At 54.3% G+C, this 56,982-nt stretch carries 51 protein-coding genes and 6 tRNA genes (2 of these 57 only partly in view); 43 read left to right on the forward strand and 14 right to left on the reverse strand.

The genetic code is table 11. From position 1 onward, the window contains the following. The 6 genes from ribBA to SHEW_RS06140 form a co-directional block, all read left to right on the forward strand. Positions 1-8, forward strand: the final stretch of a protein-coding gene (ribBA, locus tag SHEW_RS06115; protein WP_011864991.1) for a bifunctional 3,4-dihydroxy-2-butanone-4-phosphate synthase/GTP cyclohydrolase II. 1,096 nt of this gene lie to the left of the window's left edge; only the last 8 of its 1,104 coding nucleotides appear in the window; the start codon falls outside the window, past its left edge; the stop codon is at positions 6-8. A gap of 123 nt (positions 9-131) precedes the next feature. Next, positions 132-608, forward strand: coding sequence for a 6,7-dimethyl-8-ribityllumazine synthase (gene ribH / locus SHEW_RS06120; RefSeq protein WP_011864992.1), 477 nt, complete (start codon positions 132-134; stop codon positions 606-608). Positions 609-622: 14 nt separating this feature from the next. Then, positions 623-1,027 (forward strand): transcription antitermination factor NusB, encoded by a 405-nt coding sequence (nusB, locus tag SHEW_RS06125; protein ID WP_011864993.1) that lies wholly within the window; start codon positions 623-625, stop codon positions 1,025-1,027. Between the two features lie 131 nt (positions 1,028-1,158). Further along, positions 1,159-2,115, forward strand: coding sequence for a thiamine-phosphate kinase (gene thiL / locus SHEW_RS06130; protein ID WP_150099948.1), 957 nt, complete (start codon positions 1,159-1,161; stop codon positions 2,113-2,115). A gap of 2 nt (positions 2,116-2,117) precedes the next feature. Continuing rightward, positions 2,118-2,612, forward strand: a complete 495-nt coding sequence (locus tag SHEW_RS06135) for a phosphatidylglycerophosphatase A family protein (protein WP_011864995.1) — start codon at positions 2,118-2,120, stop codon at positions 2,610-2,612. 209 nt (positions 2,613-2,821) lie between these two features. After that, positions 2,822-3,259, forward strand: a complete 438-nt coding sequence (locus tag SHEW_RS06140) for a GFA family protein (protein WP_011864996.1) — start codon at positions 2,822-2,824, stop codon at positions 3,257-3,259. A 91-nt stretch (positions 3,260-3,350) separates the two neighbouring features. Here SHEW_RS06140 and SHEW_RS06145 read toward each other — a convergent pair whose 3' ends face one another. The 6 genes from SHEW_RS06145 to barA form a co-directional block, all read right to left on the reverse strand. Continuing rightward, the gene (locus SHEW_RS06145) at positions 3,351-4,556 is read right to left on the reverse strand and encodes a hypothetical protein (RefSeq protein ID WP_011864997.1); all 1,206 of its coding nucleotides are present in this window, start codon (positions 4,554-4,556) and stop codon (positions 3,351-3,353) included. A gap of 202 nt (positions 4,557-4,758) precedes the next feature. Continuing rightward, complete coding sequence (gene recN, locus SHEW_RS06150) at positions 4,759-6,420, reverse strand: DNA repair protein RecN (protein WP_011864998.1); 1,662 nt, start codon at positions 6,418-6,420, stop codon at positions 4,759-4,761. 150 nt (positions 6,421-6,570) lie between these two features. Continuing rightward, positions 6,571-7,539, reverse strand: coding sequence for an AEC family transporter (locus tag SHEW_RS06155; protein WP_011864999.1), 969 nt, complete (start codon positions 7,537-7,539; stop codon positions 6,571-6,573). A 97-nt stretch (positions 7,540-7,636) separates the two neighbouring features. Further along, positions 7,637-7,831, reverse strand: coding sequence for a DUF3319 domain-containing protein (locus SHEW_RS20325; RefSeq protein WP_011865000.1), 195 nt, complete (start codon positions 7,829-7,831; stop codon positions 7,637-7,639). 3 nt (positions 7,832-7,834) lie between these two features. Continuing rightward, positions 7,835-8,437: a YjaG family protein gene (locus SHEW_RS06160; RefSeq protein WP_011865001.1), complete on the reverse strand. Its 603-nt coding sequence runs from the start codon at positions 8,435-8,437 to the stop codon at positions 7,835-7,837. Then, on the reverse strand, positions 8,430-11,213 hold the full coding sequence (gene barA, locus SHEW_RS06165; protein WP_441295993.1) for a two-component sensor histidine kinase BarA: 2,784 nt from the start codon (positions 11,211-11,213) through the stop codon (positions 8,430-8,432). Before barA ends, SHEW_RS06160 begins: the two co-directional genes overlap by 8 nt. A 115-nt stretch (positions 11,214-11,328) precedes the next feature. Here barA and rlmD point away from each other — a divergent pair, with 115 nt between their 5' ends. From rlmD to rpoS, 13 genes are all read left to right on the forward strand, one after another. After that, entirely contained in the window at positions 11,329-12,663 is a 1,335-nt protein-coding gene (rlmD, locus tag SHEW_RS06170) for a 23S rRNA (uracil(1939)-C(5))-methyltransferase RlmD (protein ID WP_011865003.1), read from the forward strand. A gap of 164 nt (positions 12,664-12,827) precedes the next feature. After that, a complete protein-coding gene (gene relA / locus SHEW_RS06175; RefSeq protein ID WP_011865004.1) occupies positions 12,828-15,032 on the forward strand; it encodes a GTP diphosphokinase in 2,205 nt (734 codons plus the stop codon). A 102-nt stretch (positions 15,033-15,134) separates the two neighbouring features. After that, positions 15,135-15,932 (forward strand): nucleoside triphosphate pyrophosphohydrolase, encoded by a 798-nt coding sequence (mazG, locus tag SHEW_RS06180; RefSeq protein WP_011865005.1) that lies wholly within the window; start codon positions 15,135-15,137, stop codon positions 15,930-15,932. A 110-nt stretch (positions 15,933-16,042) separates the two neighbouring features. Then, positions 16,043-17,680 carry a CTP synthase gene (gene pyrG / locus SHEW_RS06185; protein WP_011865006.1) on the forward strand — a complete coding sequence of 546 codons (1,638 nt, stop codon included), beginning with the start codon at positions 16,043-16,045 and terminating at the stop codon, positions 17,678-17,680. Between the two features lie 131 nt (positions 17,681-17,811). Further along, positions 17,812-19,107 carry a phosphopyruvate hydratase gene (gene eno, locus SHEW_RS06190; protein ID WP_011865007.1) on the forward strand — a complete coding sequence of 432 codons (1,296 nt, stop codon included), beginning with the start codon at positions 17,812-17,814 and terminating at the stop codon, positions 19,105-19,107. Between the two features lie 99 nt (positions 19,108-19,206). After that, a complete protein-coding gene (gene ftsB / locus SHEW_RS06195) occupies positions 19,207-19,509 on the forward strand; it encodes a cell division protein FtsB (protein ID WP_011865008.1) in 303 nt (100 codons plus the stop codon). Positions 19,510-19,550: 41 nt separating this feature from the next. Continuing rightward, entirely contained in the window at positions 19,551-20,279 is a 729-nt protein-coding gene (gene ispD / locus SHEW_RS06200; RefSeq protein ID WP_011865009.1) for a 2-C-methyl-D-erythritol 4-phosphate cytidylyltransferase, read from the forward strand. 3 nt (positions 20,280-20,282) lie between these two features. Then, the gene (gene ispF, locus SHEW_RS06205; protein WP_011865010.1) at positions 20,283-20,768 is read left to right on the forward strand and encodes a 2-C-methyl-D-erythritol 2,4-cyclodiphosphate synthase; all 486 of its coding nucleotides are present in this window, start codon (positions 20,283-20,285) and stop codon (positions 20,766-20,768) included. A 9-nt stretch (positions 20,769-20,777) separates the two neighbouring features. Then, the gene (gene truD / locus SHEW_RS06210) at positions 20,778-21,845 is read left to right on the forward strand and encodes a tRNA pseudouridine(13) synthase TruD (RefSeq protein WP_011865011.1); all 1,068 of its coding nucleotides are present in this window, start codon (positions 20,778-20,780) and stop codon (positions 21,843-21,845) included. Further along, complete coding sequence (surE, locus tag SHEW_RS06215; protein ID WP_011865012.1) at positions 21,838-22,587, forward strand: 5'/3'-nucleotidase SurE; 750 nt, start codon at positions 21,838-21,840, stop codon at positions 22,585-22,587. Before truD ends, surE begins: the two co-directional genes overlap by 8 nt. After that, positions 22,584-23,219 carry a protein-L-isoaspartate(D-aspartate) O-methyltransferase gene (locus SHEW_RS06220; RefSeq protein ID WP_041406509.1) on the forward strand — a complete coding sequence of 212 codons (636 nt, stop codon included), beginning with the start codon at positions 22,584-22,586 and terminating at the stop codon, positions 23,217-23,219. Before surE ends, SHEW_RS06220 begins: the two co-directional genes overlap by 4 nt. A gap of 49 nt (positions 23,220-23,268) precedes the next feature. Next, complete coding sequence (locus SHEW_RS06225; RefSeq protein WP_011865014.1) at positions 23,269-24,201, forward strand: peptidoglycan DD-metalloendopeptidase family protein; 933 nt, start codon at positions 23,269-23,271, stop codon at positions 24,199-24,201. 77 nt (positions 24,202-24,278) lie between these two features. Beyond that, the gene (gene rpoS, locus SHEW_RS06230; protein ID WP_011865015.1) at positions 24,279-25,253 is read left to right on the forward strand and encodes an RNA polymerase sigma factor RpoS; all 975 of its coding nucleotides are present in this window, start codon (positions 24,279-24,281) and stop codon (positions 25,251-25,253) included. A 259-nt stretch (positions 25,254-25,512) separates the two neighbouring features. Here the strand turns inward: rpoS and mutS are convergent, their stop codons facing one another. Beyond that, positions 25,513-28,080 (reverse strand): DNA mismatch repair protein MutS, encoded by a 2,568-nt coding sequence (gene mutS / locus SHEW_RS06235; RefSeq protein WP_011865016.1) that lies wholly within the window; start codon positions 28,078-28,080, stop codon positions 25,513-25,515. Between the two features lie 330 nt (positions 28,081-28,410). On the opposite strand from mutS, the gene recA reads away from it, so the two are divergent. The 14 genes from recA (at position 28,411) to SHEW_RS06300 (ending at position 38,520) form a co-directional block, all read left to right on the forward strand. Then, positions 28,411-29,472, forward strand: a complete 1,062-nt coding sequence (recA, locus tag SHEW_RS06240; protein ID WP_011865017.1) for a recombinase RecA — start codon at positions 28,411-28,413, stop codon at positions 29,470-29,472. A gap of 79 nt (positions 29,473-29,551) precedes the next feature. Further along, complete coding sequence (recX, locus tag SHEW_RS06245) at positions 29,552-30,004, forward strand: recombination regulator RecX (RefSeq protein ID WP_011865018.1); 453 nt, start codon at positions 29,552-29,554, stop codon at positions 30,002-30,004. Between the two features lie 244 nt (positions 30,005-30,248). After that, entirely contained in the window at positions 30,249-32,873 is a 2,625-nt protein-coding gene (gene alaS, locus SHEW_RS06250; protein ID WP_011865019.1) for an alanine--tRNA ligase, read from the forward strand. Between the two features lie 306 nt (positions 32,874-33,179). After that, a complete protein-coding gene (gene csrA, locus SHEW_RS20330) occupies positions 33,180-33,377 on the forward strand; it encodes a carbon storage regulator CsrA (protein WP_011865020.1) in 198 nt (65 codons plus the stop codon). A 213-nt stretch (positions 33,378-33,590) separates the two neighbouring features. Further along, positions 33,591-33,682: transfer RNA gene (locus SHEW_RS06255), tRNA-Ser, on the forward strand. 21 nt (positions 33,683-33,703) lie between these two features. Beyond that, positions 33,704-33,780, forward strand: a tRNA-Arg gene (locus SHEW_RS06260). A gap of 37 nt (positions 33,781-33,817) precedes the next feature. Then, a tRNA-Arg gene (locus SHEW_RS06265) sits at positions 33,818-33,894 on the forward strand. A 25-nt stretch (positions 33,895-33,919) separates the two neighbouring features. Beyond that, positions 33,920-33,996 (forward strand) — tRNA-Arg (locus tag SHEW_RS06270). A gap of 53 nt (positions 33,997-34,049) precedes the next feature. Then, positions 34,050-34,126, forward strand: a tRNA-Arg gene (locus SHEW_RS06275). Between the two features lie 8 nt (positions 34,127-34,134). Continuing rightward, positions 34,135-34,226 (forward strand) — tRNA-Ser (locus SHEW_RS06280). A 538-nt stretch (positions 34,227-34,764) separates the two neighbouring features. Further along, the gene (locus SHEW_RS06285) at positions 34,765-35,004 is read left to right on the forward strand and encodes an OadG family protein (protein ID WP_223294770.1); all 240 of its coding nucleotides are present in this window, start codon (positions 34,765-34,767) and stop codon (positions 35,002-35,004) included. 19 nt (positions 35,005-35,023) lie between these two features. After that, on the forward strand, positions 35,024-36,829 hold the full coding sequence (gene oadA / locus SHEW_RS06290) for a sodium-extruding oxaloacetate decarboxylase subunit alpha (protein WP_011865022.1): 1,806 nt from the start codon (positions 35,024-35,026) through the stop codon (positions 36,827-36,829). A gap of 8 nt (positions 36,830-36,837) precedes the next feature. Beyond that, entirely contained in the window at positions 36,838-37,971 is a 1,134-nt protein-coding gene (locus tag SHEW_RS06295) for a sodium ion-translocating decarboxylase subunit beta (RefSeq protein WP_011865023.1), read from the forward strand. Positions 37,972-38,334: 363 nt separating this feature from the next. Beyond that, entirely contained in the window at positions 38,335-38,520 is a 186-nt protein-coding gene (locus SHEW_RS06300; protein ID WP_011865024.1) for a hypothetical protein, read from the forward strand. A gap of 29 nt (positions 38,521-38,549) precedes the next feature. On the opposite strand, the gene SHEW_RS06305 is transcribed toward SHEW_RS06300, so the two are convergent. Both SHEW_RS06305 and SHEW_RS06310 read right to left on the reverse strand, forming a co-directional pair. Then, on the reverse strand, positions 38,550-38,735 hold the full coding sequence (locus SHEW_RS06305; protein ID WP_011865025.1) for a hypothetical protein: 186 nt from the start codon (positions 38,733-38,735) through the stop codon (positions 38,550-38,552). Positions 38,736-38,867: 132 nt separating this feature from the next. Then, positions 38,868-40,118, reverse strand: a complete 1,251-nt coding sequence (locus tag SHEW_RS06310; RefSeq protein ID WP_011865026.1) for a dicarboxylate/amino acid:cation symporter — start codon at positions 40,116-40,118, stop codon at positions 38,868-38,870. A gap of 277 nt (positions 40,119-40,395) precedes the next feature. Here SHEW_RS06310 and SHEW_RS06315 point away from each other — a divergent pair, with 277 nt between their 5' ends. From SHEW_RS06315 to SHEW_RS20085, 8 genes are all read left to right on the forward strand, one after another. After that, on the forward strand, positions 40,396-40,818 hold the full coding sequence (locus SHEW_RS06315) for a YqaA family protein (RefSeq protein WP_011865027.1): 423 nt from the start codon (positions 40,396-40,398) through the stop codon (positions 40,816-40,818). Between the two features lie 85 nt (positions 40,819-40,903). Then, positions 40,904-43,738 carry a M16 family metallopeptidase gene (locus SHEW_RS06320; RefSeq protein ID WP_011865028.1) on the forward strand — a complete coding sequence of 945 codons (2,835 nt, stop codon included), beginning with the start codon at positions 40,904-40,906 and terminating at the stop codon, positions 43,736-43,738. 180 nt (positions 43,739-43,918) lie between these two features. After that, positions 43,919-45,508 (forward strand): glutamate--cysteine ligase, encoded by a 1,590-nt coding sequence (gene gshA, locus SHEW_RS06325; RefSeq protein ID WP_041406515.1) that lies wholly within the window; start codon positions 43,919-43,921, stop codon positions 45,506-45,508. Positions 45,509-45,510: 2 nt separating this feature from the next. Then, positions 45,511-45,951, forward strand: a complete 441-nt coding sequence (locus tag SHEW_RS06330) for a hypothetical protein (RefSeq protein ID WP_011865030.1) — start codon at positions 45,511-45,513, stop codon at positions 45,949-45,951. 98 nt (positions 45,952-46,049) lie between these two features. Then, positions 46,050-46,667 carry a transglycosylase SLT domain-containing protein gene (locus tag SHEW_RS06335; RefSeq protein ID WP_011865031.1) on the forward strand — a complete coding sequence of 206 codons (618 nt, stop codon included), beginning with the start codon at positions 46,050-46,052 and terminating at the stop codon, positions 46,665-46,667. A 322-nt stretch (positions 46,668-46,989) separates the two neighbouring features. Continuing rightward, on the forward strand, positions 46,990-47,499 hold the full coding sequence (purE, locus tag SHEW_RS06340; protein ID WP_011865032.1) for a 5-(carboxyamino)imidazole ribonucleotide mutase: 510 nt from the start codon (positions 46,990-46,992) through the stop codon (positions 47,497-47,499). Between the two features lie 479 nt (positions 47,500-47,978). Continuing rightward, on the forward strand, positions 47,979-48,527 hold the full coding sequence (locus SHEW_RS06345) for a sigma-70 family RNA polymerase sigma factor (protein WP_190272425.1): 549 nt from the start codon (positions 47,979-47,981) through the stop codon (positions 48,525-48,527). After that, on the forward strand, positions 48,527-49,294 hold the full coding sequence (locus SHEW_RS20085; RefSeq protein ID WP_011865034.1) for a hypothetical protein: 768 nt from the start codon (positions 48,527-48,529) through the stop codon (positions 49,292-49,294). Before SHEW_RS06345 ends, SHEW_RS20085 begins: the two co-directional genes overlap by 1 nt. 50 nt (positions 49,295-49,344) lie before the next feature. On the opposite strand, the gene SHEW_RS06355 is transcribed toward SHEW_RS20085, so the two are convergent. Further along, positions 49,345-49,788: a hypothetical protein gene (locus tag SHEW_RS06355; protein WP_223294771.1), complete on the reverse strand. Its 444-nt coding sequence runs from the start codon at positions 49,786-49,788 to the stop codon at positions 49,345-49,347. 147 nt (positions 49,789-49,935) lie between these two features. Here SHEW_RS06355 and SHEW_RS06360 point away from each other — a divergent pair, with 147 nt between their 5' ends. Together SHEW_RS06360 and SHEW_RS06365 are read left to right on the forward strand one after the other, a co-directional pair. Beyond that, positions 49,936-53,250, forward strand: coding sequence for a S41 family peptidase (locus SHEW_RS06360; RefSeq protein WP_011865036.1), 3,315 nt, complete (start codon positions 49,936-49,938; stop codon positions 53,248-53,250). 205 nt (positions 53,251-53,455) lie between these two features. Then, positions 53,456-54,355: a porin family protein gene (locus SHEW_RS06365; protein ID WP_011865037.1), complete on the forward strand. Its 900-nt coding sequence runs from the start codon at positions 53,456-53,458 to the stop codon at positions 54,353-54,355. A 67-nt stretch (positions 54,356-54,422) separates the two neighbouring features. On the opposite strand, the gene SHEW_RS06370 is transcribed toward SHEW_RS06365, so the two are convergent. From SHEW_RS06370 to SHEW_RS06385, 4 genes are all read right to left on the reverse strand, one after another. After that, positions 54,423-54,941: an OsmC family protein gene (locus SHEW_RS06370; protein WP_011865038.1), complete on the reverse strand. Its 519-nt coding sequence runs from the start codon at positions 54,939-54,941 to the stop codon at positions 54,423-54,425. Between the two features lie 91 nt (positions 54,942-55,032). Then, entirely contained in the window at positions 55,033-55,311 is a 279-nt protein-coding gene (locus SHEW_RS06375) for a hypothetical protein (RefSeq protein ID WP_011865039.1), read from the reverse strand. A gap of 110 nt (positions 55,312-55,421) precedes the next feature. Beyond that, positions 55,422-55,784, reverse strand: coding sequence for a DUF3325 domain-containing protein (locus tag SHEW_RS06380; protein ID WP_011865040.1), 363 nt, complete (start codon positions 55,782-55,784; stop codon positions 55,422-55,424). Next, positions 55,781-56,982, reverse strand: partial view of a PepSY-associated TM helix domain-containing protein gene (locus SHEW_RS06385; RefSeq protein ID WP_011865041.1) — the 3' portion only. The gene runs 511 nt beyond the window's last position; 1,202 of the gene's 1,713 nt are visible here — the last part of the coding sequence; the start codon falls outside the window, past its right edge; it ends in the stop codon at positions 55,781-55,783. The genes SHEW_RS06380 and SHEW_RS06385 overlap by 4 nt, the downstream gene beginning before the upstream one ends.

A 56,982-nucleotide genomic window follows, 5' to 3' on the forward strand; every position in this document is an offset into this window, starting at 1 on the left:
CAGAATAAGTTAGTCTGCTTGTAATTCATCGAATTGAGTTAAATTGCATGGGGATCAACGCGGTGGGCTGTGGTATCATACCGCCTCTTTTTTCCCGTGCCGGGTTTGTTAAGCTAATTTAGGTAAGATAAATGAACGTAGTTCAAGGTAATATCGAGTCGAAAAACGCCAAAGTGGCCATAGTGGTTTCACGTTTTAACAGCTTCGTGGTTGAAAGTCTGCTAGAAGGCGCGGTGGATACATTGAAGCGCTTCGGTCAGGTCGCCGACGACAACATTACCGTTGTCCGCGTACCGGGTGCCGTAGAGCTGCCACTGGCAGCCCGTCGTGTGGCGGCAAGTGGTAAATTTGACGGCATCATAGCGTTGGGCGCCGTGATCCGTGGTGGTACGCCACACTTTGATTTTGTTGCAGGCGAGTGTAACAAGGGGCTGGCTCAAATAGCGCTTGAGTTCGACCTTCCTGTGTCATTCGGTGTATTGACCACAGATACCATTGAACAAGCTATCGAGCGTTCTGGTACTAAGGCGGGTAACAAGGGCGGCGAAGCGGCACTTGGTCTGCTAGAGATGGTCAATGTTCTGCAAGAACTAGAACAGCAGTTGTAAGATTAGGAACCAAGATGAAACCTTCAGAGCGCCGTAAAGCCCGTCGTCTAGCGGTACAAGCTATCTATTCATGGCAGCTAAGCGGCAATAATGTTGCCGACGTGGAGCATGAATTTCTCACCGAGCAGAAGATCGATGGCGTCGACGTTAGCTATTTCCGTGAATTGCTATCAGGCACCACGACCAAATCGGCTCAGTTGGATGAGTTGATTATGCCTCACCTCGAGCGCCCGTTCGATGAGGTTTCGCCTATCGAGAAGGCGGTGCTGCGCATCGCGACCTACGAGCTGACCTTCCGTAAGGATGTGCCTTACAAGGTAGCCATCAACGAGGCTATCGAGCTGGCCAAGGCCTTCGGGGCCGAAGATGGTCACAAGTTCGTTAACGGCATTCTCGACAAGATAGTCGCTAAAAAGTGATACAATTAACGGCGTCCCAGGATGCCGTTTTTTATATTCAGGTTTAGCCTCGACGTCGCCTTCGTTCGCTCGATGTTGTCTTCGCTTAAAAGTGTGCTAGCTGATTAACCCTTACTATGGTTCTTAAGACTGTGAAAGAGTTTAAATTAATCGATCATTTCTTTGCTAACCTTGGCCAGACCCGCCGCGATGTGCACCTGGGGATCGGCGACGACTGCGCCCTGGTCCAGCCCGCCGAGAACAAGGTGATTGCCATCTCCTGCGACACCCTGGTTGAAAATGTACACTTCTATGCCGACATGCCCGCCAAGGCACTGGGTTACAAGGCGCTGGCGGTTAACCTGTCGGATCTCGCCGCCATGGGCGCAGAGCCCGCCTGGATGACGCTTGCCCTTACCCTACCTGAGGTGGATGAGACCTGGCTGGAGGAGTTTAGTCAGGGACTGAATGAGGCGGCGCAGTATTACGGCGTTGCCCTGGTGGGCGGCGATACTACCCGCGGCCCCAAGTCGATCACCATCACCATCAATGGCCAAGTGCCAGAGGGCAAGGCCCATACAAGGGGCGGCGCCAAGAATGGCGACTGGATCTATGTGACCGGCTCCCTCGGTGATTCGGCCGTGGGGTTGGCGATTCTGGGTGATAAGCTCAATATCGACGGGGAGGCGAGGGAGTATTTTATTCAACGCCACTATTTCCCAACCCCAAGAGTGCTTGCGGGTCAGTCGCTTAGAGGATTGGCCTCGAGCGCCATCGATCTCTCCGATGGTTTTGTCTCGGATATCGGTCATATCCTCAAGCGCTCGGCGGTGGGTGCCGTGGTGGATGTGGATCGTCTGCCCCTGTCGGCTCAGATGCGTGAATCTTTGGCTGAGACCGAGGCGCTGGGTTATGCCCTAACGGGTGGTGAGGATTACGAGCTGCTGTTTACCGTCCCGGAGGCTCAACGTGGCGCGCTGGAGACGGCCCTGGCCCATGCCGGTGTGAGCTTTACACAGGTTGGTCAGATCGGCACTGGCGATAAGCTGCGCCTCATCAAGGATGGCGAGCCCTACACACCGACTCAATTTGGTTTCGAGCACTTTTAAACATGCAGTTATGGTCGACCGATCCGGTTCTTAAAAAGCTTTCTCTAGCAAACCCTGTTCATTTCCTGGCCCTGGGCTTTGGCGCAGGCCTCGCCGCTAAGGCGCCTGGCACCTTCGGCACCCTGGCGGCAATTCCCCTTTATCTACTCATGGCCGGGCTGCCCCTGGGCTGGTATCTGGGACTGACGCTCCTTAGCGTGCTTGCCGGTTTCTATATCTGCGACAAGGCCTCTAAGGATATGGGAGTACATGACCACGGTGCCATCGTCTGGGATGAGGTCGCGGGCCTGCTTATTACCCTTATTGCCGCACCAGCGGGTTGGCTCTGGGTGGCGGTTGGCTTCGGGCTATTTCGCTTCTTCGACATCCTCAAGCCCTGGCCCATCAAGGTACTGGATGCCAAGGTGCATGGCGGTATCGGCATCATGATAGATGACGTGCTCGCCGGTGTGTTTGCGTTTTTGTGCCTGCAGGGAATTGTCTACCTGGTTGGATAGTAATTGGCTTGTCCAATTGTCATAAAGTTCAAATTGAGTTCAAGTTAAGTTCAAAATTAGTTCAAATTAAGTCCCGAGTGTCGAAGGCCACTGCGCCAAGACAGTCAGGATTTTTGTTTTTAGCACAGCAGCAAAAATTTGATTTGTTGCTGCGCTGACTGCATGCTCAGTTTAACTTTTAGTTGCTTTCAGGCAGGAGGAGACAGGTTATGGATGATGAGAGCCTTAATCAAAACAGCTCGGACGTTGAGTATAGTGGCAGCTGTCTTTGTGGCGGCGTAGCTTTTAGCTTAGTGGGTCGTTTCGATGCTTTCTATTTGTGTCATTGTAACCGTTGTCAAAAGGGCACCGGTTCGCTGCATGGGGCCAACCTGTTTTCCAATCATTTGGCCCTTGACTGGCGGCGTGGCGAGGCCTTGCTGCAAACCTTTCAAGTAGCGAATACTCGGCACAAGCGATGTTTTTGCAAGGTGTGCGGCTCGCCTATGCCTTATCGGCTGGAGGCGTTAAATATGGTCGTGGTGCCTGCAGGCTGTCTGGATGTCGAGGTGCCCATTACGCCGATGGCAAAGCTGTTTATGGCAGATCGGGCGAATTGGGGGGAGGAGGTCCAATCTGTGCCGGGTTTCGATCGTCTACCGGAATAACATTTTAGCGCTAAAATTTTTTGGCGTTAGACATCCCCTGAAGCCGGTCAGGGGATGAGCTGTGATGAAGGAAAAAGAAACTGTAGGCTCGTTATTCTGGTGAGCTATCCCTAGGTTTTTCGTCATTGGCCTCAGTCACCATCCCTGCTGAGATGGCAGGAGCTGTTAAGCGGGTAACAAGCTCGGCGCGCAGCGATTCCACCTTGTTAGCCGTTGCCTGATAACTCTCGAATGAGGAGATGCCAGAGCAGAGGATAAATTTCCCCATGGGATTGTAGGCGTACTCTTGCAGGGTCGATAGCGAGAGATCGTTAGGGCACTGTTTGATGCTTGCCTTGCCGCTTAAGATATCCGCATAACGGTTAGCGGTATCCTGTTGCTGCAACAGCGGCATGAGCAGGGTTTCGATAACCTTAGTGGTAAAATCGGCCTTTTCACCCGCCTCAAAAGATTGTGTCATCTTAGTCAGGAAGTGCCACTCGCCACGTTTGGCTCGATCAAGGGCTAGCACGTCTCCTGGAATAGGGGCCAGCCAGAGGCTAGGTAAGCTAGTATCCTCATCCTCTGTGCGCATTTGACTGATGAGCAGCTCACCCAGTTTCATGTGTTGTTTGAGCGCCGAGATGGCTAGGAGTTTATTGCCCAGCATGTTGATCTGCATCGCGGTCTGCTGCCAGAACTGCATATCTTTGTTTATGGCGGTGATGAGGGAGGCTGAATCCGTGCCATTGATGTAGGCATCGACAAGAAACAGCTGCTGTGCGGCGATCAGATGTTGCATAGGTAGCAGATCGCTATACATGTTGAAGCGGGTATCATCCTGCCATTTGCCGAGGGAGAGCAGGGTGCTATAGCGCTCAATTAGCCAGGCAAAGTCATCGAGTGTGGCCTTAAGTGTCTCTGGCTCGGCGAATAGGGGAGCACACTCATCGAGATAGTCTTCTTGTTTGAGGCAAGTGGGAATACCCCATTCGGGGCGCTCGAATTTTTCATGTGCCGTCTGTGTTGGCCTTTGCATGGCTTCTAGTTGTCTGAGCGCCTGATAGCGTTCAAGTCCGAGAGCCATGGGGTCATTGTCTTTCGGCGCATCGAAACCCATGGCATAAAGATAGGGGTTGTTTTCCAGGTGCTGACTCAAGGCGGTCTCTTCGGCGTTCACCTGCTCAAGAAAGGCGCTGGCCTGCGCTGATGGCGCGCTATCTTGTAGATTAATTAGCAGCAAGATGAGATAGCCGCCGACGGGAATGAGTAGCAGGGTAAATAAAATCCATTTCAGGGCACGAAAAAAGTGTCGCATTTCAAATTCTTGTGGCTTTTAACTTAGTGTCGACGGCAAAGGCCTCAGTTTATCAGAGTCTCTTCGCTGTGCAACAGCGTTACATTGGCGGCGCAATAGGCTCGTCTCAGAGGTGCTTATGAAATGAAAAGCGCGGCTAAAATATTGCCGCGCTTGCTCTCGTTAATCTACTCAATGGCTGTCAATGTCAGGGCTCATCGGTCTAGCCTTGCAGTAACTCCTTGGCGTTGGCCAGAGTATTGTTGGTGATGACATCACCACCAAGTAGGCGCGCCAGCTCTTCGATACGCTGTCCCTTGTCCAGCGGCACCATGGAAGTCTCGGTTTGTCCTGCCTTGCTCTGCTTGTTGACGAACATATGCTGATGACCATTGCCGGCGACCTGAGGCAGGTGGGTCACACACAGCACCTGGGTGGACTCGCCCAGGGCGCGCAGCATCTTGCCCACCACGGCGGCGGTCGGGCCTGAGATCCCCACGTCGACCTCGTCGAAGATGAGGGTCGGGGTGGCGACCTTCTTGGCGGTGATCACCTGGATGCCCAGACCGATACGCGACAGCTCGCCGCCCGAAGCTACCTTGGCGATGGGTTGCAGCGGCTGACCCGGGTTGGTGGTCACCTGAAACTCCACAGTATCGCAGCCGTTGGGCGACATCATCTCGGGGTTGAACTGCACGTCGATGATAAACTTGCCCTTGGGCATGCTGAGCTCATGGATAGAGCGGGTAACCTGCTTGTCCAGCTCCTTGGCGTAACGCTGGCGGCTCTGGCTGAGCTTCTGGGCGTGGGCGATGAAGCTCTCGCGGCAACTCTCGAGCTGCTGGGCGATCTCATCGAGCTTCTCCTCATCCGAATCCAGCTCGCTCAGCTCCTGGCTTAGTGCCTGATGATGCTGATAGAGATCTTTGGCGTTCACATGGTGCTTACGTGCTAGCATCATGATCTTCGACAGGCGCTGCTCTAGGGCGGCAAAATGTTCCGGGTCCAGCTCCAACTTATCTAAGTAACGTTGTAGCTCACTGCTACTCTCCTGTACCTGGATCAGGGCATCGTTAAGCATGTTACCCACCCCTTTGAGTTCAGGATCGTAACCTTCGAGCTCTTGGGCCTGATCCAGACTCATGTTGAGCAGCGATTCTATGGCGCCCTCTTCATTATCCTGTAGAAGGTAGAGGGTGCGCTGGCAGGCTTGGATCAGGGCAGTGCCGTTGGCCAGTTTCTTATGCTCGGCCTCTATCTCATCGAACTCTTCTTCGCCCAGGGCGAATTCGTCGAGTTCTTCGACCTGATATTGCAGCAGCTGCTTGCGGGCGATGCGCTCATGTTGCGACTGCTGTAGCTGGCTCAGCTCCTTTTGGATCAGCTTAAAGCGCTGGTAGCTGGCGCTACAGGCCTCGAGCAACATCTTGTGGTTGGCATAGCTGTCGAGCAGAGTAAGTTGATGCTCACTCTTTAACATGGCGTGGTGGGCATGTTGGCCGTGAATGCCGATAAGTTGCTGGCCCAGGGCACGCATCTGGTTGAGGGGCACAGGGTTGCCGTTGATGTAGGCGCGTGAGCGACCGTCGCTGCCTATGGTGCGGCGTAGGATACATTCGTCGTCTAGCTCAAGGTCATTGTCTTCTAGCCAACGTTTGGCCAGCGGGATATCGTTGAGGGCGAAGCGGGCACTGACTTCGGCCTTACTGGCGCCCGGTCTGACGGTATTGGCATCGGCGCGATTGCCCAGGCATAAGCCTAAGGCATCGATGGCAATCGATTTTCCCGCGCCGGTTTCGCCTGTGATGCTGGTCATCCCAGACTTAAAGTCGAGTTCTAAAAAGCGGACAATGGCAAAGTTATTGATGCTGAGCTGACAAAGCATGATGACATCCTTTTACAAAGTACTGTATTCATGCACAGTATATACTGAATTTTTATACAGTAAATACCTGTGTGCTTTTTACCCATGAAAATAAGTTTTAGGCTCTGCAGTCCGACAAAACAAGCCTGTCCATTAAAACAAGCCTATCCGTTATAAAAAGCTTGCGGTGCCCGAGTCCAGCCAATGGTGCAGTAGCGGAATGGTGGCAAAGCTGATCACTATCCCCAGGCTGATGGTCTGGGCGCTACTGGTGGCACCTACGTTGAATCTGTGGGCCAATAGGTAGACGCTGGCGGCGGTAGGCAGGGCTGCTAGAATTACCCCCATCTGTAGCAGTTGTCCGCTAACCCCTAAGGCGCCCAGGAGCAGATAGGCCAGCAGGGGCTGTAGCAGTAGCTTACTCAGGTTAAGCATGGCCAGCTCGGCAAGGCGTGACTGAATGCCTGCGGCGTTTCTGCCTCCCTGGTTGGCCTTGCACAGCACCATGCCGATGGCGAACAGGGCGCAGGGGCTGGAAGTCATGCCAAATTGCCGGATGATCTCGGCGATGGGGCGGTACAGCTCTATATGAGCGGCAGATATCGCTACGCCGGCCAGGCTTCCCAGTATGATGGGGTTTTGAATGAGGGCGAAAAACACCGTCTTGAGTGCGCTGTCTGTCTGTCCCTGAAACAGCGCCATCTGGGCCAGCACTATGGCAAATACGGTTACCGATAAAAGGCTGGCTAAAGCGGCAGCGGCCAATGCTAGCTGATCCCCGGGAAACAGCATCATCATCAGCGGAATGCCGATGAAGGAGGTGTTACCAAAGGTGGTGTTGAGGGCGCGAATGGCCGCCAGGGGTTTATCCTTGGGCTGTAACCAGAGTGACAGCAGGCCGGTGAGCAGATAGATGAGGGTCATGGCCAGGCTGTAGCCGCCAATAAATCCCCAGTTGGCGATCTCTTCGATTGGGGTCTCTGCCAGCACTATCATCATGATCGCCGGAAAGGCGATGTAATAGACATACTGATTAAGGACGTTGTCGCTGCCCTCGGGCAGTAGCCGTGCCTTTTGCACGACAAAGCCGGTGACCATGATGCCAAACACGACAAAGAGTGGCGAGAGAGTGGTTAACATAGGGAGACGACTTCCTTGGCTTGGATCCGAGCGGTGATTTAACCGAATACGCCGTTAGGGTATCACTTTGCCCGCCGCGTCCCTATAACGCTAAAGTCTAATGCTTGGGGCCGGAGCGCCGATGGAGTGGCTTAGGTGGCGGCAATATCCCCAACTCCTGATAGAAATGGATCTGGCGCCTAAGCTCAAACAGGGAGCCGACGCGTCGCTGCTCCCCTATGGTGAGGCACCAGGTATTTGTTAACCCATCTGGGTTGGTGAGCACAAATCCCTGGTAGATAAGTTTGCGCATGGGTTAGGCGCCTACTGAGATCCCTATGTTAGAAACGCCTGCCTGCACTAACTCCTTGCGCAGCGCCTTGACGAAGTCGGCGGTGATCTTAGGGTTCTCTTCGATGATCTCCAGCAAGGATGCCTGAAGCGCTTTCTCTTCCTGCATCACCTCGTGATTGAAGATATGATCATCCAGTGCTTCTTCATCCATCTCTTCCTCGAGTGTGGCCTCGATATAGTTAGCCACTGTGGCGGAGGAGAGCTTGCTGATGTTGGTGATGTCGTCTTCCACCTTGCTCTGAATGGCGCTAAGCAGTGAGGTGAGGGCGACGGCGGCGTCCATGGCCGGGTAGACGCCGTAGACGTCGAAATCGCTCGGCTCGGGCGTGTTCAGATCCAGTCGCTCGAGGTAGAGATCGATATTCAGTTTAAGCTTCTGATCATACATGGATTGCCATAGCAGGTTGAGCACGGTATCGAGCACCTGTGGGTCGCCAAATTCGCAGACCTCGCTGAATAGCTGGTAGTTAGGGTACATGCGTTGGCAAAGGGCGATGGCGAACAGCTTCTTCTGTTCTGGTTCGAGGGCCTTGAGGCGCTTGAAAAACCCGGGTTTATTACTCATCGATCACATCCATAGATAACTGGGCTATTACTTGATTTGCGGCCGATTCTACCTTAGAAAGCTCGTCAAGTAACTCAAGTATTTCCGGCTCGACCAGATCGACACTGGCATTTTGCTTGAGTGACTGTTCAATCTCTCGACAGAGTCGCTGAGTGGTCGGCACGCCGCAGTAGCAGCTGGCGCCGTGGAGCTTGTGCACATGACTGACCATGGCCTGGCTGTCCTGACGCTCGAGGGCGCCCGAGATGTGCTCACGGGTCTCGGGCAGGGAGTCGACCAGCATCTGCAGCATCTCCAGCGCCAGACTGGTTTTCTGGTTGGCTTGGGTCAGGCAGAGATCCCAATTGAGGGTGTGCTGGTCGAAATGGGTAAACTGCGGCCGGGTCTTCCAGCGGCTGATCACACTCTTCAGCGCCGCCTCATCGATTGGCTTGGGCAGGTAACCATCCATGCCGCTCTGATCGATGCGCTCGCGCTCCTCGGCGATGGCGTGGGCGGTCACGGCGACAATCGGCGTATTGCGATTGAGTGAATGCTCACGTATCTGCTTGGTGGCGCTAAAGCCGTCGGTGCCCGGCATCTGAATATCCATGAAGATGAGATCGAAGCTCTTGGCCTTGGCGATCTCTACCGCCTCCTGGCCGTTGTCTGTGACCGTCACCTGAGTAACCAGCTCCTTGAGCAGCGTCTTAATCAGCTTGAGGTTGGCGGGGTTATCGTCCACCGCCAGCACGCTCATGGGTTCGCGCTCCTGGGTTTCTTTGACCGCTTCCTGGAAAGGCATGGCCTCATATTGGGCGCGGTGGGGATTAATCAGGGTCACGGCCAGGGCGCGCTCGCCCACCGGCGCCTGCATCACCTTGTCCACGTTGGGCTGGATCAGGCTCATCTTGGCGGCGCTGTCTGTGCTGCTACAGAGGTAAAGGGTGTAGTCGCTGATCTTGGCTATCTTATTGAGCACGTTTAACAGGTTAGGACTGCTGGCCAAATCGTTGCAGCTGATGATGGCGTAGTCGAAGTGGCGGCCTTCTTCGCCGGCCACCCGGGCCAGATCTTCGGCAGTGGTTATACTGATATTTTGCATGCCCCAGTGGCTAAGCAGGCTTTCATGGACCTTGCGTGATAGCTCCCGCGGCTCGAACAAGAGCACCGTCTTGTCGATGAGGTTGTCGGTTTCCAGCGGCTGGCTGATGGGGTAGGGACTCAGCTTGAGGGGCAGGGTGAACCAGAAGGTCGAGCCTTTACCCGGCGCCGAGATACAGCCAATCTGGCCGCCCATGCGGTTGATCAGACGCTTGGTGATGATAAGCCCGAGGCCAGTGCCGCCGAAGCGACGCGAGATAGAGGAGTCTGCCTGGCCGAAGGCCTGGAACAGCTGAGCCTGGTGGGGCTTGTCTATGCCTATGCCTGTGTCGGTGATCTCGCAGCGCACGTTGACCTTCTCGGCCTCTTCGCTGGTCAGGCGCATCTTGAGGTGCACGCTGCCGCTGTCGGTAAACTTGATGGCGTTGCCCACAAGGTTTGTGATCACCTGGCTGACCCGCAGGGCATCGCCTGAGACGTTGTCGTTGATGCTAGGCTCGATATCTACCACCAGCTCGAGATCTTTCTCCTTGGCGCTGTTGGCCAGCAGAGAGATGGTGTCGTCAATCACCTCACGCAGGGCAAAGGGCATGTTCTCCAGCTCCATCTTGCCCGCCTCCAGCTTAGAGAAGTCGAGGATGTCGTTGATGATCCCCAAGAGGTTGGTGGCGCTCTTCTCGATAGTCTTGATGTAGTCCTGCTGACTGGCGTGTAGCGGCGTCTTCAATAGCTGTTTGGCGAAGCCGATCACCCCGTTGAGCGGCGTGCGCAGCTCGTGGGACATGTTGGCCAAGAACTCTGACTTGATGCGGCTGGCCTCTAGGGCGCGCTTCTTGGCGAGATCCAGCTCGACGTTTTGGATCTCGATCTGCTCCAGGGTCTCGCGCAGATCTGAGGTGGCCTGATCGATATTCTGCTGCATCTCCTCATGGTATTCCGACAAGGAGCCCGCCATGGCGTTGATACCTCGCTTGAGCAGGTCTAGCTCACCAATCAGGTTACCGTCGACCCGGGTGTCCAGCTTGCCTTCGCGGATCTTGGCTACCACGCGCACCATCTCTGTGATGGGGTGGGTGACGTTTTTCACTAGGCGGAAGGTAAACAGTAGGTTCAGCTGCACCCCGATCAGGACAATAATGAAGGCGGCCACCGCGGCCCTGTGCTGCTCAAGCAGGGCGTTCTCCTTGTTGAGCAGCACGGCGATATAGCCGAGCTTGGCGGAGTTGACCTGCTGGGCCATGGAGTTGCTGTCGTAGGGGCTGACCACAAGTTCGCGCTGACTGGAGAAGATGGGGCTGCGCATGATGATGCTGTCGCCAAACTGCTCCACCTCTGTGTTCTGCAGCGAGTCGATGGGCTCGTTATAGCGCATAAACTCGTGGCTCTTATAGTGATGTGAGGTCACTATCACCCGGTTGTTGGTGTCGAAGATGGCAATAAACTGCACCAGGTTGGACTTATTGAGCTGCACCGAGGTGATCAGGCGTTTGGTGGTCTCGAAGTTTTTGGTTTCCAGGCCTATCTCGGCGGAGATGGCCAGCGGCTCGATGATATTGCCGCCTCGTTCGATTAAGCTTTCTTCCAGCTCATAGAAACGATTTATGGTAAAATAGCTGCCAAGTAAAATACCAACCAAAATAGTGGGCGCTAAGGCCAGCACGAGAACCCAGGCTCTCAGGCTGTATTTAGTCATATTGTCTGCACTATTCATTGAGTTGGTATTATTTATCTACGATGGATATAGGTTACATTAGACTGCCAGACTTTGTGCAGTCTTTACTAGTATTTTTATTGTTTTAGAGGCCTAAATGGCACAATTTTATAAAGCTAAACCCCGCAAGACACAACAAACCCAGGCTAAGCAAAGTTTCCATGTTAGCCAGTTGGATCATCTGGGGGCGGGGATAGCAGAACATCAGGGAAAAATCGTCTTTATTCCCGGCGCCCTGCCGGATGAAACGGTCACCGCGCAGATCGTCGAGCAGAAGAAGCGTCATGCCAAGGCCAAGCTGATTAAGGTAGAGAGCGCCAGCGCCGCGCGTATAGAAGCTAGCTGCCCTTACTATGGTCGCTGCGGCGGCTGTGACCTGCAGCATCTTGAGCTTTCTGCCCAGCGTGATGCCAAGCAGACGGCGCTGGAGAACCTGATCAACAAGATGGGCCGCACCCAGCCTCAGACCATGAGCGAGCCGCTAAGCGGCGAAGGCTGGCATTATCGTCGCCGCGCCCGACTGGCGACTCAGTACCTGCGTGATACAAAGCAGCTCAACCTGGGTTTTCGCGCCCTGGCCAGTAGCGAGGTGGTCAATATCGACGCCTGCCCTGTGTTGGCAAAATCATTGTCTGAGCTTATCGCGCCGTTGAATCAATGCCTCAATCGCCTCAGTGCCAAGCGTAGCCTTGGCCATGTGGAGCTGTTGTCGGTAGATTCTGGCCCATGCGTGGTGCTACGTATCACCAGTCCCCTGAACGACAAAGATAAGGCCCTGCTAGCTACATTTGGCGAGCAGCATAAGGTGAGGCTTGTCTTACTCGATGATGACAGCAAACTTGAGACCCTCTGGGGGGATGAGGGCCTGCCCTACTATACCCTGGAAGATGGCAGTTCGCTCGGTTTCTCGCCGGGCAACTTCATTCAGGTAAACGGCGAGATCAATCAGCAGATGGTGACTCAGGCGATCGACTGGCTACAGATTCAGCCGGGCGAGCGGGTGCTGGATCTCTTCTGCGGTGTAGGTAACTTTACCCTGCCGCTGGCCAAGGCGGGCGCCCAGGTAGTGGGCGTCGAAGGGGTCGATGCCATGGTGGCGCAGGCAAGAGTCAATGCGACCATGAGCGGCGTCGAGGGGGCCGAGTTCTATCACGGCGACCTGAGCGCAGATCTCTCCGCTGCCCCCTGGCTTGGCCGCATCGACAAGTTACTGCTGGATCCTGCCAGAGCCGGCGCCTATGAGAGTCTACAATGGTTAAAGAAGATGAAGCCCAAGGCGATTGTCTATATCTCCTGTAATCCTGTGAGTCTGGCCAGAGATTGTGAGCCGCTGCTGGCACAGGGTTATCAGCTTAGTCGCCTGGGACTCATCGATATGTTCCCTCAGACCCATCACATCGAGGCCATGGCCTTGTTTGAGTTGGAGAAATAGTTAGGCCGAGCGGCCAAATAGTCGCCGACTATCAATTGACATTGGCGGGGGAATCCCCAAGATAGTGAGTTTGGTATTGGCGATGTCAGCCAGCAAGGTTTGGATGACGTAACAGGTCGAGCAATATTTAGGGGCAAGCACTTAAGTTTAAGGACATGCAGTAGATGGTATCTGTTAGAGAAGCACATTTTAAAGACACAGATTTTCAATTGACCGAATGGGTTAATCGTTATCTGAGTGACGCCGATGACGCCAGCACCTTACTTGCGCTAATAAAGCAGGTCGAAGCCCTGGTGGCGAAACATGATGCTAACGATACCTTGCTGATCGGCCGCGCCCGCGAGCTGATTGAGATCCTCGCGCCGCTCAACATGGATATCGAGACCCTGCAGGCGGCGGTGATCTTCGTGGTTTTCGACGCTGGCCTCATGACTGAGGAGCAGATGCTGGAGCTGTTTGGCGACAAGCTCACCACGCTAGTGAACAGCGTGGTGACCATGGACGCCATTGGCGCCCTCAAGGTCAACGAACAGAGCCGTAACGCCGAGCCCCAGATAGATAACATACGTAAGATGCTGCTGGCCATGGTGGAAGATGTGCGCGCCGTTGTGATCAAGTTGGCCGAGCGTATCTGCCTGCTGCGGGAAGTGAAAAATGCCGACGAGGAAACTCGTGTGTTGCTGGCGCGGGAGATTGCCGACATCTATGCGCCGCTGGCCAACCGCCTGGGCATAGGCCAGCTCAAGTGGGAGCTGGAAGATATCTCCTTCCGTTATCTGCATCCTGATACCTATAAAGACATTGCCAAGCAGCTCGATGGCAAGCGGATGGATCGTGAGATCTACATAGAGAACTTCGTCAATCAGCTGCAGCAGCGACTGGACGAGGAGCAGATCCGCGCCAAGGTCTACGGCAGACCCAAACATATCTACAGCATCTGGAAGAAGATGCGCGGTAAAGATCTCACCTTCGATGAGCTGTTTGACGTGCGCGCCGTGCGTATCGTCACCGAGCGCTTACAAGATTGCTATGGGGCTTTAGGTGTGGTGCATACCCTTTGGCATCATATTCCCAAAGAGTTCGACGACTATGTCGCCAACCCTAAACCCAATGGCTATCAGTCGATTCACACCATAGTGGTGGGCCCAGAGGGTAAGACGGTGGAGATCCAGATCCGCACCGAACAGATGCATGAAGATGCCGAGCTGGGGGTGGCTGCCCATTGGAAGTATAAAGAGGGCACTACGGGTAAGCAGAGCGGCTACGAAGAGAAGATCAACTGGCTGCGTAAGATCCTGCAGTGGCAGGAAGATGTGGCCGAGAGTGGCAACTTGGTGGATGAGGTCCGCAGTCAGGTGTTTGAAGACAGAGCCTATGTCTTTACCCCGAATGGCGACGTGGTGGACTTACCCATGGGCTCCACCGTGCTGGATTTCGCCTACTATATTCACTCACAGGTAGGCCATAAGTGTATCGGCGCCAAGGTCGATGGCCGCATCGTGCCCTTCACCTACCAGGTGGAGACCGGCGAGCGGGTCGAGATCATCACCTCCAAGCATCCTAACCCTAAGCGGGATTGGCTCAATCCTAACCTGGGTTATATCAAGGCGTCGCGTACCCGCTCTAAGATCCAGCACTGGTTCAAGCAGCAAGACAGAGACAAGAATATCGTCGCCGGACGCGAGATGCTCGAGGCCGAGCTGGCACGTTCTGGATTGACCCTGAAAGATGCCCACAGCGCCGTGGAACGTTTCAACATGGTGGGGATGGATGACCTGCTGGCCGGTATCGGTGGTGGCGACGTTCGCCTCAACCAGGTGGTTAACCATGTGCAGAGCCGGATGCGGGTCAACGAGGTCTCCGAAGAGGAGGCGCTGGAAGATCTGCTGAAGAAGAACCAAGCGCGCGCCACAGGTAAGGGCAAGGGCCAGGTCGAGGTCAACGGTGTGGGCAACCTGCTCAGCCATATCGCCAAGTGTTGTCAGCCGGTGCCGGGCGATGAGATCTTTGGCTTCATCACCAAGGGCAGAGGGATCTCTGTGCACAGGGCCGACTGTGAGCAGGTTAAAGAACTGATGCGGGTGCACCCAGAGCGCAGCGTCGATGTGGTCTGGGGCGAGAACTACTCAGGCGGCTATAAACTTAAGCTCAAGGTGCTGGCTAACGATCGCAGCGGTCTGCTTAGGGATCTTACCTCTGTGCTGGCGGCGGAGAAATCCAACGTGCTGGCCATGAGCTCATCGTCGGATGTGAAGACCCAGACGGCGGCTATCGAGCTGGAGCTTGAGCTGTATAACCTGGAAGGTTTATCTCGGGTGATCGCCAAGCTGTCTCAGGTGGCCGGCGTCATCGAGGCGCGGCGTCTCTAACCGCGTTGTACGCCTGTCTATCGCAGCGCAGATAGAAAGCATAAAGTTCACAGATGATAAGAGTAAGAGGCGGCCCAGGCCGCCTTTTTGATGAGGTAAGCGATGCAGAGTAAATCAGATATCCAAAGACTGCTGACCATCATGGAGCGGCTCAGAGACCCACAGACGGGTTGCCCCTGGGACAAAGCCCAGAGCTATCAGACCATAGTGCCCTTCACCCTGGAAGAAGCCTTCGAGGTGGCCGACACCATCGAGCGCGGCGCCCTCGATGAACTCCCCGGTGAGCTTGGGGATCTGCTGTTTCAGGTGATCTTCTATTGTCAGCTGGGCAAGGAGCAGGGCAGGTTCGATTTCGACCAAGTGGTGGAGAAGATCTGCACTAAGCTCACCGAGCGTCATCCTCACGTGTTTGGCGAGATGACTCAGGCATCCAGCGAGTCGGTGCGTGAAACTTGGGAGAGCATCAAGGCCAAGGAGCGCAAAGGGCGCTCGCTACATTCGGTCCTCGATGATATTCCGCGCTCACTGCCGGCCCTGACCCGCGCCGCCAAGGTGCAGCGCCGAGTGGCGACCGTGGGTTTTGACTGGAATGACTTAGGGCCTGTGGTGGCCAAGATCCATGAGGAGATCGACGAGGTGATGGTGGAGGTTGCCGCCCAGGACAGAGACAAGATGGAAGATGAGCTGGGAGACCTGCTGTTTGCCGTGGTGAATCTGGCCAGACACCTCAAGCTGGACCCAGAGCAGGCGCTGCGCCGGGCGACCAATAAGTTCGAACATCGCTTTCGCGGCGTCGAGGCCTTAGCGGCCCAGTCGGGCAAAGCGATGCAGGAGCATAGCCTCACTGAACTGGACGCCTATTGGGAGCAAGTCAAGCGAAATGATCCCCTAAAAGGCTAAAATAGTTGCCGTTACCTATTTGTCGAATCCAAAGGGCTTTGATATAATAACGCCCCGTCCTAGTGCTTTCTTACAAGCACATATTTCCAACTCATTTTCTCAGGTTCAGCATGACTACAAGGTATATCTTCGTTACTGGTGGCGTGGTTTCATCACTAGGTAAAGGCATTGCAGCAGCATCATTGGCGGCAATTTTAGAGGCTCGGGGCCTTAACGTAACCATTATGAAGCTGGATCCTTATATTAACTTGGATCCGGGTACCATGAGCCCAACCCAGCACGGTGAAGTATTCGTCACCGAAGATGGCGCTGAAACTGACCTCGACCTGGGTCACTACGAACGTTTCATCCGTACCAAGATGAACCGTCGTAACAACTTCACTACGGGTCGTATCTATGAGGAAGTGCTGCGCAAAGAGCGTCGTGGCGACTACCTAGGGGCCACCATTCAGGTGATCCCACACATTACTAATGCGATTAAAGAGAAAGTGCTTGAGGGCGGAGAAGGGCACGACGTGGCGATCGTTGAGATCGGCGGTACCGTTGGTGATATCGAGTCATTGCCTTTCCTTGAGTCTATTCGTCAGTTGGGCGTAGAACTTGGCCGTGATCGTACCCTGTTTATGCATTTGACCCTGGTGCCTTTCCTGGGCGCGGCGGGCGAAGTGAAGACCAAGCCGACACAACACTCGGTGAAAGAGCTGCGTTCAATCGGTATCGCGCCAGACGTACTGGTTTGCCGTGGTGACCGTGCGATTCCGTCTAACGAGAAGGCGAAGATCTCGCTATTCTGTAACGTTGAAGAGCGCGCCGTGATCTCGCTGAAAGATGTCGATAGCATCTACAAGATCCCGGCACTGCTGAAGGCGCAAGGCCTAGACGATCTGGTCACCAAGCGTTTCGGCCTTGAGTGTAGAGAAGCCGATCTGTCTGAGTGGGAAAATGTTATCTATCAAGAAGCCAACCCAACCGGTGAAGTCACTATCGGTATGGTGGGCAAGTACACCGAACTGCCAGATGCATACAAGTCGGTGAACGAAGCGCTGAAGCATGCCGGCCTGTTTAACCGCGTGTCGGTCAACATCAAGTATATCGATTCACAAAACATCGAAGCCAAGGGCACAGAAGTGCTGGAAGGTCTTGACGGTATCCTGGTACCGGGCGGTTTCGGTGAGCGCGGCGTCGAAGGTAAGATCATGGCGGCCCAGTATGCCCGTGAGAACAACCTACCTTATTTCGGTATCTGTCTGGGTATGCAGGTTGCACTGATCGAGTTTGCGCGCCACGTGGCTGGTTTAGAAAATGCGCATTCAACAGAGTTCAACAAAGACACGCCGCATCCAGTTGTGGGCTTGATCACAGAATGGATTGACGAAAAAGGTAATATCGAGCAACGTCATGAAGAATCAGATCTCGGTGGCACCATGCGCCTAGGCGCGCAGCTGTGTCATCTGATCGAAGGTACTAAGGCGGCAGAAGCCTACAAGGGACTGACCTGTGTAGAGCGTCACCGTCACCGTTACGAAGTGAACAACACATACAGAGAACGTTTAGAGAAAGCCGGCTTGGTATTCAGCGGTCTGTCGACAGATCGTCAGCTGGTTGAAATGATTGAACTCCCTAACCACCCATGGTTCGTGGCGGGTCAGTTCCACCCTGAATTTACATCAACGCCTCGCGATGGTCAGCCATTGTTCCAAGGTTTCGTTGCTGCAGCCGTTGCGTACCAAAAACGCGATTTAGGCTAATCTTTATACAAGGGCCGCTTCCGACTCTCGGAGGCGGCTTTTTTGTTTCAGATGATGTAAATTTAGCGATAAGAATTTTAGTTTTGCATTAACTTTTAAACTTAAATCTTAAACTTAAAGTCGAGGAAATTATGGCTAAAATTATCAATGTCATTGGTCGCGAGATCATGGATTCACGCGGTAACCCAACGGTTGAAGCGGAAGTGCATCTAGATGGCGGTTTCGTAGGCATGGCAGCCGCTCCATCAGGCGCATCTACCGGTAGCCGCGAAGCACTAGAGCTGCGTGATGGTGACAAGAGCCGTTACATGGGTAAAGGCGTTTTGACCGCTGTTGCTAACATCAATGGTCAGATCCGTGATGCCCTAATGGGTAAAGATGCGACGGCGCAAGCCGAGCTGGATCAGATCATGATCGACCTAGATGGCACTGAAAACAAAGACAAGCTGGGCGCTAACGCTATCTTGGCCGTGTCTCTGGCTGCCGCTAAAGCCGCTGCTGCTTTCAAAGGCATGCCGCTGTACGCGCACATCGCCGAGCTAAACGGTACTCCTGGCCAGTACTCTATGCCTGTGCCTATGATGAACATCCTTAACGGTGGTGAGCACGCCGACAACAACGTTGATATCCAAGAGTTCATGGTTCAGCCTGTTGGTGCTAAGAGCTTCCGTGAAGCGCTACGCATGGGCGCAGAGATCTTCCACAACTTGAAGAAGGTGTTGCAAGAGAAGGGTCTTAACACTGCAGTGGGTGATGAAGGTGGTTTCGCACCAAACTTGGCCTCTAACGCCGATGCACTGGCGGTTATCAAGGTTGCGGTAGAAAAAGCCGGTTACAAGCTGGGTGAAGACGTGACACTGGCCCTTGACTGTGCAGCCTCTGAATTCTACAAAGACGGTCAATATGACTTGTCTGGCGAAGGCAAGGTATTTGACTCAAACGGTTTCTCTGACTTCCTGAAGTCTCTGACCGAAGAGTACCCAATCGTGTCTATCGAAGATGGCTTGGACGAGTCAGATTGGGATGGCTGGGCTTACCAGACTCAAATCCTGGGCGACAAGATCCAACTAGTAGGTGACGATCTGTTCGTAACCAACACTAAGATCCTCAGCCGCGGTATCGAGAACAAGATCGCTAACTCTATCCTGATCAAGTTCAACCAAATTGGTTCTCTGACCGAGACCCTGGCGGCTATCCGCATGGCGAAAGACGCCGGCTACACTGTCGTTATTTCTCACCGTAGCGGCGAGACAGAAGATGCGACCATCGCTGATCTGGCGGTAGCGACTGCGGCTGGTCAAATCAAGACGGGTTCTCTGTGCCGAAGTGACCGTGTTGCTAAGTACAACCAACTGCTACGTATCGAAGAGCAGTTAGGTGAAAAAGCACCTTACAAGGGTCGTAGCGAGATCAAAGGCCAAGCATAACTGAGTTTTTACGGTTAATTTGGTAAAAGGCCACCACTTGGTGGCCTTTTTTGTTGTAATATCAGTTCAGCCTTTTAACAGAGATAAAGCCCATTAAGGATGAAGCGTCTTCTTATCGCCATGTTTGTGCTGCTTGGTCTGCTCCAGTATCGACTCTGGTGGGGACAAAATAGCCTTCCCGAATCTTTTCAGCTGCAGGAACAGATCAAGTTGCAGCGTGAGAGTAACGCCAAACTCATCGAACGAAATCAGGTACTCAAAGAAGAGATTCTCGACCTTAGACGCGGTACCGAGGCGCTGGAAGAACGCGCCCGTAACGAGCTGGGGATGGTGAAACAGGGTGAGACCTTCTTTCGTGTAATGGGTGAGCCTCAGCGTAAAGCCGAGATCGGCGAGCAGTAGGCTCAGCCGGTTTCGCCTAAAAGTGACACGAGTTAACATCTATGATTAGTCGCATACAAGAGCTGGTTGCTATTGTGCCCGCCGCCGGGATCGGCGCGCGAATGGGCGCCGAGATCCCCAAGCAATATCTGATGTTAAATCATCAACCTATCCTGGCGCACACCCTAGATCGCCTGCTGGAACATCCACGCATCGACAAGGTGATTATTGCCCTAAGCCCTGAAGATTCCCACTTCGCCAAGCTGAGCCAGGCGAGCCATCCTAAATTGATGACAGTTATCGGCGGTAAAGAGCGCGCCGATTCTGTGCTAAGCGCCCTCAAGGTCGCATCTCAATCTGCCTGGGCGCTTGTGCATGACGCGGCCCGTCCCTGCTTAAGTGCGGCCGATATCGATAAGCTTATCGCCGCCTGTGAGACAGAAGAAGGCCATCAGCAGGGCGCTATCCTCGCCATGCCGGTACGCGACACCATGAAGCGTTCGGGCAAAGGCGGCGCGATACAAGAGACGGTATGCCGGGAGAATCTCTGGCACGCGCTCACCCCCCAGCTATTTCCCGTGATCAGTCTCAAGCAGAATCTAGCTGATGCCCTGGCGGCGCAGGTTGCCATTACCGATGAGGCCTCGGCGATGGAGTGGGCCGGTGGCCAGCCGCTGTTGGTAAGCGGACGATTTGACAACATCAAGGTGACCCATCCAGAGGATCTGCAACTGGCGGCGCTCTATCTGCAAGCGGCCGCCAGTGACCCCAATTCCAGTACAGGTGAATGACAGATGAATATACGTATCGGCCATGGTTTCGATGTGCATAAATTTGGCGGCGAGCTGCCGCTGATCTTAGGCGGCGTTGAAGTTCCCTATGACACTGGCCTGGTGGCCCATTCGGATGGCGATGTAGTGCTGCATGCCATCTCAGATGCGATTCTCGGCGCCATGGCGCTCGGAGATATCGGCAAACATTTTCCCGATACCGACCCAGACTTTAAGGGGGCCGACAGCCGCGTGCTGCTACGTCACTGCTATCAGCTGGCGCTGGATAAGGGCTATAGGCTGGGTAATCTGGATGTCACTATTATTGCCCAGGCGCCTAAGATGCTACCGCACATTCAGGCGATACGTGAGTGTCTGAGTGCAGACCTTGAAAGCGACATAGAGGCGATCAACGTCAAGGCCACCACCACAGAGAAGCTTGGCTTTACCGGACGCAAAGAGGGGATAGCGGTGGAAGCCGTGGTGCTGATGTGCGCCGCCCCGAGATAAGAGAGAGTTATGACCCCACTACATTATTTGTATGGCCAGCCCGAGGCGAGCGCCGACTTAAGAACCTACAACAGCGATTTTATCGTGCAGGAGATCTTGCCATTTCTTCCGACGGGTGAGGGCGAGCACCACATGCTGCACATCCGCAAGGAGGGGTTAAACACCGCGGATGTGGCACGCATGCTCTCAAGCTTTGCCGGTGTGCATCCAAAAGAGGTGACCTTCGCCGGCCAGAAAGACAGACACGCCATCACAGAGCAGTGGTTTGGGGTGCGTATTCCCGGCAAGAGCATGCCAGACTGGCAGTCGCTCAATAGCGAGCAGCTCACGGTGCTATCAAGCGCCCGTCACGGCAAGAAGCTGCGCACCGGCGCCCTGGCGGGTAACCGCTTCACCCTGACCCTAAGGGCCGTGTCTGACATGGACGCACTGGTGCGACGCATCGAGCTGATTAAAGCCACAGGCGTGCCTAACTATTTTGGCGAGCAGCGCTTCGGCCATGACGGAAAGAACCTGATTTTCGGTCGTCAGATGCTCTCGGGCAAAAAGAAGGTGAAAGACAGAAACAAGCGCAGCATCTATCTCTCGGCGGTGCGCTCGTATCTCTTCAACCAGGTAGTGAGTGAGCGGCTTCGCCTACACCAGCTCAAGACACTCGATGGTGACTGTGTGATGTTGGCCGGTAGCAAGAGCTACTTCGTGGCCAATCCCTGGGATGAATCGCTGTATGGTCGTCTGGCGGAAAACGATATTCAACTCTCGGCGCCCATGTGGGGTCGGGGCCTGGCGCTGAGTGAGGCCGAGGCGTTAGCCTTCGAGCAGGGCGTTTGTGGTCAGTATCCTGAGGATCTTGCCGGCCTCGAGCAGGCGGGGCTCAATCAGGAGCGCCGCCCGCTGCTTCTCGCGCCGCAGCAGCTAAGCTATGAGATCCAGGAAGACACCTTAGTGATTAAGTTCGCCCTGCCGGCCGGTAGTTTTGCCACCTCTGTGCTGCGGGAACTGGTGAATTATCAAGATGTCAAAGAGCGGGAATATCAGGCCAGAAAGGCCGCAGCGAGCGAGCAAGCCCATGATTAAGATATTGGTAAGCAATGACGATGGCATCACGGCGCCGGGGATCGCGGCGCTGTCCAATGCCCTGGCGAAGCACTATGAGGTGATGACGGTCGGTCCTGATCGCAACTGTTCGGGTGCCAGTAACTCGTTAACCTTGACTAACCCTTTGCGAATTAATAAGTTAGATAATGGTTATATTTCCGTCAGTGGTACGCCGACCGATTGCGTGCATCTGGCGATTCGCGAGTTTTATGCCCATGAACCGGATATCGTGGTTTCTGGCATCAACGCCGGTGCGAACATGGGGGATGATACCCTTTATTCCGGCACGGTTGCGGCGGCGATGGAGGGGCGTTTTCTGGGCTTGCCGGCGATTGCCATCTCTCTGGTGGGCAGAGAGCTAAAGCACTATGACACGGCGGCTTACTATGCCTGTAAGATAGTGGCGGGTCTGATCGATAGCCCTATCGCGTCGGATCAGATCTTAAATGTGAATGTGCCGAATTTGCCGCTCGATGAGATTAAGGGCATTAGAGTTACCCGTCTGGGCGCCAGACATAGAGCTGAAGGCATGGTGCGCATGCAAGACCCTGCCGGACGGGAAATATTCTGGCTCGGCCCACCGGGTGAAGAGCAAGATGCCAGCGAAGGCACAGATTTTCATGCCGTGGCCAACGGCTATGTGTCGGTGACCCCCTTGACGGTGGACCTGACCGCGTTTGAACAAGTACCAAAGATAAAGCAATGGATAGAGCAATTATGAATGGGGTAGCCACTACGGCGGCATTGAATCTGGCACGTCACCTTCAGGGGGCGGGGATAACTAATGCCGAAGTTTTAGCTGTGGTGGCGAAAACGCCAAGAGAATTGTTTCTCGATGCGGCCCTAGGCCATAAGGCCTATGAAAATACTGCTCTGCCCATAGGACAGGGGCAAACCATCTCTCAGCCCTATATCGTGGCGCGTATGACTGAACTTTTGTTAGAGTCGCGTCCTAAAAGGGTGCTGGAGATAGGCACAGGCTCTGGCTATCAGGCGGCTATTTTGGCGCAATTGGTGGATGAGCTCTGTACGGTAGAGCGAATAAAGAGTTTGCAGATCCAGGCGCGCCAGCGTCTCAAGCGGCTCGATCTGCATAATGTCTCCTTTAAGTATGGCGACGGCTGGCAGGGCTGGGCCAACAAGGGCCCCTTCGACGCCATCATGGTGACGGCGGCGGCCAGCAGCGTGCCGCAGGCGCTGCTGCAACAGCTGGCGGACGGTGGCGTGCTGGTGATCCCTGTCGGCGAGGAGACGCAGCAACTGATGCGTGTGGTTCGCATGGGCGATCAATTTCATTCCCAGACCATAGAAATGGTGAAGTTTGTGCCTTTGGTCAACGGTGAACTCGCCTAGTGGTGGCTGTCATCTGGTGCGCCGACGCTAAGGGAATAGGGGAGCCGCTATGCTAAGCGCCCCGAGTCGGTTGAGGTTTTGTCAGAAGCCAATAGGCATACTGTGCGCCTTACTGCTCAGCTGTCTGCTGAGCGCCTGTAGTTTTCAGGCCCATTCTCCCGCTCCCGTGGTGAACGTCAACTCGCCGGTGAAGAAAGCCTATAAAAAGGGAGGCCTCACCTCCGACCACTACAAGGTCAAGCGCGGCGATACCCTCTATTCGATCGCCTGGGCGGCCAACAAAGATTTTGCCGAAATTGCCCGATATAACGGGCTTCGCAAGCCCTATACCATCTATCCAGGGCAGGTTTTAAAGCTTAAATCGACAAACGCTGTTACAAATAGCAAAACCCAGCGTAGCACTCAGGTATCGAGTAAAAAAACGCAACAAAACACAGCTAAAAATCAACCTAAACAAACAGTTAATTCTAGCCAGCAGGCTGCTGCCAGTAAAACGGCATTGGCGAAAAAATCGCTTGATCGGGGCGATAAATCTGCGTACGCTGTAACAACTGGTCAACAAAATGTTAACGGCGTTATCCACAAGCCCAGTAGCACCCTACCCAAGAAGGTCCAGCGCTGGCATTGGCCCGTTAAAGGCAAGTTGATCGGCACATTCTCTACCAAGGAACAAGGTAATAAAGGGATTAAGATCGCAGGATCCCGAGGCGATCGCATTCAGGCCGCCGCCGATGGGCGAGTGGTGTATGCGGGAAATGCGCTAAGGGGATACGGCAATTTGGTGATCATTAAGCATAGCGATGACTATCTCAGTGCTTATGCTCATGCCGATAAGATCTTAGTAAAAGAGAAGCAGTTCGTTACCGCGGGACAAACGGTGGCGAAAATGGGACAAACGGGTACCAATAGGGTGATGCTGCATTTCGAGATACGGTATCACGGCAAATCCGTCGACCCACTTAAATTTTTGCCTAAATCATAATTTTATAGGCGCCATTTTGGCAATTGGAGGACAGTAAAGTGCAGTAAATTAGCATGTAAAATTTGGGAGAGTATATTATGGGTCGTAAACAATCTACCGCCGTGGCGGAGCCCTTAGTGGACTTGTCTAAGAATGAGTCTGATCTATCAGTGACCAACAGCAAGGAGGTTTTGAAAGACGCAGAACTAGAACAGCAAGTACAAGATGACTTACAAAAGAACTTAGATGCCACTCAGCTGTATTTAAGTGAAATTGGATTTTCCCCCCTATTGAGTGCGGAAGAGGAGGTTTATTTCTCACGTAAGGCCCTAAAAGGCTGTGAAAAATCTCGCAACCGTATGATTGAGAGTAATCTCAGACTCGTCGTAAAAATTGCACGTCGTTATAACAATCGTGGTTTAGCCTTATTGGATCTGATTGAAGAAGGTAACTTAGGTTTGATCCGCGCCGTCGAAAAGTTCGATCCCGAACGCGGCTTCCGTTTTTCAACCTATGCCACATGGTGGATCCGCCAGACCATAGAACGTGCCATCATGAACCAAACCCGTACCATTCGCCTGCCTATTCATGTGGTGAAGGAGCTCAATGTTTACCTTCGTACCGCCAGGGAACTCGCGCACAAGCTAGATCATGAGCCAACCGCAGAAGAGATCGCCGAGCAGTTAGACCTGCCAAGTAGCGATGTCAGTAAGATGCTCAAGCTTAACGAGCGTATCACCTCGGTCGATACCCCACTGGGTGGCGACAACGACAAGGCGCTGCTGGATGTATTAGCCGATGACGATTGTGTGGGCCCGGATTACAAGGTGCAAGACGACGATATGTCTAAGTCTGTTGTGCGCTGGCTCGACGAACTGAACAGCAAGCAGAGAGAAGTACTTGCCCGTCGTTTCGGTCTGCTTGGCTATGAGCCATCGACCCTGGAAAATGTCGGTAAAGAGATAGGTCTGACTAGAGAAAGAGTACGCCAAATTCAGGTGGAAGCCCTGAAGCGGCTTCGAGATCTGCTTAGTGCTCAAGGACTATCGGTAGAAGCTATCTTCAGAGTGTAAAAGTGTATCGGGGTGTAGGCTGAAGGGTTACCGCGGCTTTCTTGTTATCGCCTTTGTGAGCGGTCGGTAGAGACTGAAAGGTGGATAAGCAATGCTAGCGTCTTATGGAGAAACAAGCGGTGGTTACCTTAAGGTGTAAACCTGTGTCTTGAAGGGCCGACCCCAGAATTAAAAAAAGCGCATCCCAAAGGGTGCGCTTTTTTGCTGTCTAGATTTTGTAACTCGCTTTAGCTCTAGCTACTTTTAAGTGCTCAAAAGTTTAGCGTAGCTGCTTGAGCTCATAGAGAAGATCCAGCGCCTGTCTCGGCGTCAGGCTGTCGGGATCTATGGTATCTAACCTGTCCAGCGCCTTTGAGGTCTCCGGCATGGTCATGCTCAGCTGGGCCTGTCTCAGTTCAGGGAGCTCCTCCTCTCTATCCCGGCTCTCAAGATGATGCAGCTTGTGCTTGGCTGCCTGCACCACCTTGGCCGGAACACCAGCCAGCGCCGCGACTTGAAGGCCATAACTCTTACTCGCCGCACCTTCCTGCACCGCGTGCATGAAGGCGATGGTGTCGTCATGCTCTATGGCGTCGAGGTGCACGTTGGCCACATTTTCCATCTGATCCGGCAGCTGGGTTAGCTCAAAATAGTGGGTGGCAAACAGGGTCATAGATTTTAAGTTCTGCGCCAGATGCTCGGCGGCGGACCAGGCCAGCGACAAGCCATCATAGGTCGAGGTGCCGCGGCCAATCTCATCCATCAATACCAGGCTCTCGGGCGTCGCGTTATGTAGTATGTTGGCGGTTTCCGTCATCTCCACCATGAAGGTCGAGCGGCCGGAGGCGAGATCGTCTGCCGCGCCAATACGGGTAAAGATTCGATCCACTGGGCCTATGGCGGCCTTCTGGGCCGGTACGAAGCTACCTATATGGGCCATAAGGGTGATCAGAGCCACCTGGCGCATATAGGTCGACTTACCGCCCATGTTAGGGCCGGTAACGATCAGCATGCGCCTTGCCGGGTTGAGGCTGACAGGGTTGGCGATAAACGGCGTCTGACTGACGCGCTCGACCACTGGGTGTCTTCCCGCCTCGATATGTATGCCGCTCTGGGCCGTGAGTTCCGGTCTGTGATAATCGAGCTGCTCGGCGCGCTCGGCAAAGTTGGTGATCACATCAAGCTCCGCTGCCGCGCGGGCGAAGGCCTGTAGCTCGTGCAGGCGCGGCATCAATAGATCGAACAGCTCTTCCCACAGCTGTTTCTCCAGCGCCAGCGCCTTGCCCTGACTGGAGAGTACCTTCTCCTCATGCTCTTTAAGCTCGGCGACTATGTAACGCTCGGTGTTCTTAAGGGTTTGTCTGCGCTGGTAGCTCATAGGCACCAGATCCGACTCGCGGCGACTCACCTCTATGTAGTAGCCGTGCACCCGGTTGTAGCCCACCTTCAGAGTCGAGGCGCCGGTGGCTGCCTTCTCCCGGGCTTCCAGCTCGGCGAGGTAGTCGGTCGCGCCCTGGCTGAGTTTGCGCCATTCATCCAGCTCGTTGTGATAACCCTCTTTGATCACGCCGCCGTCGCGGATCAGCATAGGCGGATTGTCGACGATGGCGCGGCTTAGCAGGGCATGCTCCTCGGGGAAGTCGCCCAGGTGACTCGATAGCGCCTTGAGGTGAGGGCTGTTGCAGTCTGCCAGCTGCTGCTGTATCTCGGGCAGCAGGGCCAGGGCCTGACGCAGACGGGCAAAGTCACGCGGGCGGGCACTACGAATGGCCAGACGCGCCGTGATACGTTCTATGTCGCCGAGGGCTTTTAGCTGTTCATGCAGGCTCTCGTGATAGCCGTTGTCCAGCAGCTCGTCTATGGCATCATGACGGGCGCGGATGATGTTGTGGTTGCGCAGCGGCTCGTGGATCCAGCGCTGCAACATACGGCTGCCCATGGGAGTTGCCGTGTTATCCAGTACCGAGGCCAGGGTGTTGTCGCTACCGCCTTGCAGGTTGCGGGTCAGCTCCAGATTCTTACGGGTGGCCGCATCCAGCACTATGCTGTCGCACTGATTGAAGCGGGTGATGGCGTTGATATGGGGCAGGGCGGTACGCTGGGTATCTTTCACATACTGGATAAGACAGCCGGCCGCCTGTAGCGATAACCTGACTTCCCCCAGGCCAAAGCCGTAGAGATCTTTGGTGCCGAACTGTTCCAGCAGTAGCTTGTAGCTGGTGTCGTAGTCGAACTCCCACTCGGGACGGCGACGCTTACCCGACAGCGAGGCGATCAAAGCCGGCTCGCTGAAATCTTCGCTGTAGAGCAGCTCCGCTGGATTGGTGCGTTGCAGCTCGGCTTCAAGCGCCTCTTTGCTGGCAAGTTCGGTGACCACGAAGCGCCCGGATGAGACATCCAGGGTCGCGTAACCAAAACCCACCTTGCCGTGATAGACGGCGGCCAGCAGGTTGTCCTGCCGCTCCTGCAGCAGGGCCTCATCTGTAAGCGTACCCGGGGTGACGATGCGAACAATCTTACGTTCTACCGGCCCCTTGGTCGTGGCGGGATCGCCTATCTGCTCGCAGATCGCCACAGATACCCTGAGCTGCACAAGCTTAGCAAGATAGCCTTCTACCGCATGGTAGGGGATGCCTGCCATGGGGATAGGATCGCCGCCACTCTTGCCGCGAGCGGTCAGGGAGATCCCCAGCAGCTCTGAGGCCCGCTTAGCATCGTCGTAGAAGAGCTCGTAAAAATCTCCCATACGATAAAAAAGCAACATATCGGGTGTTTCGGCTTTCAGCGTCAGATATTGACGCATCATGGGGGTGTGCTTTTCAAGATATTGAGTATCGACGGCGTTCATGAATTAACCAAGGTATCCTGCTACAAAAATGTCTGTCATAGCCCTGCGGCCAGCACAGAATGAATGGCCACAATACTAACAATAAATTGACGGTGGTTGCGCATTTATCCTGCCTGTTTGGATAAATTTAGTGCTAATGCGCCCGGGAAAATTTGACCGGCTTTGGTTAAGGCCGGATAAAAATAATCGCATACAGTACTTGATACTGTATGATTGTACAGTATACTAGGTTGCATATTGAGACAGCCTAAAGCGATGCAGAAACGGTCTGCGGGCTTTAACTTAACGGATACCCCACAGCGCAGCGTCTGTGATTGAGAGGAAAGCAGAATGAAGATTGATGCGAATAAAGAGAAAGCCCTGAGCGCGGTCCTTGGCCAGATTGAGAAGCAGTTTGGTAAAGGCTCTATCATGAAGCTAGGTGAAAACCGCTCTATGGATGTTGAGACTATCTCAACGGGTTCTCTGTCGCTTGACGTTGCATTGGGTGCAGGCGGTCTGCCACTGGGTCGTATCGTTGAGATCTATGGTCCTGAATCTTCGGGTAAGACCACCCTGACACTGGAAGTGATTGCAGCTGCCCAGCGTGAAGGTAAGGTTTGTGCCTTCATCGATGCCGAGCACGCGCTGGATCCTATCTATGCACAAAAACTCGGTGTGGATATCGATAACCTGCTGTGTTCTCAGCCAGATACCGGTGAGCAGGCGCTTGAGATCTGTGATGCTCTGACTCGCTCTGGTGCCGTCGACGTGATCATCGTCGACTCGGTTGCTGCCCTGACGCCTAAGGCGGAAATTGAGGGGGAGATCGGTGATTCTCACATGGGTCTTGCGGCGCGTATGATGAGTCAGGCGATGCGTAAGCTAGCGGGTAACCTGAAGCAATCTAACACCTTGCTGATCTTCATCAACCAGATCCGTATGAAGATAGGCGTGATGTTCGGTAACCCTGAGACCACTACCGGTGGTAACGCGCTTAAGTTCTACGCTTCTGTTCGTCTGGATATTCGCCGCACCGGCGCCATCAAGGATCGTGAAGAGGTCATTGGTAACGAGACTCGCGTTAAGGTGGTGAAGAACAAGATTGCTGCGCCATTCAAACAGGCAGAGTTTCAGATCCTTTATGGTGAAGGTATTAACCGTACCGGTGAGTTGGTAGACCTTGGCGTGATGCACAAGCTGATTGAAAAGTCAGGCGCTTGGTACAGCTACAAGGGTGACAAGATTGGCCAGGGCCGTGCCAATGCCGGTAAATACCTGGTAGAGAACCCTGAAATTGGCGCCGAAATCGACCAGGCGTTACGCGCCATGTTGCTGGGCGGTGGTCAAGCGGTGGCTCAGTCGGCCACAGGCGATGAGAACGTCGACCTGGAAACCGGTGAAGTATTTTAAGCTCGCCGAGTCAACTAAGCCTTGCCTTAAGACTCTGGCTTTGTAATGACAATGATTTTGTTATGACTATGGTTTCTCAATGACTATGTCGGCGATGCAAGTCGCGGTGGGCCTCCTGGCCCGCCGCGATTATTCCCGCTATCAGATAAAGAGTAAGCTGAGCCAGAAAGGCTTTCTGGACGGCGAGATAGAGGCTGTCCTTGGTCAATGTGAAAGCCAGGGATATCTCGATGATGCCAGGTTTGCCGGGCTCTTGTTACGCTCTCATATCGCTAAAGGCCATGGCCAGAACAAGATACGTCAATCTATGTCCCAGAAGGGGCTGACCAAAGAGATTATCGAGTCTAGCCTCAATCAGAGTGACTGCGACTGGTTCGAACTGGCGAGACAGAAGGCTGCTAAGAAATATGCCACTAGCGGCCCCATTCAAGATCAGAAAGAGCGCGCCAAACGAGTGCGTTATCTTCTCTCCCAAGGCTTTGGCTTCGATCAGGTTGCCTATGCTTTAGAGGTCGATCCAGACTTCGACTAATATCCTCATCCTTACCAGGACCAATACTGGGCTCTAGTCCACTATCCTGATTTCCCTTTATCTCCTTTCGCGCGCTACCGCTAAAAGACCCAATGGAAACTTAGGCTTTTTACGCTTTCTTTGGGGATCCTCGGCTAAACCTCTGGTTGTTCATCTATAGACTGCTTATAATGCTGGGCTAACTGAGCATCGTCGGTGAGCCTTTTGCTTTCATCGCTAAAATAATCAAATTCAGGATGATTTCATGTATCAAACCACTGCAGCGCTGAGAAGTGCTTTCTTGGAGTTTTTCCGCAGAAACGGTCACCAGGTTGTGGACAGCAGTTCACTGGTACCTGGCAATGATCCCACCTTGCTATTTACCAACGCAGGGATGAACCAATTTAAAGATGTTTTCCTTGGGGAAGACAAGCGCGACTACAGCCGCGCCACTACGGCACAACGCTGCGTGCGCGCCGGTGGTAAGCACAACGACCTGGATAATGTCGGTTACACCGCACGTCATCACACCTTCTTCGAAATGCTGGGTAACTTCAGCTTCGGTGATTATTTCAAGCAAGATGCGATTCGCTTCGCCTGGACCTTCCTGACCGAAGAACTCAAGCTGCCAAAAGAGCGCCTGTGTGTCACCGTCTATGAGACAGACGATGAAGCCTTCGAGATCTGGAACAAAGAGATTGGCGTCGCGGCCGAGAACATTATCCGCATCGGCGATAACAAGGGGGCGGCATACGCCTCAGATAACTTCTGGCAGATGGGCGATACCGGTCCTTGTGGCCCTTGTACCGAGATCTTCTACGATCACGGCGAGCACATCTGGGGCGGCCGTCCCGGCACGCCGGAAGAAGATGGTGACCGCTTCATCGAGATCTGGAACATAGTCTTCATGCAGTATAACCGTCAAGCCGACGGCACCATGGATCCACTGCCTAAGCCTTCTGTCGATACCGGTATGGGCATCGAGCGTATCGCCGCTATCATGCAGGGTGTGCACTCAAACTATGAGATCGATATCTTCCAGTCACTGATCAAGAAGACCGCCGAGATCCTGGGCGTGACCGATCTGGAGAACAAGTCGCTGCGCGTAGTCGCCGACCATATCCGTTCTTGCGCCTTCTTGGTGGCCGATGGTGTGATGCCATCAAACGAGGGCCGTGGTTACGTATTGCGCCGCATCATCCGCCGCGCCGTGCGTCATGGTAATAAGCTAGGTGCTACCGAGGCCTTCTTCTACAAGCTGGTTCCTACACTGATTGAAGTGATGGGCGATGCGGCTAAAGAGCTGGTGGCGACCCAGGCGATCGTCGAAAAGGCGCTTAAGGCGGAAGAGGAGCAGTTTGCCCGTACTCTGGAGCGTGGTCTTGGTATTCTCGATAATGCCCTGAGCCAGCTAGAGGGTAAGGAGCTTGACGGTGAGACCGCCTTTAAGCTGTACGACACCTATGGCTTCCCGGTTGATCTGACGGCTGACGTCTGCCGAGAGCGTGATATCACGGTCGATGAAGCCGGCTTCGAAGCGGCCATGGCCGAGCAGCGCAGCCGCGCCCAGGCGGCGGGTCAGTTCGATACCGATTACAACGATAGCCTGAAGATCGACGCCGAAACCGAGTTTTGCGGTTATAGCGACCTTAATGGCGAAGCCAAGGTCATCGGCCTCTATGTCGATGGTCAGGCGGTCGACGCGCTAGCCGAAGGCGACCAAGGTGTGGTGGTGCTCGATAGCACGCCTTTCTACGGCGAATCTGGTGGCCAATGTGGCGACAAGGGCCTGCTGAGCGCAGAAGGTGTCGAGTTCGAGGTGAAGGACACGCAAAAATATGGTCAGGCAATGGGCCATATCGGCCTGGTCAAGGCCGGCAGTATCGCTATGGGTCAAACCCTTAACGCGGCAGTGGATAAGAAGCTCAGACATCGCACCGAGCTGAACCACTCTGTGACTCACTTGCTACACGCCGCGCTGCGTCAGGTGCTGGGTACTCACGTGAGCCAGAAGGGTTCTCTGGTTGAGCCTGAGCGTCTGCGTTTCGACTTCTCTCACTTCGAGGCAGTTAAGCGTGAAGAGCTTAAGCAGGTCGAAGATCTGGTTAACACTCAGATCCGTCGTAACCACGAGCTGAAGGCCGAGGTGATGGATATCGACCAGGCGAAAGAGAAAGGCGCCATGGCTTTGTTTGGTGAGAAATATGACTCACAGGTTCGCGTGGTGACCATGGGTGACTTCTCTATCGAGCTGTGTGGTGGTACTCACGTAGGCCGCACAGGCGATATCGGTCTGTTTAAGATCACCTCTGAAGGCGGTATCGCAGCCGGCATCCGTCGTATCGAGGCGGTCACAGGTGCGGCAGCAATCGCCTATGTGGGTGAGCAGCAGGCGCAGCTTGAACAAGCCGCCTCGCTACTTAAAGGCGACAGCGCCTCGGTAGTGGCTAAGCTCAAAGCCCAGCTGGATAAGACTAAGCAGCTTGAGAAAGAGCTGTCTCAGCTTAAAGACAAGCTCGCGGCTGCGACCAGCGCTGATCTGGCCGGGGAGGCTCAGGAGCTTGCTGGCGTTAAGGTACTGGTTAAGCTGCTCGAAGGTGTCGAGGCCGGCGCGCTGCGTGGCCTGCAGGATGAGCTTAAGCAGAAGCTGCAATCTGGCATTGTGGTGCTTGGCATCGCAGGGGACGCCAAGGTGAACCTGATTGCCGGCGTCACCAAAGACTTGACCGGTAAGGTCAAGGCCGGTGAGCTAGTGGCTATGGTGGCTGCTCAGGTGGGCGGTAAGGGCGGTGGACGCCCAGACATGGCCCAGGCCGGTGGCAGCGAGCCCGAGAAGTTAGCAGGTGCCCTGGATTCTGTTATCCCTTGGTTGTCAGAACGTTTGGCCTAAGTTGCCTCAATAGAAAAAAGCGCTCCATGAGCGCTTTTTTTGTGCCATATTGATTGAAGCTTAAGCTGAGGTACAGTTTAAAGTGTTAAATTTAATGCTGGTTTAACTGACTGCCATTACTATCTTGGTTATCTGTCATGCCTGATCCCGATAAATCAGCGATGTGCGGCACATTTAAACGAATTAACATGCAATAAAAGGGTGTTTTTTATCAGAACACTATTAATTTGTACTAAGCTGACCGTATAATAAGGTCATAACGGAATAATGCCGTATAAGCAGAATTAGGAACTAAAGGAGCAAAAAATGCTGATATTGACTCGTCGTGTTGGTGAAACACTGATGATTGGTGATGAAGTTACTGTCACCGTTTTAGGCGTAAAGGGTAATCAAGTTCGTATTGGTGTTAATGCACCAAAAGAAGTTTCAGTTCATCGTGAAGAGATTTATCAGCGTATTCAGTCTGAAAAGTCAGGTAGCTCTTCTGAAGGCGGCAATTTTTAAGCGATAGATTTAACCGGCGTTACACTATAAGAGTCAGCAAGTTTGCTGGCTTTTTTGTTTTTGGCTGACAGCTTTTTAACCATAACGGCGACATAGCATACAGGCTATTAGGGGAAATAGGGATAACTGCTTAAAAACAGCTCAAACAGAATTTGTTTAGGAGAAATGGTTTGACTTATTTTCTTCAAACAGTAATATGTGCGCCAAGAAAACGGAGAGGTGGCCGAGTGGCCGAAGGCGCTCCCCTGCTAAGGGAGTATGGGCTTTATCTCCCATCGAGGGTTCGAATCCCTCCTTCTCCGCCATTTCTTAACTGACAAAACAGGGCGCGTGTAGCTCAGCTGGATAGAGTACCTGGCTACGAACCAGGCGGTCAGAGGTTCGAATCCTCTCACGCGTACCATTTGTTTTTCAGTAAAAGTAGGTTATAGATATAAGATGCGCGTGTAGCTCAGCTGGATAGAGTACCTGGCTACGAACCAGGCGGTCAGAGGTTCGAATCCTCTCACGCGTACCATCTCCTAACTTACCAAAATTTCTGTGCGCGTGTAGCTCAGCTGGATAGAGTACCTGGCTACGAACCAGGCGGTCAGAGGTTCGAATCCTCTCACGCGTACCATATTTAAAAATCGACGGTTTTGGCCGTCGTTTTGTTTGAAAGCCTAGAATTTTGCGCGTGTAGCTCAGCTGGATAGAGTACCTGGCTACGAACCAGGCGGTCAGAGGTTCGAATCCTCTCACGCGTACCATTTTAGACGGAGAGGTGGCCGAGTGGCCGAAGGCGCTCCCCTGCTAAGGGAGTATGGGCTTTATCTCCCATCGAGGGTTCGAATCCCTCCTTCTCCGCCATTATTAAAACCCGCAACTTAGGTTGCGGGTTTTTTTATGCCTGTTCCCCCATGCCATTCAAAGCTCAAAAACTCAAAGTCTATCGTCATCTGGCTCATATCTAAGCCAATCTTGCTCATCTCTCAATATTACCGCGCTTATTGCCTAGGCAGATTGCATAATCTTGCATATCACTCTCGATCTCGTTCGTTTTCGTGAATTCAATTTTCAAGCAGATTAGGGCTTTTTAATCTAATTCTAGATTTGATGGCTAATTTTTTATGTGATCGTCAAAAATAGTCGCCATTTATTGTGAAATAACCGAAAGCCCCTTATCAATTAGTCGTAATTTGGTAAGACCAATTTACAAGGTGCTCGCCTTTTTGTTATAGATTGGTTAAGGTTTCCTGGCTAAAGGCGATCTTTTTGCGCCTCAATCGACGACACCTGTCATGTCACCTGTCGATTTTAATGCGTATTACCTGAATAAATAGCATGTCCTGCGGCTAGGCCGTAAGTCTGATGTGCTCGATTAACCTGAGAGGATAGTATGGATTCAATGGCTCAACAGATAATGGAAGCACTGATGATCATGGTGCTGGGTATGGGGTTGGTGTTTATCTTCCTAACCATACTCATTGGGGTCGTTAATCTGGTGGCCTGGAAATGTGCGCCTAAACCTAGTCTCGCACCACTAGCCGAAGCGAGCGAAGCGCAAGTTTCACGCTTTCCAGGCGTCGACCCTAAGATGGTCGCCGTGATCACCGCCGCCGTCCATCAATATCGCGCCAAAGCATAAATAGAAGTAGGGAGTTTTTATGAGCAAGCCACTTGCATTAACCGACGTCGTCCTGCGCGACGCGCATCAATCGATTCTTGCCACGCGTCTTCGTATCGACGACATGCTTCCTATCGCCCCTTTACTCGACAAGGTGGGCTTCTGGTCGCTGGAATCCTGGGGCGGTGCTACTTTTGACGCCTGTATCCGTTATCTGGGGGAGGATCCCTGGGAACGCATTCGCGAGCTTAAGAAGGCCATGCCCAATACGCCGCAGCAGATGTTACTTAGGGGACAGAACCTGCTGGGCTATCGCCACTATGGTGATGACCTGGTGCATAGGTTTGTCGAGCGCGCGCATCAAAATGGTGTGGACGTGTTCCGTATCTTCGATGCCATGAATGATGTGCGTAACCTAGAGACGGCGGTTAAGTCTGTGGTCGAGGTTGGCGGTCACGCCCAGGGCACCATCTCCTACACCACAAGTCCGGTACACACCTTAGATACTTGGGTGGACATGGCTAAGCGTCTGGAAGATATGGGCTGTCACTCGCTCTGTATCAAGGATATGGCCGGCCTGCTCAAACCTTTCGATGCCTTCGATCTCATCAGCCAGCTCAAGGCGCAGACTAACCTGATCATCTCTATGCAGTGCCACGCCACTACGGGCCTGAGTACGGCGACCTATCAAAAGGCGATTGAAGCTGGCATCGACGTGCTCGACACCGCTATCTCTTCGATGAGCCAAACCTATGGTCATAGCGCTACCGAGACCTTGGTGGCCATGGTGGAAGATACCGACAGGGCCACGGGTTACGACATGGCGCTGCTCGAGCAGATCGCCGCCTACTTCAGAGAGGTGCGTAAGAAATATGTTGCCTTCGAAGGGGAGCTCAAGGGGATCGATTCGCGTATTCTGCGCGCCCAGGTGCCAGGTGGCATGCTCACCAACATGGAGAATCAACTGAGAGAGCAGGGCGCCGCCGACAAGTTGGATCTTGTGCTCGAAGAGATCCCTAAGGTGCGTGAAGATCTTGGCTTTATTCCGTTGGTTACTCCGACATCACAGATCGTCGGTACCCAGGCGGTGATCAACGTGCTCACAGGTGAGCGTTATAAGTCGCTCACCAAGGAAACCGAAGGTGTGCTCAAGGGCGAATATGGCGCCACGCCTGCGCCGGTAAATCGTGAGCTACAGGCTCGCGTGCTGGCCGGCGCTGAGGCGATCTGCTGTCGCCCCGCAGACCTGCTGCCCGCCGAGCTGGACAGCCTGAGGGCCGAACTAAGCGAGAAGGCCGCCAGCGAGCAGATAAGCCTGGCAGCTGAGCTGGACGATGATGTCTTGACCTATGCGCTCTTCCCGCAGATCGGCCTTAAGTTCCTCAAGAACCGTGATAATCCGGATGCGTTCGAGCCTAAGCCAGAGGCACCTCAAGCCACAACTCAAGCAGCGACTGTAAGCGAGCCAGCTAGCGCGCGTCAGCCACAGGGTAAGGAGACCTATACGGTCAATGTGCAAGGCCAGAGTTTCGTGGTGGAGGTCTCTCCCGGCGGCGATATCAGTCAGATAGTGCCGAGCGAGAATGTGGTGCCCTTTGCGGCGCCAGAGCCCGTCGCACCCGTTGTAGGCGAAGGCTCGCCCATGAACGCACCCTTGTCGGGCAACATCTTCAAGGTGAATGTGCAGCCAGGGGATGCCGTCAAGGCGGGGGATGTGGTGATCATCCTCGAGGCGATGAAGATGGAGACAGAGATCCGCGCCGAATCCGATGGCGTAGTCGCCAAGGTGTGGGTCAAAGAAGGCGACTCTGTTGCCGTTGGCAATCAATTGCTTGCCATTGCATAGGAGCTAAGATGGACGGATTAATCGCCTTTTGGGCCGAGTCGGGTATTGCTAACTTTACCGGCGGCCAGTTGTTGATGATGGCAGTGGGGGCGCTCTTGCTCTATCTCGCCATCGCCAGAGGTTTCGAGCCGTTGCTGCTCTTGCCTATCGGTTTTGGCGCCATATTGGCCAACATCCCCAACGGGGGCTTCACCGAAGAGGGCGGCATGCTCTATTACGCCTACCATGTGGGGATCGAAACCGGGGTCTTTCCCCTGTTGATCTTCATGGGGGTCGGGGCCCTGACCGATTTTGGTGCCCTTATCGCCAACCCTAAGATGCTGTTGCTGGGGGCGGCTGCGCAGTTCGGGATCTTTGCCACCCTAATCGGTGCCATCGCCCTTAACGCCGTGCCGGGCTTCGAGTTCTCCATGAAGGATGCGGCGGCCATCGCCATCATTGGCGGCGCCGATGGCCCGACGGCCATCTTCCTCGCCTCCAAGCTGGCGCCTGAGCTGCTCGGTGCCATCGCAGTCGCGGCCTACTCTTATATGGCGCTGGTGCCCATCATTCAGCCGCCTATCATGAAGCTGCTGACCACTGAGGCTGAGCGTCAGATCAAGATGGAGCAACTGCGTGAGGTGAGTAAGCTTGAGAAGATCATCTTCCCGCTGGCAGTGCTGGGGCTGACCATTCTCTTCCTGCCGGCGGCGACGCCTCTGGTGGGCATGTTCTGTCTGGGCAACCTGATGCGTGAATCTGGCGTGGTCGATAGACTCTCCAACACGGCGCAAAATGAGCTGATCAACATAGTGACCATCTTCTTGGGCCTGGCGGTAGGCTCCAAGCTCTCGGCCGATAAGTTCCTGCAGCTGGAAACCTTAGGCATCCTGGTGCTGGGGGCCGTGGCCTTCGGTATCGGCACCGCGGCTGGCGTGCTGATGGCTAAGCTGATGAGCAAGCTGTCTGGCGGTAAGATCAATCCGCTGATCGGCGCCGCCGGCGTCTCGGCCGTACCTATGGCCGCCCGTGTGGTCAACAAGGTGGGTCTGCAGGCCAATCAGCAAAACTTCCTCTTGATGCACGCCATGGGGCCAAACGTGGCCGGCGTGCTGGGCTCTGCGGTCGCAGCCGGTGTCTTGCTGGCGGTACTGGGTGGCTAGTTAAAGCTGATTACTTACACGTTGAACTGATGAAGCGGTCGACACCTGTGTCGGCCGTTTTTTTTGACTAAGTATTTGGCTGAGTATTTTAGGGCGCTATTTAAGTGCTGTTTTTAGACTCAGTTGCTAAGCCCTGTCGTTAACTCCTGTTGTAAAGCCCGCCTTTATTAAGAGCCAACGGGTCTCCTCCGCAAGACAGCTTTCTCAAAGACAACTATCCATTCGGCTTCCCTTAATCAAGCTAATGCTAAAGCGCTTGATGCAGATCAACGCCTGACTAGCCGATTTAGTGTCTTATAGTGTGATGCAGCTCTCAATACGTCAGTTTTGGTGAGCCATGACCCAATTAGTGAGGAGTAGACGATGGAATTACGACCCAATTGCTATACCGATATCTGTGTGAACGGTAAATGGTTTCACTATGACCACGGCGATCATTCGGTGTTTATGTTAAACGGCGGCGATCCATTGACCTTCGAGTTGAGTGAGCTGCCGACTACTGAAGCCGAGCTCGAGGCGCATCTGGCGACCTTCACCCAGCAGGGGTAATTTCGTCCCGCAGGGCGATTGACATTGAGTTAACCGCGTAGGTTTTGCCCGGCGGTGAGCCAGAGCAGAAAGCCGAGTGAGAGCATGAGGGTAGCGCTGATCGCTATGATATAGATAAAGCCCTTCTTGCCTTGTTTTAGTGGCACGCCGTTGAGATAGAGAAACAGCGCCCAGAACAAACTTAAGATGATTGGCAGTAAAAACAGGCGAGCCATGGCGGTTATTTGATACCTTAATTGCTGGGTGCAGTTAATATATGATTTAAACCTACTATTTCAGATTTAACAAGCAATTAGCAATAAAAAAGCCGCATTAAGCGGCTTCTTTTTTATCGGACGGAACTGAGATTAGCTGGCAACCTCAGGGGCGTCGCTCTCTTCATTGCGATAGAACTGCTCCTGGTCGAGCTGACCCTCAGACTTGCCCACCACCACGGCCGTCATCATGTCGCCGGTCACGTTAGTCGCGGTACGTATCATGTCGATCACCCTGTCGATTGAGGCGATAAAGGCGATGCCTTCGAGGGGCAAACCTACCACGCCCAGGGTGACAGAGAGCATCACCATGGCGCTACCGGGTACGCCTGCTGTACCCACAGAGGCCACAGTGGCGGTAACGGCGATCAGCATGTAGTCGGTCATTTCCAGCGGGATACCATAGATCTGTGCGATGAAGATGGCCGCGATGGCCGGATAGATACCGCCACAGCCGTCCATATTCATGGTGGCGCCTAGTGGCAACACGAAGGCGCCATATTTCTTCGATACGCCCATGGTCTCAGTGGCACGGGTGCTGGCGGGCAGGGTGCCGAAGCTGGACGCCGTGGTGAAGGCAACCAGCTGGGCTGGCATCGCCTTTCTGAAGAACTGCACCGCGCTCAGGCCGGCGCCAAATCTGACCAGGCCGCCATAGACGAAGACCATGTGGATCAGTGCGGCGATATAGATGGCGCCAATAAACTTGCCCAGCGGCAACAGGGTTGAGAGGCCATATTCACCTACTACCCAGGCCATCAGGCCGAATACACCGATAGGTGTCAGTTGCAGTACCATGCGGGTCAGCTGGAACATCACCTCTGCGCCCGCTTCTATGGTGCGCTTGAGCGGCTCGGCCTTCTCGCCAATCTTGTTGATGGCGATACCGACTAAGGCGGCGAAGACGATGATCTGTAGCACCTTGCCTTCGGCTAGGGAGGCAAAAGGATTGACCGGGATCATGTCCAGCAGTACCTGTGCAAAGCCTGGCACGTTACGCTCGCGCACCTCTGTGGTGGCCAGCTCCAGTGAACCGCCCATGTCGATCAGCGAGCCGATCGCCAGGCCGATAAGCGAGGCTATGGTGCCGGTCAGCATGAACATGGCCAGGGTTTTGATACTCAGGCGCTTGAGGCTAACATCATTACCCAGAGAGGTGATGCTGACGACGATGGCGCAGAAGATCAGCGGCGCAACCAACATCTTGATTGCCGCGATAAAGAGGTCGCCCAGCGGCTTGAGTTGGGTTGCCTGCTCGCCCAGGACAACGCCCAGGCCAACCCCTAAGATGAAACCGGCGAGAACCTTCTGCCAAAAGGGGATCTGTTTAATTGTTTGCCACATGGGATCTATTCCAAATTTATTAAGTCGTTATTGTGGATGGCGTTTCGAATCAAAAATGAATTGCTTGTTCTAGCATGAGCCATCCAGGTATTTCAACCTTAGCGAGTGAGCCAGATATTGTATCTGGCTGATGCCTTGCTTACCAAAGCGATTTTGTTATAACTTATTGTGATATAAGAGTTTGTTTTAATAAGATTAAATTTTTACTTTTAGGTAACATGATCACCTTGAAAACAGCACACATAAAAATTTACTTTTTTTCATTAGGTAAGGGATCATGACGGCGTTATGGTTGATCTTTAGCGGCGCCTTTTTAGCCGCAACCTTGTTACCGGGTGGATCTGAGGTACTACTGGCGGCGCTGATTAATCAGGCGCCCGAGACCTGGGTCTCCCTAGTGGTCATGGCGACCCTGGGCAATACCTTAGGGTCTCTGACCAGTTACTATCTTGGCGCCCTGGGGCGTTTCGCCAAGACGCCCGAGGAGATGGCCAGCGGCCGTTATCGTCATGGGCTGCGGCTTGTCGAGCGCTACGGCTACTGGAGCCTGCTGCTCGCCTGGGCGCCCCTCATCGGCGATATCTTATGCCTGCTGGCAGGCTGGCTCAGGATGCCACTGGTCAAGTCCAGCATAATGATTTTTATAGGGAAAGGAGTGCGCTACCTGCTGGTTGCGGCGTTGGCGTTACATTGGTTGTAAGCGGTGTGGTCTTTAGGGACGAACTTATTTTGGCAAAAGCTGTCTCGATAAAGGCTGGCCTCACTGTTTCAAATAGGAGTAAAGAATGAAAAAATGGATATTGGCTGCGGCGATCACGGCCGCGCTAAGCGCCTGTGCCAACGCACCGGCAAACGTGGCGCTGCCTCAGGGCGTTTCGCTGATCGAAAATGTAGCCCTGGCCGAGTCGGGCGTCGGCATTCCCTACAAGAAATATCAACTGGCCAACGGCCTGACGGTGATCCTGCATCAGGATCATTCCGATCCTCTGGTGCATGTGGATGTTACCTATCATGTGGGCTCGGCAAGAGAGCTACCAGGACGCTCGGGATTTGCGCACTTATTCGAGCACATGATGTTCCAAGGCTCAGAGCATGTGGGCGACGAGCAGCATTTCAAGACGGTAACCGAGGCCGGTGGCACACTTAACGGCACCACCAACACAGACCGCACCAACTATTTCGAGACTGTGCCCAGCAATCAGCTGGAGAAGATGCTCTGGCTGGAGTCGGATCGCATGGGGTATTTCTTGCCGGCCCTGACCGACAACAAGTTCGAGGTGCAGCGCGAGACGGTGAAGAACGAGCGCGCTCAGCGTATCGACAATCAGCCCTATGGTCGCATGAACGAGCGCTTCAATCAGGCCTTCTACCCCAGCGGGCACCAGTATTCCTGGCCTGTCATCGGCTGGCCAGAGGATCTCAATCGTGCCCAGCTCGATGATGTGAAACACTTCTTCCAGCGTTGGTACGGCCCGAACAACGCCACACTCACCATAGGCGGCGATTTCGACGAGATGCAGACCCTGGCCTGGGTGAACAAATATTTTGGTGAGATCCCAAGAGGCCCAGAGGTGAAGCCTGAGGCCAAGACGCTGGTCACGTTAGATAAGACCCGCTACATCTCCATGGAAGACAGGGTGCACCTGCCGCTGCTGCGCATGGCATTTCCAACCGTTTACGCCAGCCACGAAGATGAAGCGGCGCTGGATCTGCTGGCCAACATCATCGGCGGCGGACCTACCTCGCTGGTGTACAAGAACCTGGTGAAGGATGGCTATGCTGTGCAGGCCGGCGTGAGCCACCCTTGTCAGGAGCTGGCCTGTCAGTTCTCTATCTATGCCCTGGCAAACCCTGCCAGAGGTGGTCAGCTGGCGGATGTCGAGCGTCGTATTCGCGAGTCTATCGCCGAGTTTGAACAGCGCGGCGTGACAGATGACGACCTGCAGAAAGTTAAGGTGCAGTTTGAGGCAAACACCATCTTCGGCTTGCAGAGCGTCAAGGGCAAGGTATCGACCCTGGCCCTGAATCAGACCTTCTTCGGTAATCCCGACATGATAGCCCACGACCTCAAGCGCTACGCCAACGTCACCAAGGAAGATGTGATGCGGGTGTTTAATACCTACATCAAGGGCAAGCCGTCTGTGGTGATGAGTGTGGTGCCTCAGGGACAACAGCAGCTGATCGCCCACGAAGATAACTTTGTCGCGCCTGCGCCGCGGGTGGCCGCCGAGGCCGTGACCGGCATGGTTGATGTGGCCAAGGCTGGTAGCAGCTTCGATCGCAGCGTGATGCCGAGTGCCCAACAGGCACCTGTTATCACGGCGCCAAGCCTTTGGACAGACAAGCTGGCCAACGGCATTGAGGTGATGGGTACAGAGAGCGATGAGACCCCAACCGTCGAGCTGCTCATCTATCTTAACGGCGGCCATCGCCTGACCGATGTGAAGCAGGCGGGATTGGCCGGTTTGACCGCGGCCATGCTGAACGAATCCAGCGACAAGCGCAGCACAGAAGAGCTGGCCCAGGCGCTGGAGATGCTCGGCAGCAGCGTCAGTTTCGGCAGCAGCATCTATCAGAGCTATATCAAGGTTTCGGCCCTGACTTCGCATCTGGATGAGACTCTGGCTATCGTCGAGGAGAAGCTGTTCCACCCTGGCTTTAAAGAGAGCGATTTTGCCCGGGTGCAGCAACAACACCTGCAGAGCCTGCAACACATGCAGTCGGACCCTAACTATGTCGCCGACAGTCAGTTCGATGCCTTGCTCTACGGCAAAGACACCGCCCTTGGGGTGAGTGAGATGGGCACGCCCGCTAGCGTGTCTCAGTTGACCCTGGATGATGTCAAAGCCTTCTACAACAAGCAGTTCCGCGCCGGTAACGCCCAGATAGTGGCCGTGACTAACCTGTCCAAGGCCCAGCTGATGCCTAAGCTGAAGGGGCTGGCTCAGTGGCAAGGGGAGGCGACGCCATTGCCAAGTTTGGCCGCCATGCCAGCCTTAGATGCCGGCACCGTCTATATTCTGGACAAGCCGGGCGCGGCCCAGTCGGTGATCAAAATTGGTAAGCGCGCTATGCCCTATGATGCCACCGGCGAGTTCTTCAAATCATATTTGATGAACTATCCACTGGGCGGCGCCTTTAACAGCCGCATCAACCTCAACCTGCGTGAAGACAAGGGCTACACCTATGGTGCCCGCAGCTACTTCAGCGGCGGCAGCGAGCTTGGTCTGTTCGAGGCTTCGGCCAGCGTGCGCAGTGATGTCACCGCCAAGGCGCTCACTGAGTTTGCCAAGGAGATCAACGCCTATCAGGCTGAAGGGATGACAGACAAGGAACTGGCCTTCCTGCGCAGCTCTATCTCTCAGGGCCAGGCACTGGATTATGAGACGCCATACCAGAAGGCGGGCTTCATGCGTAAGATCCAGCGCTACAAGCTTGCCGCCGATTACACCCAGCAGCAGGCCGATATCATCAAGGCCGTTGACAAGGATGAGCTGAACCAGTTGGCGAAGGAGAAGCTGAACCTGGACAAGATGATCGTGTTGATTGTCGGCGACAGGGCGAAGATCGAACAGGAGATTAAAGCCCTGGGCTACCAGGTGAAAAATTTGCAGTTGTAATCTGTAGCTTGCGCCCCAATATAGGCCCTAGCGGTGAGCATTAACTCTGCTCACCGCTTTATTTTTTCCCTTGCCAAGGATCTAGCACAGCGGCTATTTTGTGGTGATGGCGAAAGCAAACGCGCTTTTTGCAGGTCTGACTTGCAAGGCAAACGGTTGAAGCAATGAGAGACGAAGAATTTGAACTCTTTCGATGAAGTGATAGGCCTACTCGACAACGAGCAGGGAAGCGCCGCACTGGCAGGTATGCAACGAGGTATCGAGCGCGAAGCATTGCGTATTGAGCCGAATGGTCATCTGGCCATGGATAAACATCCTAAGGCGCTCGGCTCGGCACTGACCCATTCGCGGATCACCACAGACTACAGCGAGTCCCTGTTAGAGTTTATCACCCCTGTCTATCAAGATATCTCAGCCTTGCTGACGGATCTCACCCAGACCCACGCCTTTTCGGTAAGGCACCTGGGCCTGCAGCAACTCTGGCCGGTGAGCATGCCCTGTTATGTCGGCGATGTAGCCGATATCCCCATCGCCGATTATGGCAGTTCTAATACCGGGCAGCTAAAGCGTCTGTACCGCAAAGGCCTCACCTATCGCTATGGCGCCCAGATGCAGATCATCTCTGGCGTGCACTTTAATTTTTCCGTGTCTGATGCACTGTGGGAGCTGCTCTATCAAGGCTCGGATAAACGCCTGAGCAAAGGCGATTTCATCTCTGAATCCTATTTTGGATTGATCCGTAACTACCGCCGCCTGGTATGGGTATTGCCATATCTGTTTGGCGCCTCGCCGGCGCTGTGTGGCTCCTTCATCAAAGGTCAACAAACTGATCTCGCCTTCGAGAAGTTAGGCAAAGGTACCCTCTATCTGCCCTATGCCACCTCGCTGCGCATGAGCGATCTGGGTTACACCAACAAGGAGCAGGAGCGGCTCAACATCAGCTACAACTCGCTAGCTGAGTACCTCGAAGGGATCAACGCGGCGATCAAGATGCCATCGGCTCATTTCGAGAAGATCGGCGTCAAGGTCGAGGGCGAGTTCCGTCAGTTAAATGCCAACGTGCTGCAGATAGAGAACGAGTTCTACTCGCCCATTCGGGCTAAGCGGGTAACCCTCGCCGGCGAGAAGCCTTCTCAGGCCTTGGCCCGCGCTGGGGTCGAATATATCGAGGTGCGTGCACTGGACGTCAACCCCTTCAGCCCTGTGGGGATAGATGCCGATCAGGTGCGTTTCCTAGATCTCTTCCTGCTGCACTGCCTATTGACGCCATCGCCAAAGAGCGATGCGACAGATGAGGCCGCCATTGGCGCTAACCTAAGTAAGGTGATCACCCGTGGCCGTGAGCCTGGATTGACCCTGAATCGTGGGGGCGAGCAAGTTACGCTACAGGCCTGGCTCGAGTCCCTGTTTGGTGAGCTAAGCACCTTGGCTAAGCTGCTCGATGGTGAGGGACAGGCTTATCAAGACAGCCTGGCACATTGGCTCGAGGCGGTGCGCGACCCAGCCAAGACGCTATCTGGTCGCGTGATGTCTGCACTATTGGCCGAGGGGATAGATCATAGCCAGTGGGTGAAATCCCTGGCGAAAGACTATTACCATGCCCTGCGCGATTATCCGCTGACGCCTGAGGTTGAGGCGGCCTATGAGGCGGCGGCCGAGCAATCCTTGGCGGCCCAGGCCAAGCTCGAGGCGGAATCAGTGCAGGATTTCGAGCAGTATCTTGCCGACTATTTCGCCGAGGCGCCCGCGCCGGTAGATCAAGTGGTATAAGCATGAAGGCTCGCGCTATTGGTGCAGGTATTGGCCTGCTGACACTGTCTATGCTGTCGGGCTGCGCCTCTGGCCCCGACAACGAGTCGCTGTGCGCGACCGTGTCTGGCTATCAGATGCCGGATGAGTCTCAGGGCTTGTACCGCGCCGTGGTGACCCATCTCAACGGTAAGCCTGTGATCTCAAGGCCCAACTATCGTCTCGCGCCGGGGGAATATCAATTCACCCTGGCCGAACTCATCGACTCGCCGCGACTCAAGGTGAAACTCGCGGCGCGCCAGACCAAGACATTGACGCTGCATCTCGAGGCGAATCAGCGCTATCACCTGGCGGCTCAGTTTAATCAGGACAAGATCTATCGCGGCCTGGATACCGACTACTGGCAACCCGTGGTGTGGGCCCAGGAGTCTCATGAGTGTGAGTTCCTCAACGAATCAAACTAATGGATTGATAGCATGGGGTAAATTTGCCGCCTGGCGATTGCTTCTCTACTGCAAGGATGTGAAACTAGCCCAATGTGTTTAATGTTTTCGGTCTGTTGATGAGAAAGATTTCCTTAGCCTTACTTGCCGTTAGCTTCCTGTCATTGGGGGGCTGCGCCACCTCACCGCCAGAGGATCCTGAAAACCTCTGCGCCATCTATCAAGAGAATCGAGACTGGTATGAGGCCGCGGTCGATACCCGCGAAAAGTGGGGCGTGCCGGTACATGTGCCCCTGGCCATGATGTATCAGGAAAGCTCATTTAAACACAACGCGGCGCCGCCGATGGAATACTTCTTGGGCTTTATCCCCATCGGCCGTGCCAGCGACGCCTATGGTTACGCCCAAGCTAAGACGCTAACCTGGGATGACTATGTGCGCGAGACGGGCAACTCCTGGTCGAGCCGCAGCAACTTCGACGATGCCATGGATTTCATGGGCTGGTTTATCTACAAGACCCACAAGATAAATGGGGTCTCCAAGTGGGATGCCCGCAATCAATATCTCAACTATCACGAGGGGTGGGGCGGATATAAGCGTGGTACCTACAGGCAGAAGCCTTGGCTGATCAAGGTGGCCGATAAGGTCGACAAGCGCTCTAAGCGTTATGCCGCCCAATACCGCAGCTGTCAGGAAGATCTTGACTCCTCCTGGTTGTGGCGCCTCTTCTTCGGTTAACCCTAGATGTGGGCTTCGTCAGCTTTTAAAGCTGCAGGCGAGGCCCAAAAAAGGTATTTACCGTGTCGTTAATGTGCCTCCTCCATGTGCCTCCTCGGGGCCGTTATTCCGTCTTTGTTCCTCGAAAAATTGCCTACCTTAAACTCAAGAACTCACTGTTTTTATCAGCGTACAATAACTGGCAGTTATTTTGAGGCTAAGTCAATGCTGCTTAAGCCTTTTTGCGCTACTTAGCTTAATCCCGGCGATCACTGTTATCTGCATTTAAAAATGACTATAATGCGCGCAAAACAATAGCCTTACCCTACAAAAAGGATAAAAGATGACTAAGCCATTTGTTGCCGTACTCATGGGATCGGATTCTGATCTCCCAACAATGCAAGCCACCTTAGATGTACTTAAAGCTTTCGGTATTCAATACGAAGCCAAGGTGACCTCGGCGCACCGTACGCCTGCAGCGACCCACGCTTACGTTCACGATGCCGAAGAGCGTGGTTGTAAGGTCTTTATCTGCGCGGCGGGTCTGGCGGCTCACCTGGCAGGTGCCGTAGCCGGTATCACCACACGTCCGGTTATCGGTGTGCCAGTAGATTGCGGTCCACTACAGGGCCATGACGCTCTGCTATCGACAGTGATGATGCCTGGCGGCGTGCCTGTGGCTACCGTAGCTATCGGCAGCGCGGGTGCGAAGAACGCGGGTTACCTGGCGGCGCAGATGCTGGCCGTTGGCGATGATGCCCTGGCACTTGCGGTAAAAGAAGAGCGCGCTAAGTCGGCTGAAGCCGTACAGGCAAAAGATGCCAAGCTACAAGAGAAGCTGGCTAACGCTTAATGCCTGCCTAATGGCTGCTTGATGCCTGTATAAAGGGACTTCATCAGCCTGAGACGCCGCCCGTTCGGGTGGCGTTTTTTTATCTCATCTCTCGCCTATCTCTTGCTCTTCTCATATTCATTTTTCTGATCATTTTTACTGCATTCATTTTTTAACTGATGTTTAACCCTTTTTCATTTCCCCTACGTCTATAGCTGTGAAGGGCGCTTTTACCTAATGGCTAGGATGAATAGCTTGGATGAAAGGCTAGGATGACAGAGGCGTGGGATAGACTTAGTCCTAGGCGTCGCGACTTGCCCGAATATATACCCGTAAATTGCTGAAAAGCGAAGCAACTTGTTGCCAAAGCATGGACAAACCCCGTCGAGGGATGCAGACTCAGCTATTGCATGAGTTTAACGCCGCTCGAGGAGTCGGTATGAGGGAGTCCCAGCGTGGAACAGGTATCTGAAGTAACTGCAGATAGTGATCAAATCCTGATGGCGCAATACGCCCAGGGAGATCAAGGTGCCTTTGAGCAGCTTTATCATAAACACAAGGGCGGCCTGTATCGCTATTTCAAGCGTCAACTAGGCGACAGTGCCCTGGCCGAAGATCTCTATCAAGAGACCTGGAGCCGGGTGATTAAGGCCGCCGCAGGCTATGAGCAGCGCGCCAAGTTTACCACTTGGCTCTATCGCATCGCCCATAACTTGCTGATCGATCATGTCAGGGCGCTGAAACCTGTGGACAGCCTAAGCGACCCGGCAGGCGAGGAGCAGTCCTTGGAGGCTGTCATCCCCAGCGATGAGAGCGGCCCGGACGGTCGGCTAGAGGATGAGCAGAAGGCCTTGCTCTTAAAGCATTGCATCAGCCTTCTGCCCCATGTGCAGAAAGAAGCCTTTCTGCTGAATGTGGAGATGGGATTTACCGCGGCGGCGATAGGTGAGATCGCCGGGGTTGGCATGGAGGCCACTAAGAGTCGAATTCGTTATGCTAATCAGGCGCTCAAGGCCTGTGTGCAACAGAAAATGGCAGGAGCAGTCTAATGTCAGATGAAAACGATAAAATGCTCTCGGATGCCGAGCTAAAGGCGCTCTATCTGGCTAAGGCCACAGAGCAGCCTTCAACAGAGCTGGATGCCCGTATCCTGGCGATGGCCCAGCAACGCCTAACTGAACATGCTGGCGAAAGTGAGCAGAGCGGGGCAGCCAATGTTATTCAGGCCAGCTTCTGGCGCCGCTATCGCTGGCCGTTGTCATCGGCCGCCTCAGTGCTGCTGTTATCCAGCCTCTTGCTGTTGAACCTCAATGGCCCCCCCCCCATAAACGATCAAGTCCGGCCCATGCTTGCCAGTGAGCCTCAGGCGATGCGCATGGCAGCACCTACTGAGCAGCAAGAGCCGAAAGTGCAGCAGGGCCCGAGTGCCCAGGCTGATGCAGCAGATGCGGAGCTGGCAAGCCCTCAAGCCGTGACTATGATGGCGCGTAAAGCGCCTATTGATGTGAAAACAGAGAGTCAGGCCGATGGCCAAGGCGAGCTCGAATCGTTAACGGCGCAGCAAGTCGGTGCTGCTGATCTGGATACTACAATAGATGCAAAAGCAACGACTCAGGCCAAGGCGGTGATATCGGATATTCAGGCGGTGAACCATCTGCAGCAGCTGGTCGATAGCAAGCTGTGGGGTGATGCAGATACCCTGTACCACAGACTGCTCAAGGAGCGTCCAAGGCTGAAAGATAACAGCCATCCCCAGCATGAGCAGTGGCAAGCGTTATTGAAGCAGATTAAGGCTCACTCGCAGAGTAAAGAGTGACAGTAACTGAAACAATAGCATTGAAAACGGGGCCTTAGTGCCCCGTTTTGTTATTCAAACCAAGATTTTACCGCATCCCAAATTCCCAGCGAGTGGCCTTCGAACAGATCAATCCCCAACGCGGATTTCAGCAGATAGAGGAGGAGTAACCCCAGGCTCAGGCTGATCAGGATAAGAGCGATGATGACGCCAAACAGCGCCAGGCTGGAGAGACGTTTCTCGCGCCGGGTGAAAGCCCGGCGGTTGCGCCCCAGCAGCATCACATAGTAGAAACGCCAGGGGATAAAGGGGATGGAAAAGGTGCCTCGGCTGTCTATGGCGTGTCGCTGCCAGCTGCGTCCCTGCAAGGCGTTATCTATCGCCTCGAGTTGTGCCTGACTAAAGCTTGCCGCCAGCGCCTTGGGTTGGCTCGCCAGAAACTGGGCGATGCGCCGGCTCTGCTCACTGGAGGCTGGCGTCTTTTTTGTCACCTTAGTGTCGATATCCTGTCCCATAGCCACCCGAGATAGAAGGAATTTTGGCCTAAGTATAGTTGTACACATTTGCTAATACTTCTTTAGCCACAAATTACTGTAGATTTAAGGAAAGTTTGCTACCTTGTTGCCCCATAAGAATAAATCCGACTTAATTATGGGCGCTTTATGAAACTCTCTCACCTGTTTGCCTGCTGCGCAATTGCATTGGGCACCGCTTCTTCCGCACCACTTTTTGCCGCTCAAGCTGAAAATGTAAAAGCTGAAAGCCAGGCTACTGAGCAGAACGTCGGCTACTACCGCTCGCCTGCGATTCATGGCGATACCCTGGTATTTACCGCAGAAGGGGATCTCTGGATTCAGCAGTTAGGCGATGCCCAGGCGAGAAGGCTTACCAGCCTGCCAGCGCAGGAGCTAGGCGCCGCCATCTCAAACGATGGCCAGCAGCTTGCCTTTGTCGCCAACTATGAAGGGGCGAGTGAGGTCTATGTCATGCCCATTCAGGGCGGCGTCGCCAAGCGAGTCAGTTTCGAAAACAGCCGTGTGCGGGTGCAGGGCTGGACGCCAGATGGCAAGGTGCTCTATGCCACGGATAATGCCTTTGGCCCCGCCAACTATTGGGTGCTGCGCAGTGTCGACCCTGAGAGTTTGACCACGCAAGATCTGCCGCTGGCCGATGCCATCGAAGGCGTGGTGGATAACGCCGGTGAATATGTCTACTTTACCCGCTTCGGTCTGCAAGCCACCGGCGATAACGCCAAGGTGTATCGCGGCGGCGCCAAGGGAGAGCTGTGGCGCTATAAGCTTGGCAGTGACCAGGAGGCTCAGCCTTTAACCGCCGAGCATGACGGCTCGGTGCGCCAGCCCATGCTGTGGCAGGACCGTCTCTATTTCGTCAGTGATAGTAGCGGCAACGATAATATCTGGTCCATGACCTTAGATGGCAAAGACCTGCGTCAGCTTACTCAGTTTAGCGACTGGCAGGTACGCGGTGCTCGTCTCGAGCAGGGACGCGTGGTGTTCCAGCAGGGCGCCGATATCAAGCTTTATGATATCGCCAGCAATCAGGTGTCTACCTTGGATATCCACCTGACCTCAGATTTTCCTGAGCGCCGTGAGCACTGGGTCAACAAGCCGATGAAATATGCCACCTCCACCAGCCTGGCGCCCAATGGTGACAAGGTGGTGATCACCGCCCGCAGCCATGTGGCACTGGCGGGTACAGATGGCTCGCGTTTGGTTGAGCTGGGCCTGCCGGGAGACTACCGGGTTCGCGGCGCCGTGATGAGCCCCGATGGCAAGTGGGTCTATGGGATCAGCGACGCCTCGGGCGAGCAGGAGATCTGGCGCTATAGCGCAGATGGCAGCGATGAGGCCAAACAGCTCACCCAAGATGGCAAGGCCCTGCGTATGGCGCTGAGCCTCTCTCCCGATGGACGCTACATTGCCCACGATGATTACAACGGCGACCTCTGGCTCTTGGATCTCAAGAAGGGGCGCAACAGCAAGATATTGACCAATGGTCAGGGACTTGGCCCCTATGGCGATGTGGTCTGGTCGAACGACAGCCGTTTCATCGCCGTCACCAAGGATGAACGAGGTCAGCTAAGACCACAGATAGTGCTCTACTCTCTGGAAGAGGAGAGAGCCGAGGCGCTGACCAGCGACAAGTATGAGTCTTTCTCGCCCGCCTTTAGCGATGATGGCCAGTGGCTCTATTTCATCTCTAATCGTGAGTTTAATGCCACCCCAACCTCGCCTTGGGGCGATCGCAACATGGGACCGGTTTTTGACAAGCGCGGGCAGATCTTCGCGCTGGCGCTGACGCCAAAGGCGGTATTCCCCTTCAGCAAGCCAAACGAGTTAAATCAGCCTGCGGCCAAAGAGGAAGAAGCGGCTAAAAAGCCCGCTAAGACCCAGGTTCAGTGGCAGGGGCTCAGCAAGCGCCTGTGGCAGGTGCCGGTCGCCTCTGGTAATTACAGCCAGCTACAGGTGACCGAGAAGGGACTTTACATGCTGGCTAATTCTGTCGACCGCGCCCAGGCTCCAAATCTGATGTGGGTCAAGTTCGACCCCCTCGGCCCTAAGGTGGAAACCTTCAGCGAAGATGTCGCCAGCTATGCGCTCTCTGGCGATGACAGCAAGCTCTTCCTGCGTCGCCACAGTAAAGGCGGCGCGGAGATGCTGATCGTCGATACGGGCGAATCCCTGCCCAAAGATCTTGCCCATGCCAAGGTACAGACAGAGCAGTGGCAACTGGCGATCTCTCCGCAGCTCGAGTGGCAGCAGATGTTTGAAGATGCCTGGCTGATGCACAGAGATTCCTTCTTCGACAAGAAGATGCGCGGCCTCGACTGGCAGGCGACCAAGGCCAAGTATCAGCCGTTGCTGGCCAGACTGACCGATCGTCACGAACTGAACGATATCTTCATGCAGATGATGGGCGAGCTCGATGCCTTGCACTCTCAGGTGCGCGGCGGCGATCTGCCACTAGATCCTAATCAGCCCCAGGGCGCTAACTTAGGTGCCCGCCTGTTACAGACCAAGCAAGGGGTCCAGATAGCCCATATCTATCAAAACGATGCCGAGTTACCCCAGCAGGCTTCACCGCTGGCGAGAGTCGATGTTGATGCCAAGGTGGGCGACATCATCCTGGCGATCAACGGCAAACCGGTTGAAAACGTTGCCGATGTGGCCCGCCACCTGCGCAATCAGGCGGACAAGCAGGTGCTGCTAACTCTCAAGCGCGATCGCAACAGCTTCAAGACAATCGTGTTGCCGGTGGCTAACCGCGCCGATGCCAAACTGAGATATCTGGACTGGGTCAACAACAATAACCAGAAGGTGGCTAAGGCGGCCGATGGCGAGATAGGTTATCTGCATCTGTATGCCATGGGCTCGGGCGATATCGCCAACTTTGCCCGCGAATTCTACGCCAACATAGAGAAGAAGGGCCTGATTATCGATGTGCGCCGCAACCGTGGCGGCAATATCGACAGCTGGATCATAGAGAAACTGCTGCGCCGCGCCTGGATGTTCTGGCAGCCAACTCAGGGGACGCCGAACACTAACATGCAGCAGACTTTCCGTGGTCATCTGGTGGTGCTGACCGATCAGCTGACTTATTCAGATGGCGAGACTTTCTCTGCCGGCATCAAGGCACTAGGTCTGGCCCCGCTCATCGGTAAGCAGACCGCCGGGGCCGGTGTCTGGCTCTCGGGTCGTAACTCGCTGACCGACAAAGGGATGGCGCGGGTTGCCGAGTATCCTCAGTACGCCATGGACGGACGCTGGATAGTGGAAGGCCGCGGCATTAGCCCAGATATCGAGGTCGATAACCTGCCACATGCCACCTTTAAGGGCGAGGATGCACAGCTGAACAAGGCGCTGAATTACCTCAAGCAGAAGCTGGAGTTAGAGCCTGTGCTACCCATTAAGGCGCAGCCTATGCCAAGCAGCGGGATGGCTCAAGACGTCAAATAACGCCTTTATTTGCCTTTAACTTAACCCAAACCATTTTAGGGGGTTACCGACCAAGCAGTTCCCAGGTCGGTAACCTCCATTTTTATGGGCGGCTGTTGCTGTTTTTTTCTGCTGTATCAGATACAAACTGCAAAAATTGTATTAGCTTATAGGTATGTCGCAGCCATCGTTTAGGTTGCTAGGTCGGAATATCAGGAAGGTGAACATGAAAACCACTTATGGAGTTAGCAAAGGTCGCAACGTCACTGATGCCTTGTTGCGACTGGGCGCTGTATTATTGAGTACGGTTTCCTTAGGTTCTGCACAGTTAGCCCATGCCGAGCAGCAGGGTTTTTCTGTTACCCTGGGCGGTTTTTACGCTAACTCTGATTCCGGCATTGTGGTGCAAAACCCAGATCTCGGTAAAGATTTCACCCTAGATTTCGAGAACGATCTGGCCCTGGTAGAGAAGGAGCTCCTGCCCACGCTGGAACTGGCCTACTGGTTCAATGAAAATCACGGCGTCTATCTCGACTGGAAACGACTGGATCGCGAGGCCCGTAATCGCTCAATCTCTAAGCCCTACGAGTATACCGAAGTGAACTCGGGCCAGACCTACTTGGTGCAGGCGGGGGCGGATATCAGCACCATCTTTAACGTGGATATTCTGCGCCTGGGCTATCGCTATAACTTTTACAGTGGCGAGGATGTCGATCTGACCCTGCTTGCCGGTCTGCATATCATGTGGCTCAAGCTGCAGTTTGTGGGGGAAATTGGTGCCTGCGTCGACGACCAGTGCCAGGTGGTGGACGTTAACCCCAAGAGCAATGCCCTTACCGAGGTGACGGCGCCGCTACCCGATCTCGGCCTGCAAGGGCGCTACCGTATTAACGATCGCTGGAGCCTCTCAGGTTGGGCGCAGTATTTCTATGTCAGCCTGGGGGATACCAAGGGGCAATTGTTTGATTTCAGCGCCGGGGTCAACTACCGGCTGAATGATTCTCTGGATGTGGAGTTGGGCTATAAGTATTACAAGATAGACGTCGAGGTCGAGAAAGATCTGGCCGATTTCGATATCTATTATGGTTTTAAAGGCCCGGCTTTGTCGCTAACCTATCAGTTCTAGCCCTTAGCGACAATTATCCCTTAGAGACACAAGCCCTTAGCGATACTAACCCTTAGAGACATTAGTGTTAGCGCTTTTGGCGAGGCGCTATCTCAATGGCTATCTCTTTGGCCAGTGAGTTGGCGATAAAGCAGTGTTTGTGGGCGAGGGCATGCAGCTTAGCTAGCTGTTCTTCGCTCAGTGGCTGCGCCATTTCAACCTCAGGGGTAAGTGCTATGTGGGTGATAGCCATCTGCCCCTTTTCATTTCTTCCCAGCTCGGCCCTTGCCTCGTCGCGATAACTCAGCAGCGTCAGACGCTTCTTCGCCACTATGGTGAGAAAACTCAGCATGTGGCAAGCCGCCAGCGCGCTCAGCAGACTCTCCTCAGGATTGACCTTTTCCTGGCTACCTTGATACTCGGGGGCAGCCGAACCTGCGACGACTTGACCGCTGGCGAAGCTAAGCTGGTGATCCCGGCTTATCTTTTCGTCGCCTGTACCAGAGTCTTTAGCTAGAGGCTCTCTTTGCAGAGGCCCTGAGTTTTGTGCAGTGTGATGGCTACCATGAGTGGCTGGTGGCCAAGAGACGGTAACCGAAAAAGACATGCTATCGGGCCCACTGGAATGCAAAATAGAATGCGGCCACTATAGCAAACTTTGAAAATGTTTGGGGAAAGCTTGAAAACCTGAGAAGGCGCTATGCCGCATCCCGCTGCGCCGCCTTTTCATGGGTGCGCAGGTCAAGACTGCTGTGGTTGAGACTGCTGTGATTAAAAGTGTTGTGGTTAAGAGCGCTTTGGTCGAGAGCACTTAGCTTTAGCGCGAGTGGCGATAGCGTGACCCTGTCTTGAGTCAGTTCGGCGGCGCTTACGAGTTGTCTATGGTGATCGTCACCACGACTCTTGGTCATCGCAGCCTTATCGCTGGGGAGTTGGCGGGTCCATCTCTGATAGGCCGCTGCAGGTGAAATTCGCATGGTATCTGCCCTTGCTGTTTGGCGCCTGTCTATCAGGAGTGTTATCAGGTGCCATAGTGTTTGCTGAGCAGATAATAAACAGATGCTGCTGTATCCAGGCTGAATGAAATTTAAACAAACAGGCTAAAGTCAACCAGCGCCAGCAAGGCGGCGACCGCTAGGCTAGCGGGCAGGCGTTTTGCCTGATAGCTAAGCAGCAAGATCACCATCAGCGCCGCGGCGCTCATCACGCCAAACAGCAAAATTGTCGCGTAGGCGGGCTCATATTGGCCGAGCAGCGCGAGAAAGCTTAAGGCGAGTGAGGCCCAGCCTGTCAGGGTAAGCGCCCTCTGTTGCCTCTGTGTGGGTGGCCGCTTGAAGCAGCTTTTGAAGTGGCTGAACATGGCCAGTGCCAAGGCGCCAAAGGCGATAAAGGCCAAACAAAGGGATAGGCAAAGGGCTAGGCAAAGGGATAGGCCGATGGATAGGTTCATTGGCGCACCTCCTCTAAATCAGTATCTCTTGTCTCACGAGTCATAGCCGTTGTGTTGGGTCTGCTAACTCTTCCAACTCTTGACCTGCCAGCTCTTGCCGTGCTTGTTCTCGGGCTGGTGGCACTTTGGCGCGGATTGATTAGCTTTGACTGCCTAACCTGCCTGGCGGCAAATCCCAGTGCCAGGGCAAACAGCAGGCTGACCATATCGAAGCCTACCAGCGTCCACTGATTATCAATCATGTTAGCGAGCAGACTCTGCCCTGAGGTGACGGCGCCCAGCAGCGGCAGCGCCGCATAGGCCAGGGCGCCCAGCAATAGCCATTGACGCCAGCGCCGCCAGGACTGCGCACCGCGAAGGCCATCCCACAGGGCGACTAGGGCGATGATTGCCAGCATAATGAAGAAGGCGTCCACCTCACGCTGGGCCCTGTCGGCTATGTCCAGTGGTAATAGACGGTTGGCATAAAAAAAGATTGCGGTGGCGAGAGGAAGGCCGCAGATGAAGCTGATGTTGAGCCCGTTTACCAGCCTGAGGCCGACAGTCGGCTTGGTGCCAGATTGAATCGCCTTTTGTTGTTTCTGGGCGATCTTTACCGCCCATAGCAGGGTGCCTGTGGCGACCATGGCGCAGCCGAGCAGACCGCAGAGGAAGAAGAAACCTCGTAAGGCCCAGTCGGCAAAGCGCGCCGTATGCAGCGCCATCAGGGTGTCGTAGGTCTTGTAGGTGGCGCTGTCCGGATCAGCCTTAGATATCAGTTCACCCTTTACTCCGTCGAAAATCAACAGATTACGCCTATCTGTCACCGTCTGCTCGCTGTTGAGGGCGAAGCTGATACGGCTGTTATCTTTCCCTGGCGCGCTGATGCTAACCTGCTTAAGCGGAGCGGCGCCCCACTGCTGTTCTATTTGAGGTAGCAGGCTAGCGGCCTCGATGAGCGGCGCCGCATCTTTGCTGGGTTTTGTCTGAATGCGGGCGGGGTTTAGGTCGGCCCTGAAGGCGCGCACGTCGCCATCGTACTCTTGCAATGCGCCCCAAGGCATGAACATGAACATCAGAGTGATGAGACCCGTGTAGGTGATGATCAGATGATAGGGCAGGGCCATCACGGCGCTGACATTGTGGGCGTCGAGCCAAGAGCGACTGCCTTTAGCCGGCCGAAAACTGAAGAAGTCTTTAAAGATCCGTTTGTGGATCA

This window comes from Shewanella loihica PV-4, assembly GCF_000016065.1.
Taxonomy (GTDB): domain Bacteria; phylum Pseudomonadota; class Gammaproteobacteria; order Enterobacterales; family Shewanellaceae; genus Shewanella; species Shewanella loihica.

What these genes read in the sequence shown, in the direction of transcription:
- SHEW_RS06155 (WP_011864999.1), bottom strand. Translation starts at nt 7,539, where the DNA reads ATGTTAACCACTCTCTCGCCACTCTTTGTCGTGTTTGGCATCATGGTC.
- mazG (WP_011865005.1), top strand. Translation starts at nt 15,135, where the DNA reads ATGCAGAGTAAATCAGATATCCAAAGACTGCTGACCATCATGGAGCGG.
- barA (WP_441295993.1), bottom strand. Translation starts at nt 11,213, where the DNA reads ATGACTAAATACAGCCTGAGAGCCTGGGTTCTCGTGCTGGCCTTAGCG.
- pyrG (WP_011865006.1), top strand. Translation starts at nt 16,043, where the DNA reads ATGACTACAAGGTATATCTTCGTTACTGGTGGCGTGGTTTCATCACTA.
- SHEW_RS06365 (WP_011865037.1), top strand. Translation starts at nt 53,456, where the DNA reads ATGAAAACCACTTATGGAGTTAGCAAAGGTCGCAACGTCACTGATGCC.
- SHEW_RS06355 (WP_223294771.1), bottom strand. Translation starts at nt 49,788, where the DNA reads ATGGGACAGGATATCGACACTAAGGTGACAAAAAAGACGCCAGCCTCC.
- mutS (WP_011865016.1), bottom strand. Translation starts at nt 28,080, where the DNA reads ATGAACGCCGTCGATACTCAATATCTTGAAAAGCACACCCCCATGATG.
- SHEW_RS06285 (WP_223294770.1), top strand. Translation starts at nt 34,765, where the DNA reads ATGGCTCAACAGATAATGGAAGCACTGATGATCATGGTGCTGGGTATG.
- SHEW_RS06135 (WP_011864995.1), top strand. Translation starts at nt 2,118, where the DNA reads ATGCAGTTATGGTCGACCGATCCGGTTCTTAAAAAGCTTTCTCTAGCA.
- rpoS (WP_011865015.1), top strand. Translation starts at nt 24,279, where the DNA reads ATGGGTCGTAAACAATCTACCGCCGTGGCGGAGCCCTTAGTGGACTTG.
- purE (WP_011865032.1), top strand. Translation starts at nt 46,990, where the DNA reads ATGACTAAGCCATTTGTTGCCGTACTCATGGGATCGGATTCTGATCTC.
- ispD (WP_011865009.1), top strand. Translation starts at nt 19,551, where the DNA reads ATGATTAGTCGCATACAAGAGCTGGTTGCTATTGTGCCCGCCGCCGGG.
- SHEW_RS06360 (WP_011865036.1), top strand. Translation starts at nt 49,936, where the DNA reads ATGAAACTCTCTCACCTGTTTGCCTGCTGCGCAATTGCATTGGGCACC.
- SHEW_RS06335 (WP_011865031.1), top strand. Translation starts at nt 46,050, where the DNA reads ATGAGAAAGATTTCCTTAGCCTTACTTGCCGTTAGCTTCCTGTCATTG.
- truD (WP_011865011.1), top strand. Translation starts at nt 20,778, where the DNA reads ATGACCCCACTACATTATTTGTATGGCCAGCCCGAGGCGAGCGCCGAC.
- SHEW_RS06160 (WP_011865001.1), bottom strand. Translation starts at nt 8,437, where the DNA reads ATGAGTAATAAACCCGGGTTTTTCAAGCGCCTCAAGGCCCTCGAACCA.
- alaS (WP_011865019.1), top strand. Translation starts at nt 30,249, where the DNA reads ATGTATCAAACCACTGCAGCGCTGAGAAGTGCTTTCTTGGAGTTTTTC.
- relA (WP_011865004.1), top strand. Translation starts at nt 12,828, where the DNA reads ATGGTATCTGTTAGAGAAGCACATTTTAAAGACACAGATTTTCAATTG.
- SHEW_RS06295 (WP_011865023.1), top strand. Translation starts at nt 36,838, where the DNA reads ATGGACGGATTAATCGCCTTTTGGGCCGAGTCGGGTATTGCTAACTTT.
- rlmD (WP_011865003.1), top strand. Translation starts at nt 11,329, where the DNA reads ATGGCACAATTTTATAAAGCTAAACCCCGCAAGACACAACAAACCCAG.
- SHEW_RS06370 (WP_011865038.1), bottom strand. Translation starts at nt 54,941, where the DNA reads ATGTCTTTTTCGGTTACCGTCTCTTGGCCACCAGCCACTCATGGTAGC.
- SHEW_RS20325 (WP_011865000.1), bottom strand. Translation starts at nt 7,831, where the DNA reads ATGCGCAAACTTATCTACCAGGGATTTGTGCTCACCAACCCAGATGGG.
- SHEW_RS06320 (WP_011865028.1), top strand. Translation starts at nt 40,904, where the DNA reads ATGAAAAAATGGATATTGGCTGCGGCGATCACGGCCGCGCTAAGCGCC.
- SHEW_RS06225 (WP_011865014.1), top strand. Translation starts at nt 23,269, where the DNA reads ATGCTAAGCGCCCCGAGTCGGTTGAGGTTTTGTCAGAAGCCAATAGGC.
- surE (WP_011865012.1), top strand. Translation starts at nt 21,838, where the DNA reads ATGATTAAGATATTGGTAAGCAATGACGATGGCATCACGGCGCCGGGG.
- SHEW_RS06345 (WP_190272425.1), top strand. Translation starts at nt 47,979, where the DNA reads ATGGCGCAATACGCCCAGGGAGATCAAGGTGCCTTTGAGCAGCTTTAT.
- ftsB (WP_011865008.1), top strand. Translation starts at nt 19,207, where the DNA reads ATGAAGCGTCTTCTTATCGCCATGTTTGTGCTGCTTGGTCTGCTCCAG.
- eno (WP_011865007.1), top strand. Translation starts at nt 17,812, where the DNA reads ATGGCTAAAATTATCAATGTCATTGGTCGCGAGATCATGGATTCACGC.
- SHEW_RS20085 (WP_011865034.1), top strand. Translation starts at nt 48,527, where the DNA reads ATGTCAGATGAAAACGATAAAATGCTCTCGGATGCCGAGCTAAAGGCG.
- SHEW_RS06310 (WP_011865026.1), bottom strand. Translation starts at nt 40,118, where the DNA reads ATGTGGCAAACAATTAAACAGATCCCCTTTTGGCAGAAGGTTCTCGCC.
- recX (WP_011865018.1), top strand. Translation starts at nt 29,552, where the DNA reads ATGACTATGTCGGCGATGCAAGTCGCGGTGGGCCTCCTGGCCCGCCGC.
- SHEW_RS06140 (WP_011864996.1), top strand. Translation starts at nt 2,822, where the DNA reads ATGGATGATGAGAGCCTTAATCAAAACAGCTCGGACGTTGAGTATAGT.
- recA (WP_011865017.1), top strand. Translation starts at nt 28,411, where the DNA reads ATGAAGATTGATGCGAATAAAGAGAAAGCCCTGAGCGCGGTCCTTGGC.
- SHEW_RS06315 (WP_011865027.1), top strand. Translation starts at nt 40,396, where the DNA reads ATGACGGCGTTATGGTTGATCTTTAGCGGCGCCTTTTTAGCCGCAACC.
- SHEW_RS06330 (WP_011865030.1), top strand. Translation starts at nt 45,511, where the DNA reads ATGAAGGCTCGCGCTATTGGTGCAGGTATTGGCCTGCTGACACTGTCT.
- SHEW_RS06300 (WP_011865024.1), top strand. Translation starts at nt 38,335, where the DNA reads ATGGAATTACGACCCAATTGCTATACCGATATCTGTGTGAACGGTAAA.
- ispF (WP_011865010.1), top strand. Translation starts at nt 20,283, where the DNA reads ATGAATATACGTATCGGCCATGGTTTCGATGTGCATAAATTTGGCGGC.
- SHEW_RS06305 (WP_011865025.1), bottom strand. Translation starts at nt 38,735, where the DNA reads ATGGCTCGCCTGTTTTTACTGCCAATCATCTTAAGTTTGTTCTGGGCG.
- oadA (WP_011865022.1), top strand. Translation starts at nt 35,024, where the DNA reads ATGAGCAAGCCACTTGCATTAACCGACGTCGTCCTGCGCGACGCGCAT.
- SHEW_RS06380 (WP_011865040.1), bottom strand. Translation starts at nt 55,784, where the DNA reads ATGAACCTATCCATCGGCCTATCCCTTTGCCTAGCCCTTTGCCTATCC.
- nusB (WP_011864993.1), top strand. Translation starts at nt 623, where the DNA reads ATGAAACCTTCAGAGCGCCGTAAAGCCCGTCGTCTAGCGGTACAAGCT.
- csrA (WP_011865020.1), top strand. Translation starts at nt 33,180, where the DNA reads ATGCTGATATTGACTCGTCGTGTTGGTGAAACACTGATGATTGGTGAT.
- SHEW_RS06375 (WP_011865039.1), bottom strand. Translation starts at nt 55,311, where the DNA reads ATGCGAATTTCACCTGCAGCGGCCTATCAGAGATGGACCCGCCAACTC.
- ribH (WP_011864992.1), top strand. Translation starts at nt 132, where the DNA reads ATGAACGTAGTTCAAGGTAATATCGAGTCGAAAAACGCCAAAGTGGCC.
- SHEW_RS06145 (WP_011864997.1), bottom strand. Translation starts at nt 4,556, where the DNA reads ATGCGACACTTTTTTCGTGCCCTGAAATGGATTTTATTTACCCTGCTA.
- SHEW_RS06220 (WP_041406509.1), top strand. Translation starts at nt 22,584, where the DNA reads ATGAATGGGGTAGCCACTACGGCGGCATTGAATCTGGCACGTCACCTT.
- recN (WP_011864998.1), bottom strand. Translation starts at nt 6,420, where the DNA reads ATGCTTTGTCAGCTCAGCATCAATAACTTTGCCATTGTCCGCTTTTTA.